A 57,078-nucleotide genomic window follows, 5' to 3' on the forward strand; every position below is an offset into this window, starting at 1 on the left:
CTGCGCGTTGCTTGCGCCAGGTCTCGGTGAAAAAGCGACGGACTTCGTCGCGACTCGGATTGAACATGGTGGGGATGCGTCGTGATTCGGGCGGCGTCATGCCGCGTCGCGCATTGTACGCCGGGTCGGCGCACGGCGCTGGCGGCGGGCGGCGGGCGGCGCGCGGGCGGGGCGCCCGCCGTGGCATAGCGCGGGCGACGTCAACTGGAGTCGGCCGGCGCGGGCCGTGGCGCGGCGCAACGGGTAAGCGCGGGCTAGGCTGCCGGCCACCGGGCCGTTAAACTCCGACGATTCCCGTCGTCGCGCTCACACCGTTCCGTCATGTCCGCCACCGTCCGCTCATCGTCCGCCGCGCTGCAGGGCGCGCTCTACGTCGCGCTGTCCGCTGCCGCATTCGGCGCGATGGCGATCTTCGGTCGTTATGCGTATGCGGCCGGCGTCGACGTGCTCGGGCTGCTCATCGTGCGCTTCGCGATCGGCGGCGCGGTCCTTGCCGCGATCGCCCGGCACCGCCGCGTCGCATGGCCGCGCGGCCGCGCGCTCACGCCGCTCGTGGCGATGGGTGCGCTCGGCTACGTCGGGCAGTCGTTTTGCTATTTCAGCGCGCTCCAGCATGCGCAGGCGAGCCTCGTCGCGCTGCTGCTGTACCTGTATCCGGCCTTCGTCACGCTGTTGGCCGCGTGGTGGCTCGGCGAGCGCCTCACGCGCGCGAAGGCGGTCGCGCTCGTGCTCTGTGTCGCGGGCTCCGCGCTGATGGTCGGCGGCGGCCACGGCGAGCCGCTCGGCATCGCGCTCGCACTGGCCGCCGCGGTGATCTATTCGCTGTACATCGTCGGCGGCACGAAGGCGACGCGCGGCGTCGATCCGCTCGCGACCACCGCGATCATCTGCCTGTCGGCGACCGCGACGCTCGTCGTGATCGCGATCGTGCGGACCACGGCGTTCGGCGCGCCGCCGCGCTGGCCGGAGACGGGCGCCGGCTGGGCGTCGATGCTCGCGATCGCGCTGGTGTCGACGGTCGCAGCGATGCTCGCGTTCTTCGCCGGGCTCGAGCGGCTGGGGGCCGCGCGCACGTCGATGCTGTCGACGCTCGAACCGGTCGTGACGGTCGCGCTTGCGGCGCTGCTGTTCGGCGAGGCGCTGTCGCCGTTGCAGTGGGCTGGCGGCGTCGCGATCCTCGCGGCCGTGCTGGCGCTCGTGCGTGCGGGCGGCGCGGCGGCCGACGACGCGACGGCGACGTCCAACGCATAAGCAGGGAAACGGGGAAAGTCGTGGGGGCCGCAACGGCGCTCGCGGGTCGTGCCGCGCCCCGCGCACGGCTCGGGCGGCCGCGTGCAGCGCGTCAGCCGCGGCCGGCGGTCACTCGTTCGGCGGTGGTGTCTTCGGCCGGAATTCGCACAGCGGCTCGATCGCGCAGTGCCAGCATTCGGGCTTGCGGGCCTTGCACACGTAGCGACCGTGCAGAATCAGCCAGTGATGCGCGTCCTGCAGGAATTCCTTCGGCGTGAACTTCTCGAGCGCGGCCTCGACGGCCCGCACGTCCTTGCCCGGCGCGAGCCCCGTGCGGTTCGCGACGCGGAAGATATGCGTGTCGACCGCGATCGTCGGCTGGCCGAACGCGGTGTTCAGCACGACGTTCGCGGTCTTGCGGCCGACGCCCGGCAGGCTCTCGAGCGCTTCGCGATCGGCCGGCACTTCGCCGTCGTAGCGCTCGAGCAGGATGTTGCACGCCGCGATCACGTTCTTCGCCTTGGTGCGGTAGAGGCCGATCGTCTTGATGTAGTCGGCGACGCCTTCTTCACCGAGCGCGACGATTTGTCGCGGGGTGTTCGCGACCGGGAACATCTTGCGCATCGCCTTGTTGACCGACACGTCGGTTGCCTGCGCGGACAGCATCACCGCGATCAGCAACTCGAACGGCGTCGTGTATTCGAGCTCGGTCGTCGGATGCGGATTGAGGCTCTGCAGCGTTTCGTAGATCGCGCGTCGTTTGGAGGCGTTCATGGACGGTTCTTGTCGGGCGGCGCGGTCGGGCCGTTCCGGTCGTCGTTGTTCGGATCGTCGTGGTCGTCACGGGTGTCCGCAGCCTCGGTGTCGCGCTGCGCCTGCTGTTCGGCGAGCCGCTTGCGGCGGGCTTCGGCCGCGTCGATCTGCGCCTGCACGGCCGCGCTCACGCCTTCGGTGTTCTTCGGTCCGGCACCTCGTTCGGACAGTTCTTCCTTCTTCTTGCGTGCGCGTTCGAGCGCGGCGGCGATGATCGCGCGTTTCCTGGCGTCGGCATCGTCGGCCGGGGCGGCGCCCGGTGCGCCAGGCGGTGCCGCGGCCGGCGCAGCCTTGGCCGCACCGGCACTGGCCGCGCGGCGGGCGGCGGCGCGCGCTTCGGCGGCCTCCCGTTCGCGGCGCTGACGGGCGAGCCGGCGGTCGTGGCGTTCGCGCGCGGCGTCCGCCTGTTCCTGCGACCACGCGTCCCAGCCGGTGCGCTCGTCGGTCACGGGGACCATCGCGATGCAGTCGACCGGGCAGGGCGGCACGCACAGGTCGCAGCCGGTGCACAGCGATTCGACGATCGTGTGCATCTGTTTCGGTGCGCCGACGATCGCGTCGACCGGGCATGCCTGCATGCACAGCGTGCAGCCGATGCACAGGCTTTCGTCGATGAACGCGACGGCGCGCGGATGCTCGGTGCCGTTGACGGGGTTCAGCGGGATCACGGGCTTGCCGAGCAGGCTCGCGAGGCGTGCGATGCCTTCGGCGCCGCCGGGCGGGCACTGGTTGTAGTTCGCGTTGCCGGCGGCGATCGCCTCCGCGTACGGACGGCAGCCGTCATAGCCGCACTTCGTGCATTGCGTCTGGGGAAGCAGATCTTCGATGCGATCTGCGAGGGTCTTGGAATCGGTCACGGTGACAACGGGCGCAGCAGCGCCGAATGGCTCTCGGCCGCGTCTGGCGCGGCCGGAAAGGTTTGCCAAACCTCGATTATCGCCGATTTCCCGCATTGCGCTGGACGCGGTCTGTGCGCATAATCGAACCGCTTTTTTGCAGGGGCTCAGCAGGAGGGCGGCCGCACGCGGTGCGCTCGTTCCAGGGCAGCCGGCGCCGAGGCGGTGGGGGTGCCGGTCCGGATCACGCGGCTCACATAGCAAAACGCCACCATGAATCAGCCAAAAATCAAAAGAGATCCTGAAGGTACCCGCCGCCGCATCCTGATGGCGGCAGCCGAAGAGTTCGCGAGTGGAGGGCTGTTCGGCGCGCGCGTCGACCAGATCGCGCGCCGGGCCGAAACCAACGAGCGCATGCTCTATTACTATTTCGGCAGCAAGGAGCAGTTGTTTACGGCCGTGCTCGAACACGCGTTCTCCGCGCTGACCGAGGCCGAGCGCGTGCTCGATCTCGACGGCGTCGCGCCCGTCGAGGCCGTGACAAGGCTCGCGCATTTCGTGTGGGATTACTACCGCGATCATCCGGAGCTGCTGCGGCTCATCAACAATGAGAACCTGCACGAAGCGCGCTACCTGCACAAGTCGACGCGAATCCGCGAGATGATGTCGCCGATCGTCGCGAAGCTCGGCAACGTGCTGATGCGCGGCCAGAAGGCCGGGCTGTTCCGCAGCGACGTCGATCCGCTGCGCTTCTACGTGACGCTGTCGGGGCTCGGCTACTACATCGTGTCGAACCGTTTCACGCTGGCCGCGACACTCGACCGCGACTTCAGCGAAGCCGACGAGCGCGCGGAGATGGTCAGGATGAACACCGAGGTGCTGCTCGCGTACCTGTTGCGACGCTGAGCCCGCGCGCCGATGAGCGGCTCACCGTTGGCCGCCGGATAAAAAAACGCCGCCGTGCGCAAGCAACGGCGGCGTTTTTGCGTCGGAACGCGGCGCGTCAGGCGGCCTTGCGCGCGCGAACGGTTTTGGCGCGTGTGCCGCCCGCGCGTTTCGCGGCCGGTGCGGCCTTCGCGGTTGCCGTCTTGGCGGGCGCAACCGTCACGGCCGGCGCCTTCGCGCGCGCGCGCTTCGGGGCGGTCGCGCGCACCGTCACCTCGGGTTGCGGCTTGCCGGCCGGCACGGCGGTGAGCGTCGTCGCTGCCGGTGCTTCGGCGGGCACCTTGGTCGCGCCGTTCTTCGGTTCCGGCGCATGCTCGCGGATGAAATCGCGCAGCTGCGGGTAAATGATCGTGCGCCAGCGGCGGCCCGAGAAGATCCCGTAGTGACCGCACTTCTCGGCGGTCAGGCTGCGGCGATCGTCCTGCGGGATGCCCGTGCACAGCTCGTGCGCGACGTGCGTCTGGCCGCTGCCCGAGATGTCGTCGAGTTCGCCCTCGATCGTCATCAGTGCGGTGTGCTTGATGTCCTGCGGACGCACGCGCTCGCCTTCGACATCCCACGTGCCTTCCGCGAGCCGGAATTCCTGGAACACGACGCGGATCGTCTCGAGGTAATACTCGGCCGCCATGTCGAGCACCGCGTTGTACTCGTCGTAGAAGCGGCGGTGTGCCTCGGCATCATCCTCGTCGCCGCGCAGCAGGCTCTGGTAGAAGTCCCAGTGCGACTGCGCGTGACGTTCCGGATTCATCGCGACGAAGCCCGTGTGCTGCAGGAAGCCCGGGTACACCTGGCGGCCTTCGCCCGGATAGTTCGCGGGCACCGTGTGGATCACGTTGTTCTCGAACCACGCGGTCGAGTGCTGCGTCGCGAGCGAATTGACCGACGTCGGGCTGCGGCGCGCGTCGATCGGGCCGCCCATCATCGTCATCGTGAGCGGCGTGTCCTCGCCGCGGCTCGCCATCAGCGAGATTGCCGCGAGCACCGGCACGGTCGGCTGGCACACGGAAATCACGTGCAGGTTGCGCGCGCCGATGTGGCGGATGAATTCCTGGATGTACGCGATGTAGTCGTGCAGGTGGAACGGGCCGACCTCGACCGGCACCATCCGCGCGTCGATCCAGTCGGTGATGTAGACCTTGTGATCCTGCAGCAGCGTGCGCACGGTGTCGCGCAGCAGCGTCGAGTGGTGGCCCGACAGCGGCGCGCAGACCAGCACGACCGGCTCGTCCTTCAACTGCGTGACGGCATCGGCGTCGTCCGAATAGCGTTTGAAGCGCAGCAGCCGGCAGAACGGCTTCTCGACGATCGTCTGCTCAACGATCGGGATGTTGTGGCCGTCCTTGACGATCTGATGAATGTTGAATTCGGGCTTCTCGTAATCCTTGCCGAGCCGGTACATGAGCTCGTACGCGGCGGCCATCCGCGTCGCGCCGGGCATCAGCGAGAACGGGCTGGACGGATTGGCGAACGATTTGGATGCGGCCTGGGCCCAGGCCGTGAGCGGGCTCAACATCGCCCGCTGGAATTCGTGCAGTTGGTAAAGCATGCAGACTACTCCCGCGTGGGGGACGGTGCGCAAGGGCGGCGTGGGGCGTCGCGGCGTGCCGTGTGGGTCGGCGACCGGCCATGTTGCAGTGCGGCCGGACAATCGAATCGATCATATCGGACAACGATGGGTGGTGCAATGCAACATTTCCCCGATTTTTCATCAAACTGTTGCGAATTGACGATCTCTGAAGAAGCCGTTCCGCCCCCGGTCAGCGCCCCGTCGCCACGGCCGGCGCGGGCTGGCCGGCCGCGCGCGCCATGGCGTCCTCGTGGTGCATCAGGTTCATCGCGGTGTGCACCAGCGCAACGTGCGAGAACGCCTGCGGGAAGTTGCCGACGAGCCGGCCCTCGACCGGGTCGTATTCCTCGGCGAGCAGCCCGAGGTCGTTGGACAGCGCGAGCAGCCGGCTGAAGAGCCGGTGCGCGTCGTCGATCCGGCCGAGCAGCGCGTAGTTGTCGACCAGCCAGAAACTGCAAGCGAGAAACGTGCCTTCGCCGGGCGGCAGGCCGTCGTCGTACTCCGTCGTTCGGTAGCGCATCACGAGGCCGTCGTGCAGCAATTCCCGCTCGATCGCGTCGACCGTGCCGACGATGCGCGGGTCCTCCGGCGGCAGGAAGCCGAGCAGCGGCATCAGCAGCACGCTCGCGTCGAGCTCGTCGCTGCCATAGCTCTGCGTAAACGCCCGTTTGCCTTCGTGCCATGCGTTGTCGCAGACGTCGGCGTGGATCCGGTCGCGCAGCGCGCGCCAGCGGTCGAGCGACGCGGGCAGCCGGAACATCTCCGCCGACTTGATCGCGCGGTCGAACGCGACCCACGCCATCACCTTCGAGAACGTGAAATGGCGGCGGCCGCCGCGCGTTTCCCAGATGCCCTCGTCGGGCTCCTGCCAGATCTTCTCGAGATGATCGAGCAGCGAACACTGGACGGACTACACCGTGTCGTCGGCCTGCAGGCCGCCCACGCGCGCGAGGTGCAGCGCGGCCATCACTTCGCCGAACACGTCGAGCTGGAGCTGGTTCGCCGCGCCGTTGCCGACGCGCACCGGTTTCGAGTCCTGGTAGCCGGGCAGCCAGTCGAGCTCGATTTCCGGCAGCCGGCGCTCACCCGCGATCCCGTACATGATCTGGATTTGCTCGGGCGAGCCGGCCATCACGCGGCCGAGCCACGTGCGCCAGGCGCGCGCCTCGTCGTAGTAGCCGCCGCGCATCAGCGCGAGCAGCGTGATCGTCGCGTCGCGCAGCCAGCAGTAGCGGTAGTCCCAGTTGCGGTTGCCGCCGATCTTCTCCGGCAGCGACGTGGTGGGCGCCGCGACGATCCCGCCGGTCGGCTCGTACGCGAGCGCCTTCAACGTGATCAGCGAGCGGCGTACGGCGGCCGCGTAGCGACCCTGCACCTGGCAGCGGCCCGACCATTCGAGCCAGTAGTTCTCGGTGCGGGCGAGCATCGACAGCGGATCGCGCGCGGGCGGTAACCGCAGGTGCGACGCCGCGTAGCTGAGCGAAAACGGCACGCGTTCGTCGGCGCTCACCGTGAATTCCGCGAGCGTATGGAGGTTCTTGCCCGTGAGCGGCACGGGCGTGCGCAGCACGACGGTATCGGGGCCGGCGATCGCCTTCACGCCGTCCTCGCGCGTCAGCTGCGTGACCCACGGGACGGAGAAACCGTAGTCGAAGCGCAACACCAGTTCCATGCGCATCTTCATCGTGCCGTGGCGGCCGACGACGATCCGCACCAGTTCGGACCAGCCGTTGCCGGGCGGCATGAAGTCGATCACGGTGACGGCGCCGTCGGCGCTTTCGTAGTCGGTTTCGAGGATCAGCGTATCGCCGCGATAGCGGCGCGTCGTGTGCGTGATCGCGGCGTCGGCGGCCGGCGCGAGCAGCCAGCGGCCGTGCTCGGGCGTGCCGACCAGCGCCGCGAAACAGGCGCCCGAATCGAAGCGGGGCCAGCACAGCCAGTCGACGGAGCCGTCTTTCGAGATCAGCGCGGCGGTGTGGCCGTCGCCGACGAGGGCGTAGTCTTCGATCAGGGCGGGCATGGGCAAGCGGTCCTTGGGTATTCGAGTTCACTATGCAGGCTGCGGCGCCCGGGCTTCACGTGCCGGCGTCGCGCCCCGTATACTCGGCCGGGCGGCGGAGCGCATGAACGGCCGGCGTTTCGTCCTATCTCAACACTTGAAGCGACTCGATGCAAGGAGGATTCAATGCCCAGCCGTTTACGCGAGCGTGACGCACGCGCTTCGACACGAGGGTTCCCGCTTAGGCTCGCTCACTGGATGAAAGGTTTCGCGATCGTGCTGTCGTTGTCCGCAACCCAGGCATTCGCTCAACAATCGCCGGCGCCGGCCGACGGCGTCTACAACCTGCTGGTGGGCACCTATACGGGGCACGGCAGCGACGGGATCTACGTATACCGCTTCGATACGAAAACGGGCAGCGTCGCGCGCGTGTCGTCGGCGAAGACCGTGAACCCGTCGTACCTGTTGCCTAGCCGCGACGGTCGCACCGTCTACGCGGTCAATGAACTGCCCGGCGACAACGGGCCGGCCACGCAGCGCGGCGGCATCAGCGCGTTCAGCTTCGATCCGAAGACAGGCGCCCTCACGTTCGTCGACCGCGTGTCGTCGGAAGGGAACGATCCCTGCTATCTCGCGCTGTCGCCGGACGGCAAGTACCTCGTCACGGCCAACTACTCGGTCGCGGCCGATCCGGGCGGCAGTTTCGCCGTGTTCCCGGTCCGCGACGGCGGTGCGGTCGGCCCGGCCGTGCTGACGGTGCATCATGAAGGCACGGGGCCCGTGAAGGGGCGCCAGGACGGCGCGCACGTGCACTCGACGGTGTTCTCGCCCGACGGCCGTTACCTGTTCGTGCAGGATCTCGGCGCGGACAAGATCTACGGCTACCGCTACACGGTGGACGGCAGCCGCGGGCTGATCAGCCCGACCGACACGCGCTACACGCCGGTGAAGGCCGGCTCCGGCCCGCGTCACATGGTGTTCAGTGACGACGGCCGGTTCGCGTACGTGACGAGCGAGCTCAACGCAGCGGTCGAGGTGTTCGGCTACCACGACGGCAAGCTGACGCCGGTCGAGACGCTGCCGATGACGGTGCCGGGCTTCAAGGGCAAGGTCGGCGGCGGTGCGATCCATCTGTCGCCGGACGGCCGCTTCCTGTACGCGAGCAACCGGGGCGACGTGAACGACATCGTGATCTACGCGGTGAACAAGGCCGACGGCCGGCTGAAGACCGTCGGCCGCCAGTCGAGCCTCGGCAAGACGCCACGCGAATTCCTGATCGATCCGACCGGCAAGTGGCTGATCGTCGGCAACCAGGACAGCGACACGTTCTACGTATTCAGTCGCGACGTCGAAACGGGGCAGCTCGGCCCGAATCCGCAGAAGGTGGCGGTCGGCAGCCCGGTCGACTTCAGGCTGGTGCCGGTGGCGCAATAAATGCAGAAAGGGCGCTGCCTCGGCAGCGCCCTTTTTCGTTCGGGCGGCCGCTTGCGCGGGGTGCCCGTATCGGTCGTCGTCGGCCGCGCGGCCGCCGTGCTCAGTCGGCCGCGGCTGGCACGAGCACCTCGCGGCTGCCGTTGATGCCCATCGGTGACACGAGTCCGGCCGCTTCCATCTGCTCGACGAGTCGCGCGGCGCGGTTGTAGCCGATGCGCAACTGGCGCTGCACCGACGAGATCGACGCGCGCCGCGTGCGCACGACGAACGCGACCGCTTCGTCGTACAGCGGATCGGCTTCCGCATCCGGCGCGTCGCCGAACAGGTCCTGCGTCGCGCCGTCGGCCGCCGGGCCGTCGAGAATCCCTTCCTCGTACTGCGGCTCGCCGAACTGCTTCAGGTATTCGACGACCCGGTGCACTTCCTCGTCTGCGACGAACGCGCCGTGCACGCGCTGCGGGTAGCCCGTGCCCGGCGGCAGGAACAGCATGTCGCCCTGGCCGAGCAGCGATTCGGCGCCCATCTGGTCGAGGATCGTGCGCGAGTCGATCTTCGACGACACCTGGAACGCGACGCGCGTCGGGATGTTCGCCTTGATGAGGCCGGTGATCACGTCGACGGACGGGCGCTGGGTCGCGAGGATCAGGTGGATGCCGGCCGCGCGCGCCTTCTGCGCGAGGCGGGCGATCAACTCCTCGATCTTCTTGCCGGCGACCATCATCAGGTCGGCCAGCTCGTCGATCACGACGACGATCAGCGGCAGCTTCGACAGCGGCTCGGGATCCTCGGGCGTCAGCGAGAACGGGTTGCCGATCTTCTTTTCCTTCGCCTCCGCGTCGCGGATCTTCTGGTTGAAGCCCGCGAGGTTGCGCACGCCGACGGCCGACATCAGGCGGTAGCGCTTCTCCATTTCACCGACGCACCAGTTCAGCGCGTTCGCCGCGAGCTTCATGTCGGTGACGACCGGCGCCAGCAGGTGCGGGATGCCTTCGTAGACCGACAGCTCGAGCATCTTCGGGTCGATCATGATGAGCCGCACGTCCTCGGGCGTCGCCTTGTACAGCAGCGACAGGATCATCGCGTTGATCGCGACCGACTTGCCCGAACCCGTCGTGCCGGCGACCAGCATGTGCGGCGCCTTCGCGAGATCGGTGACGACCGGGTGGCCGGTGATGTCCTTGCCCATCGCGATCGTCAACTGCGATGCCGAATGCTGGTACTGGCGCGATTCGAGGATTTCCGACAGGCGGATCATCTGGCGTTTCGCGTTCGGCAGCTCAAGGCCCATGCAGGTCTTGCCGGGAATCGTCTCGACGACGCGGATCGACGTGAGGCCGAGGCCGCGCGACAGATCCTTCATCAGGCCGACGATCTGGCTGCCGCGCACGCCGAGTGCGGGTTCGATCTCGAAGCGCGTGATCACCGGGCCCGCCGATGCGCCGACCACGGTCACCGGCACCTTGAACTCCTGCAGGCGTTGCTCGATGACCTGGGCGGTCTGCGCGAGGTGTTCCTCGGTGATCGTTTCGACGTCGTCGGAGGCAGGCTCAAGCAGGTCGAGCGTCGGCAGTTCGACGTTGAACGATGCGGGTGCGTGGAATTCGAACGCGTTCGGGCGCGGCTGGCGCGCGGGTGCGGCCGATGCGTCCGGGGCCGGGACGCTCGATTCCGCCGGAGCCGGCGGCATGGTGGTCCCGGAAAGCGTTGCGTCCGGAGGCGGTGCGGTCGTGACGGCCGGGATGGCGGTGCCGGTTGCCGCAGGCGTCGCGCCGGTGCCGGGCATGGACCAGCTCGCCGATGCAGCCGCGGGAGCCAGCGGGGTGGTGAACGACTGGGCCTGCGGCGCCGGTACGGACGCGATGGCGTGCGCCGGTGTCGCCGTGTCGATGGATTCGCCCGGTGCGGAGAAGGTTGGCATTGCCGACACAGGCGCCGTCGCGGAAGTCGGGGACGCGGCCGATGCCGTCGCGGCGGTGGTCGTGGCGAAGGAGGCCGGCGCGCTACCCGACGCCGCAGGCACGCCGCCAAACGCGGCGGGCGCAGCGGCACCGATCGTGCTCGTTTGGGCGAGCGCGCCGGAAGACGGCGCCGGGACGACCGACGCGGCAGGCGCGATGCCGGGTGCTGCGTGCGCTGCTCCGGCCGGCACGGCCTGCGTACCGGTCGACCAAGCGTCAGGCGTGCGGCTCGTCGGTGCTGCCGAAGGCGTTGCCGATGCGATCGACGTTGCGGTTGATGCGTTGCCGGACGGGGCGGTAGACGCGATCGCAGGCGACACCTGCGTGCTTTGCGCCGGCTGCAATCCGGTTGCGCTGAAGGACATGCCGGTCGATGCGGGTGCCGTCGCGGCTGCCACGATCGGCGCGGTCGCGGACGGCTGCGACGTGGCCGGACCGGAAGCATTCATCGCGGGCGTCAGGGCAGACGCCGCCGCCATGCCTGGAACGGCCGCGGAAGGTTGTGTCACGGTCACACCGTGGGCTCCGGTCGCAGTCGTCGGAGCAGACGTCGCCGCGGGTGCGAGCGGCTGCGCGGTGGGAAGGGCGGCGGCACCGGTCGAAGGCGTGTGGGCGGGTGTCGTCGGTGCGGGTGCCGGCGTGACCGTGGCCGATGCCGCGCCCGTGGTACCGAGCGCCGATGATGCCGCAGCCGGCACGTGACCGCTGGAACCGTATGCGATCCCCGTGGCGCCCGCCGGCGCGGACGGCTCAGCCGATGCAACGGGCGCTGCCGATGCGGGCGGTTGCGACGGCGACCAGGAGGCCGTGCTCGTCATGCCGGACAACGAAGGCGTAGCGGCGGCAGGTGTGCTGTTCGACGTGTTCGCGAGTGCCGGTGCAGCAGAGCCCGGCGCGGTGCCGGCGCGCGACGACGCGGCAGTTGACGAAATCGTCTGCGCAGGAGCGGGGGATTCAGCGGACAACGGCTTCGACCACGATGCGGACGCAGGTTCCGCGATCGCGGATGTCGACGCCGCCGGTGCGGGTGGCATGGCGTGTTGCGTGCCGGCAGGCGATGGTGCGGTTTCTCCAGCGTGCTTTGCTGCTGCATGCCAGGCCGTTCCCGTCACGCCGCCTGCGGATGCGGCGTTCGACGTGTCCGAGGCTGCCGGCGCCGCTGCCGCGACGGGCATTGCATCGGCAAGCGACCACGTGGGCGTTGCCGCGATCGACGAAGCGGGGAGGGGAGCGGTCGGCGCGACCTGCTGGGCAGATTTCACGACGTCCCGAGCTGCTTGCGTGTCCTGTTTCGTATCGACCGATACGGCGGTATCGGCCGGCGGCGTGGATTGCGACTGGATCTGACCGACCCTCCCTGCGGCCGTTGCCGCATCGTTCGCATCTGCGGTGCGGCCCATGTCGCTTGCCGTGGACGTAGCGGCGGCCGGATGCGTATTGACAGATTCACTCGTCGCCGCCGACTCGTCCGTGCCGGACAGCTGCGCGGCAATCAGGTTTTCATGCGATGCGCCGAGTCTGGAAACCTGCGCGCTGACGATGTCTTCCCACGGTGCAAAGTCGATCGGGGAATCGAGTGCCGGCGCGGCGGGCGCATCGGCGTCCGCCTGACGCGTCGGTGCATCGGTCTCGACGCCGGGATCCGGTGCGGCATGCCGCGCAGTTTCACCGAAGGCCGGAATGCTCGTACCAACATCGACAGCGGGCATGCGCACGCTCGGCTCGGCCGGCATGAACGCATCCAGCACGATCGGTGCGTCGTCGTATGCCGGCGCGGCTTCGCGCGAAAGGCCTGCGTCGCGGGGCGCGGCCTGATGCGCGCCCGCAACGATCCCGGCGGGTACGACCGTCGATGCCGACGCCGTGACGCTCCCTGCCGCCGCAACCGCGCCGGCCAAGGTCGTCGCGGCGGCCGTCGCCGGTGCCGCATCGGGTGTACGCACATCGTCCAGCGTCGCCCATTGCGCAGTGCTGGCCTCGATCGAGCGCAGCGTGTCGTGAACGCTCGGCGCCGGCGTGATCGGCTCCGCGGGCTGCTGCACCCATGCGTAGAGCGGTGCGCGCGCGGGGACCGGTGCCGCGGGGCGGCGCCGTGTCGCGTCGGGCGACGGGCCGGCGGCGCCTGCGCCCGCCACTGGGCGTGCGGGCGTGCGCGGTGGCGTCGCGGCGGCCGGGCGCGGCGTGACCACGGTGCGCGGCGCGGCCGGCTGCTTCGATGCGGCCGCGGCTGGTCGCGCGGTGGTCGGTTGCGGCCGAACGGGCTCGAACCCGGCCGGAAGCGGGGCCGGATTCGGGCGCGGCACCTGTGCGTTCGCGGCGGCCCGCGCGAGGCTGGCGGTGCTGCCGGTCGTCGGCGGCGGCATGGCGTTCGTCGTGCCCGGTGCGGGCGGCGGGGGCACGCGATGGGCCGATGTCGGCTTCAGCCAGCCCGACGGCGCGACCGGCTCGGTGAGCGGACGCGGCGCTGCGTTGCCGCGCGGCTTCGGCCGGGCTTGCGGATCGGGTTTCCACAACGTTGGGCGCGAATAGCGGCCATTCTGGCGCGGCGCCATCGAGTTGACGGTGTGTGCGGTGGTCGGCTGCACGATGTCGTCGTCGCGATGCAGCGCGCTGCGCGGCAGGTCGGCGACGCCGCGCACGTCGTCGTCGACGTCGCGCGCGAGCTTGACGCCGAACGACGTGTCGACCCACGCGGCGAACTGCCGCCAGCCGATGCCGGTCAGCCACGGCAGGCCCGCGAAGAACAGCACGACCATCGCGACCGGCGTGCCGATCGGGCCGAGCACATGCGCGAAGCCGTTCGAGAACGCGTGGCCGAGCGCGTTCGTGTCGGGGCCCGACAGCGGGCTCGTCAGCGCGCAGCTCGCGATGAACACGGCCGCGAAGCCGAGCCACAGGCGAATCGAGCCGCGGCCGGCGAGTCCGCCGCCGCCGGGCAGCATCGCCTGAACGAGACGCCAGATGAGAAGGAGGAACCAGACGGCGGAGATGCCGAACCAGCCGAAGACAACCGTGTGCATGCTTTGATGAAACAGGAAGAGGGTGGGGAGCGCGGTGCGCGACCCGCCGAGTTTAACCGGCCGGCGAACAGGACTCTAAGGCAGCATGAAGGCGTCGAAGCGCTTCCAGGCCGCGGGACGCGTGCGTCCGGGATTCGCGCGCGGCGAAGGCGGCCGGTCGGCCTTCGCCCGCGCGCGGCATCAGGGGCTCCGGCGCGTGAAGGTCAGCGTTGCGCCGGCTTCGGTCACGATCTGCAGCTGCTGCGGCTCGCGCATCTGCACGCCGGTCTTCTCGATGTGCGCGAGCGCATCGAGGTACGCGTGTTCGAGCTGGCCGCCGAGTGTGTTCGTGCATGCCATGCGCGTGCCGGCCAGCGGCCCGAAGCTGAGCAGACCGTTCTTCAGCGCATAGGTGCCCATGTAGCGGTTGCAGCCGGAAAATCCGCTGGCGCGCCGGACGCCCGATTCGGTGGACAGCGCGAGCTTGATCGGCTCGCCGTTGTCGCCGTGCGGAATCGTGCGCGGCGTGCCGTCGGCGTTCACCCAGCTCGTGAGCTCCCAGCTCGTGTCGTCGAGCAGCTGGACGGCGGCGGGGTTGTACGGGTCGGGTGCGGGGGCGGCGGAATCGGGGTGGGTCGGCATCGCGCAGGCGGCGAGAAGCGTGGCAAGCGTCAACGCGCAGAGCGGCGCGCGCAACGGGCGAAGCAGGCCGGTGCGTGCGCGTGCGGCGGCGGACAGGTGGGACATGAGCCTCGTTCCTCATCGGATTCTGATCAAGCCGTAAGAGTAACGCACCCGCCCCGCGCGAGGCGAGCCGACACTTCGCGCGCGAAAACGTTCGCATCCCGCCCGCGGGCCTCGCGCGGCGGGGCCGCGAAACGACGAAACCGGCCGGACCGGCGCGGGTGCGCGTGTTAACATCGAAGCCGTTTTCGTCCTCCAACAGAACCAGCGGGAAATCACATGCAGATCGGTCAGCGGCTCGGTACGCCGCTTTCACCCTCGGCCACGCGCGTCATGCTGCTCGGCGCGGGCGAACTCGGCAAGGAAGTCATCATCGCGTTGCAGCGTCTCGGCGTCGAAGTCGTCGCGGTCGACCGTTATCCGGACGCGCCTGGCCACCAGGTCGCGCATCGCGCGCACGTGATCGACATGACCGACGCCGCCGCGCTGCGCGCGGTCGTCGAGGCCGAGCGCCCGCACCTGATCGTGCCGGAGATCGAGGCGATCGCGACCGATGCGCTCGCGGCGATCGAGGCGGCCGGCCTGGCCGAGGTGATCCCGACCGCGCGCGCGACGCAGCTCACGATGAACCGCGAAGGCATCCGCCGCCTCGCGGCCGAGGAGCTTGGGCTGGCGACTTCGCCGTATGCGTTCGCCGAGTCGTTCGACGCGTTCAGCGCGGCCGTCGCGAAGATCGGCATGCCGTGCGTCGTGAAGCCGGTGATGTCGTCGTCGGGCAAGGGGCAGTCGGTCGTGCGGACCGAGGCCGACGTGAAACCGGCCTGGGATTACGCGATGGCGGGCGGCCGCGTGAACCACGGCCGCGTGATCGTCGAGGGCTTCATCGATTTCGAATACGAGATCACGCAGCTGACCGTGCGCGCGATCGATCCGGCGACGCTCGAGACGCGCACCTACTTTTGCGAGCCGGTCGGGCACGTGCAGGTGGCGGGCGATTACGTCGAATCGTGGCAGCCGCAGCCGATGAGCGCCGTCGCACTGGAAAAGTCGCGCGAGATCGCGCACAAGGTGACCGAGGCGCTCGGCGGGCGAGGGCTGTTCGGCGTCGAGCTGTTCGTGCGCGGCGACCAAGTCTGGTTCTCCGAGGTGAGCCCGCGGCCGCATGACACCGGCCTCGTGACGCTCGCGTCGCAGCGCCAGTCGGAATTCGAACTGCACGCGCGCGCGATTCTCGGGCTGCCGGTCGATCCGACGCTCGGCTCGCCGGCCGCGTCGGCGGTGATCTACGGCGGGCTCGACGAACGCGGCATCGCGTTCGAGGGCGTGCGCGACGCGCTGGCCGTGCCGGGCGCCGACCTGCGCCTGTTCGGCAAACCGGAGAGCTTCGCGAAGCGGCGCATGGGCGTCGCCCTCGCGACCGGCGCGACCGTCGACGAAGCCCGTGAACGCGCGAAGCGCGCCGCGGCGGCCGTGCGGCCCGTGTCGGCGCGCTGACCAGACGAGGAGCGCGCGATGGCGTCGACATGGCGGGGGATCGGACGTATCGGCAAGGTGGGCGTCGCGCTGGCGCTGGTCGCGAGCCTCGCGGGGTGCGGCCTCGCGGCCGCGCCGTGCCGGGTCGTATCGGCCGGGCTGAAGATCGTGCCAGTCGTCGGCCATGTCGCGGCCGCGCCGACCGACGCGTGCGCCGACGTCATCGATCCCTGAGCGACGAACGCTCAACCCATAACCAACGATAACCGCGCGCCCCGTGAGGGCGCGCTTACACCCGTCTCGTGAGAGGACCTGCATGATTCGCCAAGCCTTCGCCGCGCTCGCGCTCGCCGGCACCGCCGTTTCCGTCGCGCATGCCGCGCAACTGACCGTCGAGGAGATCGACGCCGATTCGCGCCAGCAGGCGTTCTATCAGTGCGCGAACCAGAAGCAGCCGGTGCGGGTGTCGTACTGGCGCGCGGGCAACGGCCAGAGCTTCGCGCTGGTGCCGGTCAACGGGCAGCAGCTGCTGTTCGTCGATACCGTTTCGGCGTCTGGCGTGCGCTACCAGGCCGGACGCTATACGTGGTGGACGAAGGGCAAGGAAGGGACGCTGCGCGACGAGATCGCAGACCAGAATGCGGCACCGCTGCTGGGCGACTGCGTGCAGGTCGAGAAGAAGAAAAAGAAGAAGGGCTGAGCGCCGCACGCGATCGAATACGCCGTGCGGGCGTGCCGATTGCCGCGATCGATGCGGGCAGCCGGGTTCGACCGCGAGCCGGACCGCGGGGCAGGCGGCGCTCGGGTTCGCCGACCGCTTGCCGACTTCCCGAACCACACGCCCGCAATTCGACCCCTATTTTTCCCATCGGCCGATCGGGATAGCCCGGTCGCTTGATGCATCCGCCCGCGCCCGGCCTGCCGGAACTCGCCGCGAACCGCCACCGTGGACGTTCGCGGCGTTGTCACGGACAGATTGCCGCGCAGTGCTACAATACGGCCCTTTCCGCCGGCATTCGCGCCGAACGGAGTCCGCACGGCCTGTGGCGCCCGATGTTCGAAATGAACCGGTCCCAAGCGCCAGAGCGGCGCCGCGCGGCGCGCCGCGGCTCCGTCTACTTCCGAAATGTGATGAGCGCAGGCCCGGCCGGCCTGACGCACGATGTCCCCGCCGCGCCTTTTGAGCGAAACGCCACCATGTCCGATTCTGTCGCTAAGCCAGCCGACGCAACCTTCGATCAATTCGGCCTTGCCGCCGATATCCTGAAAGCCATTGCGGAGCAGGGTTATACGACGCCGACGCCGATCCAGGCGCAGGCCATTCCGGTCGTGCTCGCCGGCCGCGACGTCATGGGCGCCGCGCAAACGGGTACCGGCAAGACCGCGAGTTTCTCGCTGCCGATCCTCCAGCGGCTGCTGCCGCAGGCCAACACGAGCGCATCGCCCGCGCGCCACCCGGTGCGCGCGCTGATTCTCACGCCGACCCGCGAGCTCGCCGACCAGGTCGCCGCGAACGTGCATGCGTACGGGAAGCACACGCCGCTGCGCAGCGCGGTCGTGTTCGGCGGCGTCGACATGAACCCGCAGATGGCCGAGCTGCGCCGCGGCGTCGAGATCCTGATCGCGACGCCCGGCCGCCTGCTCGACCACGTGCAGCAGAAGACGGCGAACCTCGGGCAGGTGCAGATGCTCGTGCTCGACGAGGCCGACCGGATGCTCGACATGGGCTTCCTGCCGGATCTGCAGCGCATCCTGAACCTGCTGCCGAAGGAGCGTCAGACGCTGCTGTTTTCGGCCACTTTCTCGCCGGAAATCAAGAAGCTCGCGTCGACCTACCTGCGCAACCCGCAGACGATCGAGGTCGCGCGCAGCAACTCGACCAACGCGAACGTCACGCAGATCGTCTACGACGTCGCCGAAGGCGACAAGCAGGCCGCCGTCGTGCAGCTGCTGCGCGATCGCGGGCTCAAGCAGGTGATCGTGTTCTGCAACAGCAAGATTGGCGCAAGCCGGTTGGCCCGCAACCTCGAGCGCGACGGCGTGGTTGCGTCGGCGATCCACGGCGACAAGACACAGATCGAGCGGATGCAGGCCCTCGACGCGTTCAAGCGCGGCGAAATCGAGGCGCTGGTCGCGACCGACGTGGCCGCGCGCGGTCTCGACATCGCCGAACTGCCGGCCGTGATCAACTTCGACCTGCCGTTCAACGCGGAAGACTACGTGCACCGGATCGGCCGCACCGGCCGCGCGGGCGCGACGGGCGATGCGCTGTCGCTGTGCAGCCCGAACGAGCGCAAGCAGCTCGCCGATATCGAGAAGCTGATCAAGCGTCCGCTCGACGTGCAGACGCTCGCGATCGACAAGCCGGCGCGCCATCGTCACGACGAGCGTGGCGGCGATCGCGGGGGGGAGCGCAGTGGCGAACGCGGCGGCGAACGCGGCGGCCGCCGCGAGCGCGACGAGCATCGCGGTGCGTCGGGGCGTCGTTCGGGCGGTTCCGAGCGTGGCGGCCATCATCGTCGTCACGAGGCGCCGATCGACGATTTCTTCCTGAAGCCGTACGAACCGTCGGCGCCGGCGACACAGCCGGAAGAGACGAAGTCCGGGCAGCAGCCCGAGAAGAAGGGGCCGAAGCGTCAGGTCGCCGCGCTGCTCGGCGGCTTCGGAATGCCGCGCAAGCCGTCTGCGTAAGCGGGCGGTTCAGGCGGTCGGTGCGGCGCGCGAGCGCTGCCGCGGAAACGGGTGCATGCGATGAGCATGTGCCCGTTTTTCATTGGGCGAGACGATTCGTGACGAGGCCGTCGAGAGGAGGGATGACTTGTCGCGCGGGCAGCGGGGCTTCGGTGCAGGGTCGTCGGCGCGCGTCTGGTCTCCGGTCGATTCAGCGCCGACGAACTCCGGGACCTGGTCGATACGAACCGGGATCCTGCGAGCGACTCAGCCGGCGCGTGGCCCGAAGCGACGCGCCCACGCATCGGTCGCGGCCGCGTAGAACGCATCCATCGTGCCGCCCGACGGATCGCCATCGGCGGCAAGGCCGAGATGCGCGGCGGCGGCCCGCAGCGCCGGCAGCGGATCGTCGCGCTCGAGCGCGATCGCGCCGGTCTGCTTGCTGAGCTTTTCGCCGTTCGCATCGACGACGACGGGGACGTGCAGGTAGGCGGGCGTCGGCACGCCGAGACAGCGCTGCAGGTAGATCTGGCGCGCGGTCGAATCGAGCAGGTCGGCGCCGCGCACGACGTGGGTGATGCCCGCGTCGGCATCGTCGACCACGACCGCGAGCTGATACGCCCATTGGCCGTCCGCGCGCTTCAGCACGAAATCGCCGACTTCGGTCGCGAGGTTCTGCGCTTGCGTGCGCTGCCAGCGGTCGTCGAACGTGACGATCGCATCGTCGCCGTCCGGCACGCGCAGCCGCCATGCACGCGCGGGCTTGCCGTGCAGGCCGGTGCGGCAGGTGCCTGGATACGCGAGGGTCGTGTGGCGCTCGTGCGCGGCACGCAGCGAATCGGCGATTTCCTTGCGTGTGCAGCCGCACGGATAGACGAGACCCGCGGCGACGAGCCGTTCGAGCGCGGCTGCATAATCGGCATCGCGCGTGCTTTGCCACACGGGCGGCTCGTCGGGGGTCATGCCGAAATGCGCGAGCGTTGCGAGGATGTCGTCCGCAGCGCCGGGCACCGTGCGCGGGCCGTCGATGTCCTCGATGCGCACGAGCCACGCGCCGCCGTGCGCGCGCGCGTCGAGCCAGCTCGCGAGCGCACCGACCAGCGAGCCGAAATGCAGCGGGCCGGTGGGCGACGGCGCGAAGCGGCCGCGGTAGCCGTTCATCGGGGCGCGGAGCGACGCGCGCTTACGCGGCGCTGGCTGCCTGCGCGCAGGCCGGGCACGACTGGCCAGCCACGTAGCTCGGCGATTGCTGGGCTTCCGGCGTAACGACCGCGCGGCACGCGAAGCACGTGACGTTTTCGGTCGGCTGCAGTTGCGGGTTCAGCGCAGTGCGGTAGTCGAACACGAAGCAGTCGCCGTGATAGTGCGCGCCGCCGACTTCCTCGAAATACTTCAGGATCCCGCCCTCGAGCTGGTACACGTTCTCGATGCCGATTTCCTTCATGTGGATCGCTGCCTTCTCGCAGCGGATGCCGCCCGTGCAGAACGACACGACCGTCTTGCCCTCGAGATCGGCGCGGTTCGCGTCGATCACTTGCGGGAACTCGCTGAACTTGTCGATCCGGTAGTCGAGCGCGTCGTCGAACGTGCCGACGTCGACTTCGAACGCGTTGCGCGTGTCGAGCATCACGACCGGGCGGCCGGCATCGTCGTGGCCGCGGTCGAGCCACGCCTTCAGCGTGCGCGCGTCGACCGACGGCGCGCGGCCGAGCTCCGGCTTGATCGCGGGCTTCTTCATCGTGATGATCTCGCGCTTCAGGCGTACGAGCATCCGGCGGAACGGCTGCGAGTCGGACAGGCTCTCCTTGAACTGCAGCGTCGCAAACTTGCCTTCGAACAGCGGATCGTGGCGGATGTAGTCGATGAACGCGTCGGTCGCTTCGCGCGGGCCGGCGATGAACAGGTTGATGCCTTCCGGCGCGAGCAGGATCGTACCGCGCAGGCCGAGTTCGTTGCAGCGGGCGGTGACGAGCGGGCGCCATTGCTCGGTCGCGTCGAGTGACACGAAGTGGTAGGCGGCAAGGTTGACGATGGTCATGATGGTCCGACGGGAAAACGGCCGCGGCCGTGCGGCGGGCGCACGGCGGCCCCGCAAAAAAGGGTGCGAAGCCGGGGCGATGATTCGAAAACCCGTATTATCCCGCAAACTGCGCATGCACCGGCACCTGACCATTCGGCCGACGTCGCGCGCATCGGCCGAACGGCCGGGCGTGGGGATTTTTTGGGCAGCCGGCGCGACGACGCGGCTACAATATCGCCCATGTCAGATCCCCGCTTCGTCCATCTTCGCGTTCACTCCGAATTCTCGATTGCCGACGGCATCGTGCGTCTCGACGACATCGTCAAGGCGGCAGCCGCGGACGGTCAGGGCGCGCTCGCCCTCACCGATCTCGGCAACGCATTCGGCCTCGTCCGTTTCTACCAGGAAGCCCGCGGCAAGGGCATCAAGCCGATCGCCGGCTGCGACGTCTGGATCACCAATCCGGACGATCGCGACAAACCGTCGCGCCTGTTGCTGCTGGTGAAGGACAAGGTCGGCTACCTGAACCTGTGCGAGCTGCTCTCGAAGGCGTGGCTCACGAACCAGTATCGCGGCCGCGCGGAGCTTGATGCGAGCTGGCTCGACGGCGAGCTCTCGCACGGGCTGCTCGCGCTGTCGGGTGCGCAGCAGGGCGATATCGGGCTCGCGTTCGCGGCCGGTAACGAGGAAGCCGCGCGCCGGCATGCCGAGCGCTGGGCGAAGGTGTTCCCGGGCGGCTTCTACATCGAACTGCAGCGTTACGGTCAGCCGGGCGCCGAGGCGTACATCCAGCAGGCTGCGACGCTCGCCGCGTCGCTGAAGCTGCCGGTCGTCGCGACGCATCCGACGCAGTTCATGACCGATGACGACTTCACCGCGCACGAAGCGCGCGTGTGCATCTCGGAAGGCGACATGCTCGCGAATCCGCGACGCCAGAAGCGCTTCACGACCGATCAGTATTTCCGCACGCAGGACGACATGGTCGCGTTGTTCGCTGACTTGCCGTCGGCGGTCGCGAACACGGTCGAGATCGCGAAGCGCTGCAACCTGAAGCTCGAGCTCGGCAAGCCGAAGCTGCCGCTGTTTCCGACGCCGGACGGCATGTCGCTCGACGACTACCTGGTCCAGCTGTCGAAGGAAGGGCTCGAGAAGCGCCTCGAACAGCTGTATCCGGACGCGGCGGAGCGCGAAGCGCAGCGCGAGACGTACTACAAGCGGCTCGAGTTCGAGTGCGGGACCATCACGAAGATGGGCTTCCCGGGCTACTTCCTGATCGTTGCGGACTTCATCAACTGGGCGAAGAACAACGGTGTGCCGGTCGGCCCGGGTCGCGGCTCGGGCGCCGGTTCGCTGGTCGCGTACGCGCTCGGCATCACCGATCTGGACCCGCTGCGTTACAACCTGCTGTTCGAGCGATTCCTGAATCCGGAGCGCGTGTCGATGCCCGACTTCGACATCGACTTCTGCCAGCACGGCCGCGATCGCGTGATCCAGTACGTGAAGGAAAAATACGGCGCGGACGCCGTGTCGCAGATCGCCACTTTCGGCACGATGGCGGCAAAGGCTGCCGTGCGCGACATCGGCCGCGTGCTCGACCTCGGCTACATGTTCACCGACGGCGTCGCGAAGCTGATCCCGTTCAAGCCCGGCAAGCACGTGACCATCGCCGACGCGATGAAGGAAGAGCCGCAACTGCAGGAGCGCTACGACCACGAGGACGAAGTGCACCAGCTGCTCGACCTCGCGCAGCGCGTCGAGGGCCTGACGCGTAACGTCGGGATGCACGCGGGCGGCGTGCTCATCGCGCCGGGCAAGCTGACCGACTTCTGCCCGCTGTACACGCAGGGCGACGACGGCGGCGTCGTCAGCCAGTACGACAAGGACGACGTCGAAGCCGTCGGCCTCGTGAAGTTCGACTTTCTGGGCCTCACGACGCTGACGATCCTCGACTGGGCCGAGCGCTATATCCGCCGTCTCGATGCGTCGAAGGCCGACTGGTCGCTCGCGCAGGTGCCGCTCGACGATCCGGCATCATTCCAGATCCTGAAGAAGGCCAACACGGTCGCCGTGTTCCAGCTGGAAAGCCGCGGGATGCAGGGCATGCTGAAGGACGCGCAGCCCGACCGTTTCGAGGACATTATCGCGCTCGTGTCGTTGTACCGTCCGGGCCCGATGGACCTGATCCCGAGCTTCTGCGCACGGAAGCACGGCCGCGAGAAGGTCGACTATCCGGATCCGCGCGTCGAACCCGTCCTGAAAGAGACCTACGGCATCATGGTCTATCAGGAGCAGGTGATGCAGATGGCGCAGATCATCGGCGGCTACTCGCTCGGTGGCGCCGACCTGCTGCGTCGCGCGATGGGCAAGAAGAAGCCCGAGGAGATGGCCAAGCACCGCGAGATCTTCGCCGAGGGTGCGGCGAAGAACGGCCTCACGCGCGAGAAGTCCGACGAGATCTTCGACCTGATGGAGAAGTTCGCGGGCTACGGCTTCAACAAGTCGCACGCGGCGGCCTACGCGCTGCTCGCGTATTACACCGCGTGGCTGAAGGCGCACCATCCGGCCGAATTCATGGCGGCCAACATGACGCTCGCGATGGACGACACCGACAAGGTGAAGATCCTGTTCGACGACTGCGTCGTGAACAACCTCACCGTGCTGCCGCCGGACATCAACCAGTCGCATTACCGGTTCGAGCCCGTCGCGGAAGCCGACGGCAAGCGCTCGCGCACGATCCGCTACGGTCTCGGCGCGGTGAAGGGCAGCGGCCAGAACGCGATCGAGGAGATCCTGCGCGCGCGCGAGGAAAAGCCGTTCACCGACCTGTTCGATTTCTGCGAGCGGATCGACCGGCGGGTCGTCAACCGCCGCACGGTCGAGGCGCTGATCCGTGCCGGCGCGTTCGATTCGCTGAACGCCAATCGCGCGCAGATGCTCGCGTCGGTGCCGCTCGCGATGGAAGCGGCCGACCAGGCCGCGGCGAACGCGATGCAGGCCGGCCTGTTCGACATGGGGGCCGAGTCGCCGCACGCGCATGCGCTCGTTGACGAACCCGCGTGGGACGACAAGCGCCGCCTGCAGGAAGAAAAGGGCGCGCTCGGCTTCTATCTGTCCGGGCACCTGTTCGATGCGTATCGCGACGAAGTGCGCCGGTTCGTGCGGCAGAAGGTCGGCGACCTGAAGGAAGGGCGCGACAAGCTCGTCGCGGGCATCATCGCATCGCTGCGCACGCAGATGACCCAGCGCGGCAAGATGCTGATCGCGTTGCTCGACGACGGTTCGGGCCAGTGCGAGATCACGATCTTCAACGAGCAATTCGAGGCGAACAAGGCGCTGTTCAAGGAGGACGAACTGCTGATCGTGCAGGGGCAGGCGCGCAACGACGCGTTCACCGGCGGCATCCGTTTCACGGCCGACACGGTGATGGATCTCGAGCGCGCGCGCAGCCGCTACGCGCAGGCGGTGCGTCTCACGATGAACGGCAATGCGGATGCGGCGGCGCTGCGCCGCGTGCTCGAGCCGCACGTGTCGAAGGACGATCCGGCGGCCGCGCAGGCGGTCGAGGCGCCCGCGCCGCGCGGTGGCGGGCGCGATGGCGGCCGTCGCCCGCAGGCGCCGCTGCCGAACGGGCTCGCGGTCCAGATTCACTACAGCAACGCGCGCGCGCAGGGTGAAATGCGTCTCGGCGACGCGTGGCGCGTCAAACCCAGCGACACGTTGCTCTCGGAGTTGCGTGCGACGTTCGACGGCAGCATCGTCGAAATCACGTACTGAGCGCCCCCCGCCGGACGGCCGTCGCCTGCATGGCCCGTCGCATCGCCATCGTGCGGTGCGGCGGGCCGTTTTCATTTCGGCGGGTGCTTGGGGCCGTCATCCGAACGCTATACAATCCCTCGCGCGCGACGCAGATGCGGCGCCGGCTGCGGCACGTCCGTCGGCCGGAGGCGATATCGCGCGCTTGAAGACGGGGGCGGTTCAGCGCAGCACGCGATGCGGCGCGATGCCGCGAGCGACCGCGCGACGAGGCCGGCACGGGAAAGTACGCCAGGATGCCGGTCGGTACGCGACGATAAAAAAACCGACAGCACGACCACAACAATGGCCAACGGGAAACCGACGGGGCGGATCCTCGTGATCCGGATTGATTTTCTGGGCGACATGCTGTGCACGACCGCTTTTCTCGGCGCGCTGAAACAGCGCTGGCCCGATGCGGAACTGCACGTGGTCGCGAACCGCTACAACGCGGCCGCGCTGGCCGGCAATCCGGACGTGCACACGGTCCATACCTACGTGTACAGCCGTCAGTGCGAGCGCAACGACCGCCCGGGACGGATGCGCGCGTTCTTCGACAGGCTGCGGCTCGTGCGCAGGCTGCGCCGCTTGCGGTTCGACCTCGTGGTCGTGCCGAACGGCGGCATGCATCGCAGCAGCATCCAGTTCGCGCGGCAGCTCGGCGTGAAGGATTGCCGCTGGCACGATGCCGATTCAGAATTCGACGATCGCAAGCCCGAACACGTCGCGTCGCGGCCGATGTGCCATGAGGCGCTGTCGGGATTCCGGCTCGTGCCCGAGCTCGGCCGCACCGAGCTCGAGGGTCTCGCGCTGTCCGTCCACCCGGACAGCGCGCTGCAGGAAACGTGGTCTCGGCTGCTCGGGCCGCGCACGAAGCCGCGCGTCGGGCTCTTCGTGTCGAACAAGGCGGCCGAGCGGCGCTGGCCGGCCGATCGATGGCGCGACCTCGGCCGGCGGCTCGCACCGCTCGCCGACGTGATCGTGTTCCGCGATCCCGCCGTGTCGGCCGCGGCCGACCACGACAGGTGGCGGGATGTGAGCGCCCGGCATGTCGCGCCGTCGTCGGTCGCCGAACTGGTGGCCGCCGCGAGCCTGCTCGACGCGGTCGTGTCGGCCGACAGCGCGCCCGTTCATCTCGCGTCGGCGCTCGGCGTGCCGGTCGCCGCGCTGTTCGAGGACCGTCCCGAGAAATACCGGCGCTGGCATCCGCTCGGCGTGCCGCATGTGATCCTGCGGGCCGGCGCGACGGTCGACGCGATCGGCGTCGACGCGCTCGAGCGCGCGGTGCTTCATCTGTTGATGCCGGCCGGACAGCCCGACGACGCGATGGAGGCAGCGGTGCCGCTCCCGGCCGCCACGTTCGCGGCACCCGGGGTCGACGCATTCGTTTCGTAGCCCCGGGAAGCCAGGCGGCGACCGCATTGCCGGCAATGCCGTCGAACGGGCAAATGGGCACCAGGCGTTGCGATGGCCGCAGGCCCCGCCGTGCACGACGCGTCGTTGCCCGCCGCGATGCGGGGCGGGTGCCCCAGCAGCTACCGACCGCGGCGCGTTATCGGCGCCTGCGCCCGCCGCCACGCCACCGGCGGCAAAATCCTGTACATTGCGAGCCTTGTCCAGCCAGCTAGACGGAACGATCGCCGTGGCCCTGTTTTCTTCCGCCCGCCCGCCCAGAACCATCCTCGTCGCAGCCCCACGCCGCATCGGCGACGTGCTGCTGACGACGCCGCTCGTGCGTTCACTGAAGGCGCGCTGGCCCGACGCGCAGATCGACATGCTGGTGTTTCGTGGCACCGAGGGTGTGCTGGAGCACAACCCCGACGTGCGGCGCGTGATCGTCGTCGCGCAGCGTGCGGGGTTCCGGGAGCGTCTGCGCGACGCGCTGTCGATGTGGCGCCGCTACGATCTCGCGTGCGCGGCGCTGAGCTCCGACCGGCCGCGTTTCTACAGCTGGTTCGCCGGACGCAAGCGCGTCGGCCTCGTCGATCCGAACCGCGTCACCTGGCTGACTCGAATGATGCTGAACGGTATCGCGATCAATCATCACGAATCCGCGCATACGGTCGTCAGCACACTCGCGCTCGCACCGGTGATCGGCATCGAGCCGGTATCCGAAGTCGTCGCGCCGGGCATCGGCGACGATCCCGAGCGGCGCGCGCGATTCGACGCGTGGCTCGCGGAATCGCCGGCGATCCGCGAGGGCAAGCCGCTCGTGGTGCTGCATCCGTATCCGATGTTCCGCTACAAGCAATGGCGGCTCGAAGGCTGGGTCGAGATGATCGACTGGCTGCGCGCGCAGGGATTCGCGATCGCGCTGTCGGGCGGTCCGGCCGATCGCGAGCGCGAGTACGCGGAGCAGGTCGCGGCCGAGGCGGGCGGTGACGTGCTGAATCTGGTCGGTCGCCTGACGTTCGGCGAAAGCGCGGAACTGGTGCGGCGTGCGCGGCTCTTCATCGGGCCCGATACGGGCGCGACGCACGTTGCGGCCGCGACGGGCACCGACACGATCGCGCTGTTCGGTCCGTCCGATCCGGTGCGCTGGGGGCCGTGGCCGCAATACTGGCCCGCGACCGAGAACCCGTGGGCGCTGCGCGGTTCCGCACGGCACGGCAACGTTTGGCTGTTGCAGGGCGAGGGCGATTGCGTGCCGTGCCGGCACGAAGGCTGCGAGCGCCATGTCGACAGCCGTAGCGACTGCCTCGTCAATCTAGGCACGCAGCGCGTGAAGGCGGCGGCAGCCGAGATGCTCGGGCTGAATCCGCCGGGCGCCGCGGACGCGGTCATCGACACGTCGCGATTGCATCGCGCGCGTTCCGACTGACGCGTGAAGGCCTTGCGTTTCCTGATTTGAAAAGCGGGGGAGTGGCGACGCGTCGACGGCGCGCGGCCGTGCTTCAGGCAGCGGCGCGCGTGCGCCGCCATTGAAGCCCGAGAGGCCGAACCCGTGGCAGGTGGCAACGCGGATCGCGCGCCGCCCGCCGCATGATGCGTTACGCGCTGCGCCGGATCGCCGACGTCTCGCGGGGCAGTGCTTCGGTGCGCGCGCCGCAGCCGAGCAGGATCCCGGCGAGCAGCACCAACAGGTGGCCTTCGGCGAAATCGAGCAGCAGCGAATTCGCGAGGCTGCCGATCGCGAAGATCGCGAGCCACGCGAGCAGCAGCTGCCGCGAACCCGGATCGAGCGCGCGGCTGCCGCGCGCGATCTGCACGATCAGGTTCACGAACAGCAATACGCCGAGCGCGCCGAGCTGCACGGCCATCAGCAGGTATTCGTTATGCGGATTCGACGTGAGCTGCCCTTCGGCGGCCGTCTTGCCGGCCGTGAGCTTCTCGAACTCGAACTCGAGGCCACCCGCACCGTAGCCGATCACGGGACGCATGCGATACAGCTCGAGCCCCTTCTTGTACCACTCGAGACGCAGCCCGGTCGATGTGACCGCATCGGTCTGCCGATACTGCTGCACTTCCGACACCACCTTCACAAGCCGGCCGTTGTGCACCGTGCATGCAGCGACGACGAGTGCGACGCCCGCCAGGACCAGTGCACCGGCGGCGAGGCCCGCGCGCAGCGCCGACTGGCGGCGCATCAACAGCACGAAACGCACCGCGACGACGAGGATCAGCAGCAGCGCGATGACCTGCCCGGTGCGCCCCTGCAGCATCACGAACACGTTGATCAGCGACCATGCGGCGACGGCGGCATACGCGGCTCGCGACAGCGCGGTGCGGGCCGAAAGCGCGAGGTCGGCCGCCTGGTAGAACAGCAGCGCGCCGAACATGCCGGCCGCAATGTGGTTCTTGAACACCCAGGCACGCGAGAGCGGCAGTTCGGTCGCATGCGCGGGCCCGATCGCGGTCAGCCCGAGATAGTTGGTGGTCGACAGCAGCAGGATCACGCACAGCGTCCCGAACCATGCTCGCCGCACGATCGGCGCCCAGTTCGAGTGGCGGAAGGCGAGCACGGCAAACGGCAGCAGCAGCAGCTTGTCGTACTTGGCGACCCAGTTCCACGCCTTCGGGTGCGGCGCGACCGTATAGGTGACGCTCGCGGTCAGCGCCGCGAGGATCAGGAGCGCCGCGAGCGACGCCGGTTCGGTGATGAACGTGCGCAGGTCGCGCCAGAATTCGGGGGAGATGACGAGCGCGGCCGCGAACAGCCCGCAGAACACGTTGGTCAGCGCGGTCGAGACGGGCACCATGCACAGCGCGATGACGGCGAAGGCGCGGGCGGCGGTCAGGCGCCGCGTGGCGGGAGCGGAAAACGAAAGCATCGGAACCTGTCGAATGGGCGAATGCGGCATGCGGGCACCGTGCTGCGCGCCGCGCGTCCCGGCGGCACCGCGCGGGACGAAGCGCGCAGTATACGCGAAGCGGCGGGCGTTTCTTTACCGTTTCCGGGGTCCGATCAGCTGAATGCGCGCTTGATCCGCGAGCGCAGCAGTGCGCGCTTCAGGCGTCCCTCGACGGCCGGCGTATCGAGCGCGAGTCGCGAGCCGGCCGGCTCGCCGCGATGCAGGTAGTAGCGGTCGAACGTGGCCTGGGTCATGCCCCATTTGTTGAGGAACTGGCGGCGGCCATCGTTCTTGACGATCTTGCCCGTGCTCTTCTGCTGGAAGTGATAGACGAGGCTGTCGCCGACGCCGAGGAAGATCCGGCAGCCGGCGTCCCAGAATTTCATCGAGAAGTCGTTGTCGCTGCTCATCCCCGGCGACAGCTCGCTGCTGTAGCCGCCGATGCGGTTCCACCAGTCGCGGTGCACGAGCGTCGGCGGCCAGGTCGAGCCGAGCCAGTCCGCGCGCGCGAGCCGCGGCGTGGCCGCGACGAGGCCGGCCGCGTCGAATTGTTCGGCGTCGCGGCCGAAATTGCTGACGACAACACACGGGTTGCGCGTGTCGACCGGCTCGACCATCGTGCCGGACAGCATGAACAGGTCGGTCGGCATCTGCTCGATGCGCCGCACGAGCGCCGCGTCCCAGCCGGGGCAGCAGTACATGTCGTCGTTCATGTAGACGACGTAGTCGCGCGTCGCGCGCGCGGCGGCCAGGTTCACCGCGTGGCAGATGCCGATGTTGGCCGGCGACGCGGTGTGCTCGATGCCTTCGCCGCGCACCCAGTCGAGCGTGCCGTCCGAGCCGTCGTTCACGTGCACGATGATCTGGTGGTCATGCGCCGAATGGCGGCGCAGGCTGTCGACGACGAGCTTGAGGTACGGCAGGTTGTTCCAGGTCGGGATGATGATGGAGAACATGGCGGTCGGATTCGGTGGTCGTCGTGTCGGCGGCGCGTGGCGCGGCGCCGCACTCGGGCGCGCTTGGCGCGCGGGCAGCCCGGCATTGTAACGCCGGGCCGACCGCATGCCGGCGCCGTCAGGATCGGGGCAGGGCGGCGCGCGCTCAGCGGGTCGGCTCGTGGCCGAGCTTCAGGAACCGGTAGTACACCGTTTCCGCGTTGAACACGGCGATCATGAAGCCCGCCCGGCCGTCGAGAAACCCGCGCCGCAGTACGTAGGTCCGCACGAACGCCCATGCGCCGCGCGCAAGCGCCTTGCCGAAGCCGCCGCGCTGGCCGGCCGCGCGGCGCTGGCGCGCGCCGGCCGTCGAATACGCATCGAGCTTGCGCACGACGGTTTCGAAATCCTCGTACGAATAGTGCATCAGCTTGCCCGGCAGCCGCTGCGCGGGCGTGTCGAACACGAGCCGTTCGTGCACCAGGTCGTCGGAGAAGCGGGCGGTGCCGCGCCGGAACAGGCGCGGCACCCAGTCCGGATACCAGCCGCTGTGGCGGATCCATTGGCCGCAGAAGCTCGACAGCCGGTCGAGCGCATAGACCTGCGCGGCCGGTGCGCGAATGGCCGCGCGGATCGACTGCGCGAGTTCCGGGCTGACCACCTCGTCGGTGTCGAGCGACAGGATCCAGTCGGTCTCGAGGGCGTCGAGCGCGCGGTTCTTCTGCGGGCCGAAACCCGGCCAGTCGCGCTCGACGATCACGCGGGCGCCGTGCGCGCGGGCGATCGACACGGTATCGTCGGTGCTGCCGCCGTCGATCACGACGACGTCGTCGGCGAAGGTCAGCGCGTCGAGGCACTGCGCGAGCCGCGCGGCCGCGTTGAGGGCGATGAGGGCGACGCCGAGGGTGGGTTCTGCCATGAAATCGTCGAAAAGGCGGAGAAAAACGGTGAGCGGCAGTATACCCGCGCGCCGGCCGGCGGCCGCTTCGGCGGCGGCCATGCCGGCGAGGGCGGTGCAGCTATAATGTTGGGCCTTTTTCGGCACCCGCCGGACGGGGTGAATTCCGGGCAGTCACGCCCCGGGCGCCGCGTCGCGGCTCAAGAAGGATTGCCTTGGAAACCCAGAACACTCTTCGCAAACCGATGGACGGCACCGGTACGTCGCCGGTCACGGTCCTCAAGCGCCTGTGGCCGTACATCCGGCCGCTCATCGGCATCGTGGTGCTCGCCGTGATGACGATGGGTGTCGTCGCGGCCACGGAAGCCGGGATCCCGGCACTGCTCAAGCCGCTGCTCGATCACGGCTTCGGCTCGCACGGCAGCGACCGCGCGAAATGGTACGTGCCGATCGCGGTGATCGGCCTCGCGCTCGTGCGCGGCGTGTCGCAGTATGCGTCCAACTACCTGCTCAACTACGTGTCGAACCGCATCCTGCTGCAACTGCGGCTCGAGATGTTCCAGCGGATGATCCACACGGGCGCATCGTTCTTCCAGCGCGAGACCGCGAGCACCGTGATCAACGCGATCGTGTTCGAGGTCAACCAAATCCTGTCGGTGCTGACTGGCGTGATGGTCACGCTCGTGCGCGACTCGCTGACCGTGGTGTTCCTGCTCGGCTACCTGTTCTACCTGAACTGGCGGCTCACGCTGATCGTCGCGGTGATCCTGCCGGGCATCGGCTGGCTCGTCAGCAAGATCAACCGTCGCCTGCGCCGCCTGAACCGCGAGCACCAGACGCTGACCAACGAGCTGTCCTACATCGTCGAGGAGACGGTCGGCGGCTACAAGGTCGTGAAGGTGCACAACGGCGAAGCGTACGAGATGGATCGCTTCACGACGATGAGCAAGCGCCTGCGCGGCTACGCGATGCGCATGACGATCTCGGGCGGGCTCGCGCAGCCGCTGACGCAGTTCCTCGCGTCGATCGCGCTCGCGGTCGTGATCACGATCGCGGTCGTGCAGTCGACCAACGACCAGACGACGGTCGGCGGCTTCGTCGCGTTCGTCACGTCGATGCTGCTGGTGATTTCGCCGCTCAAGCACCTGATCGACGTCAACCAGCCGCTGCAGCGCGGGATGACGGCCGCCGAGCTGATCTTCGGGCTGATCGACGAGCCGGCCGAGCCGCAGGGCGGCGACCGTGCGCTGCCGAACGCTCGTGGCGAGATCGAATTCCGCGACGTGTCGTTCGACTACGGCGCCTCCGAGCGGCCGACGCTCGACCGCATTTCGTTCAAGGTCGCGCCGGGCGAGATGATCGCGCTCGCGGGGCCGTCGGGCAGCGGCAAGACGACCCTCGTCAACCTGTTGCCTCGCTTCTTCGATCCGACGGGCGGCGCGATCCTGGTTGACGGCGTACCGGTGGCCGACTACGACATCCACGCGCTGCGCAGCCAGATGGCGATGGTCAGCCAGGACGTCGTGCTGTTCAACGATACGATCGCCGCGAACGTCGCGTACGGGCAGACGCCCGACCGCGCACGCGTGCAGGCGGCGCTCGAGGCCGCGAACCTCGCCGACGCGGTCGCCGCGATGCCGGACGGGCTCGACACGCTGGTCGGCGGTAACGGGATGCGTCTGTCGGGCGGCCAACGGCAGCGGCTCGCGATCGCGCGCGCGATCTACAAGGACGCGCCGATCCTGATCCTCGACGAGGCGACCTCGGCGCTCGATTCGGAATCCGAGCGCCACGTGCAGGCCGCGCTCGAGCGGCTGATGGAAGGGCGCACGACGCTCGTGATCGCGCACCGGCTGTCCACGATCGAGCGTGCGGACCGGATCCTCGTGCTCGAAGCCGGCAAGATCGTCGAAACGGGCAGCCACGACGAGCTGCTGCGCCATGGCGGGCTGTACGCGCACCTTCACCGGATCCAGTACCAGCAGCAGGCGGCGTGACGTCGGATCGCACCCGTGTGCTAGTCTTGATCCGGCAGGTCTGGTTTCGTTGTTTCCGGTTCGACGTGACAACACGGAGGGAAGGGCGATGAAGAAGACGCACGGGATGATGCTGGCCGCACTGGTCGCGGCGGGTTTCGCAGCGCCGGTCGCGATGGCGCAGGATCACGGCAACTACGACAACCGCGGAGACCACGGCGGCCCGGGTATGCGGCACGGCCACGGCCCGAGGCACATGCCGCCGGGGCAGGCGATGCATCGCGAAGACGACGTGCCGCCGCGCTGGGCCGACCAGCCGCGCCGTGAGTGGCACAGGGGCGATCGTCTCCCGGACGAATTCCGCGATCGCCAGTACGTGGTCGACGACTGGCGCGGCTACCGCCTGAGCCCGCCGCCGCGCGGCTATCACTGGGTGGGCGTCGGCGGCGACTACCTGCTCGTGCAGATCGGCTCGGGCATCGTGCTGCGGGTCGGTCCGTAACACCTGTCGTCGATCATCGATTCATCAGGCTGCCGGAGCGTGCGCTCCGGCAGCCGCGTCACTTGTCCTTATCCTTATCCTTGTCCGCCGCCCGGCGGAACCCGCGCCGCTCGATGTGCGACATCGCCCAGCACATGGCCAGCGCGCAGACGGTGCCGAGCGCCACTTCCCCGAGCCGCATCAGCGGAATGTCCCATAGCGGGCCGTTGCCCGGAAACAGCAGCACGATCGTCGTGGTCACGCCGCCGAGCCGAGCCGCGCTGCCGACATTCAGGCACCAGCAGCTGATGATCGTGACCGCGACCGCGATCGCATAGGCGACGAGGCGGTCGCCACCGAGCGCGGCACCCGCGAAGCCGACCAGGCCACCGATCATCGCGCCGATGAACTGGTCGCGCGACAGCGACATCGTGTCCGAATAGTTGTGCTGCGTGACGGCGATCGCGGTGACCGCCGCCCACACGGCCTGCTCGGTGTGCAGCGCGCGACCGATCGTGTACGCGAGGCACGCGCCGCAGACCGCTTGCAACGCCATCAGCGCGCCTTGCGTGAGCCGCTCGCCGAAAGTCAGCCCCTTGAACAGATCGAAGATCGACTGCTGGATCTGTTGGCGGGCTTCGTTGAGTGTCCTGATCGTATCCATCGTGTCGGGCCGGGAAGCGGGTGCGGGCGCGTCAGTGCGCCTGTTCCGACGGCGCGGCGGCCGGCTCTCCGGCGGCCGCATCGCCGTTGTCGACGCGCGTTTCCGGCATCGCGAGCCAGACCAGCAGCACGGCGAGCGCGCCGGCGGCGGCGAGCCCGAAGAAGCTGACCGCATTGCCGAAGTGATCGGCGACAAAGCCGGCCACGGCCGTGCTGAGCGTCGCGCCGATTCCGGCCGCAAGCCCGAACAGCCCGATGCACAGGTTGTAGCGGCCCTTGCCGCCTGCGACATCGGCCGCGATCAGCGGCAGCATCACACCGAACACGGCCGCGCTGATGCCATCGAGCATCTGCACCGGCACCAGCAGGTAGGGGCTGCTCACGCCGGCGAACAGCAGCGCGCGCACCGGCAGCGCCGAGAAGCCGAGCAGCAGGATCGGCCGGCGTCCCCAGCGTTGCGCGGAGCGACCGACCCACGGAGACAGCATCGCGACGATCGCCTGCGGCACGATGATGCACGCGGCGATCACGAGCTGCACGTTCTCGCCCATGCCGGCCGTCACTTCGCCGGCCGCGAGGTTGAGCATCGCCGCGTTCGACAGGTGGAACAGCACGACGCATGCCGCGAAGGTCAGCATCCGGCGATCGCGCAGCAGCTCGGAAAGCGTCTCGCGTGCCTCGCCTTCGTCGTGGTCGTCGGGTTTCGGCGCATGCGGAATCACTTCGTGTGTCGGCTGGATCATCGCGAGCGCGAACAGCGCGGGCAGTGCCAGCACGGCGGTCAGCCAGAACACCGCGCGCGCGGAGAAATACTCGCCGGTGAGCCCCATCAGGCCCGCGGCGACCGCGCTGCCGATCGATGCCCAGCGCGCGTTGCGGCCGAGCCGGTCGCCGAGGTCGGCGCGGCCGACCAACGAGAACGAGATCGCGGCCATCGCGGGCACGAGCATGCAGCTCGCGAAGCCGTGGAACACTTCGGCCGCGATCACCGGCACGATCGTCGGGCTCGACGCGAGCAGCACCGCGGACAGGATGATGGCCGCGATCGCCCATGCGGCCGCGCCTTTCTTGTTCTTCAGCGCGTCGACGGCGGCGCCGCCCGGCACCTGGCTGACCATCGCGCTGATCGTGCCGATCGACAGCACCATGCCGATCTCGCCCTGCGTCCACTTGTGCGACGCGAGGTAGGACGCGATGAACGGACCGAACCCGGTTTGAACGTTTGCAACGAAAAAGTTGAGCCAGTCGAGGGCCCGGAGACTGCGAACGCTGACGGAATGCTTGATCGTCATCGGGCGGCACTCGCAGGCGAAGCCGGCGCGGCGGCGGTAACCGGCGGCGAGACCACGACGATCGGCTTGTCGGCCGCGTAGGGCGGCGACGCCTTGATCTGCGCGTCGTTCAGGTCGAGTTGCGGACGCAGCGCCTTGTCGCGCATGACGAAGCGCAACGCGCCCCAGCTCGCGGCGATCGAGCGGCGGTCGGTATTGACGAGCCCGCCGAGGTCGAGCACGACGGCCTGCGGTTGCGCGCCGCGGTCGATCAGCACGTCGACGACCCGGCCGATCTTCGTGCCGTTCGGGCGTTCGACGTCGCTGTCGAGCAGCGGCAGACGCGTCGCGGGCGACGCCGCGGCCGAGCCCGACAGTGGCACGGCCTTGGGTCGGGCGGCCGGCGGCAGGTCGCCCGATGGCACGTCGAGCACGATCGGTTCCTGTTTGCCGCCCGGCGTGAAGCGGAACACGTTCCACGGGAAGACGACCTTGCGGTCGCCGACACCCATGAACCCCTGCAGGTTGACGATCATCTCGCGCGGTTTGCCGCTTGCGTCGGTCACCATGTCGACCGCGCGGCCGATCACCTTGCCGTTGCGGCGTGCGACCTCGCTGTCGAGCAGCGCATGGATCTGGGTGCGGTCGAGCGGGCGTGTCGCGACGAGCGGCGGCGGGGGCGGCGGGGGCGGCGTCGGCGATTCGGGGCGCTGCACCGGCTTCGGCTTCGTCACTTCACGGTGCGGCTTCTTCGGCGCTTCCGGTTCCTCCGGCTGGACGAGCGGCGGCACGGGCGGCATCGTCAGCGGTTCGCCGGCGGTTTCCCCGACGGGCTCGACGAGCGCCTCGCTGATCGGCGCGGGCGGATTCTGGGTCGGCAGCAGCCCGCAGCCGGACAGCAGCGCGGCGGCCGCGAGAACGAGGAAGACCGTCGAGGACGGTAACGACATGCGGGATGCGGGAAACGGGAGTCCGCCGCTCATTGACACTCACTCCATGGGTCGGGGGCGGGCCCGGAGGCTCGCGGCTGGCGATGGATGGCGGGTGCGGGCGGCGCACCACGCGAGGTGAGAGTTTAACGTGTCTTGCTTTCAGGACCGATTTCGATGGCCGATTGGAGGCGGACCGTCGGGAAAAGGAAGGGATCGGTGGCGGGCCGAGGGATGCCGAATGATGGTCGAGGATGCAGCCGCGGCGCCTGATCAGGGGTAGTCACGGTCGACACGGCGTGAATCGTGCGAGCCGTTGCCGGTTGCGCGGGTGTCGGGAGACGGGTAACGGAGGCGGAAGAGAAGGCGGGACATCCAGGCGCCGGCCTGGCCCGCCGTCATGGCGGGCCGGCGCGGGCGCTGCCCGATGCAGGCAGAAACCGGAAAGTCAGGCGTCCGGATACCACGCATCGGTGAATTCGCTGACCTTGACGTCGGTCAGCTCGGGCCGTGCGGCCAGCCATGCACGGACGTTTTCGCGATCGGCATCGGTCGTCGTGCCGCGCGGTGCGCCGGAGATCACGTATGCGCCGATCCCTTCGTCGGCGGACGCGACGGTCAGCAGCCCGTTCGCTTCGACGAAATCGATGAACGAATCGATCAGCTGGCCGCGTTCGAGGTCGGACAACTCTTTGCTGTATTGCGCGGTCGCGTTGAACGCGAGCTCCTGGAATTCGGCGATGTGGAGTTTCTTGCGCTGGCGGCGGTTGTGGCGTTGGCTCATGGTGTGTGATGAACGGGAAGAGGAAAAAGGCAGCGGCGGCGGGCGCGGATATGACATGCGCGAGCGGCCGGCGCCGCGTTGGATCGCCGCGCGGCGTAGCCGGCGGCGGGCAGACGGAACGTCACATCAGCACGATATCGTACTGCTCCTGGCTCAGGTTCGACTCGACCTGCAGCGATACCGGCTTGCCGATGAAGTCGATCAGCATCGCGAGATGCTGCGACTCCTCGTCGAGGAACAAATCGATCACCTGCTGCGCGGCGATCACGCGGAATTCGCGCGGGTTGAACTGGCGTGACTCGCGCAGGATCTCGCGCAGGATGTCGTAGCACACGGTGCGCGACGTCTTCACCTGGCCCTTGCCCTGGCAGGTCGGGCACGGCTCGCACAGCACGTGCGCGAGCGATTCGCGCGTGCGCTTGCGCGTCATCTCGACGAGCCCGAGCTGCGAGAAGCTGTTGACCGTCACGCGCGTGCGATCGCGCGACAGCGCCTTCTTCAGCTCGGACAGCACCGCGTCGCGATGCTCGGCGTTCTCCATGTCGATGAAGTCGATGATGATGATCCCGCCGAGGTTGCGCAGACGCAGCTGCCGCGCGATCGTATGCGCGGCCTCGAGGTTGGTCTTGAAGATCGTGTCGTCGAAGTTGCGCGCACCGACGTAGCCGCCGGTGTTCACGTCGATCGTCGTCATCGCCTCGGTCTGGTCGATCATCAGGTAGCCGCCCGACTTGAGGTCGACGCGGCGCGACAGTGCGCGCTGGATCTCCGTCTCGATGTTGTACAGGTCGAACAGCGGCCGCTCGCCGGTGTAGTGATGCAGCTTCGGGCTCACCGCCGGCGTGAACTCGCCCGCGAATTCCGCGAGGCGCTGGTAGGTCTCGCGCGAATCGACCTGGATGCGCGTCGTGTCGTCGTTCGCGAAATCGCGCAACACGCGCTGCGCGAGATCGAGATCCTGGTACAGCAGGCTCGTCGCCGGCAGCCGCTGCGCTTGCGCGACGATCGTCGCCCAGGTCTTGCGCAGATACGTGACGTCGCCCGCCAGTTCGTCGGAAGTCGCATCCTCGGCGATCGTGCGCACGATGTAGCCGCCTTTCTCGTCCGGCGGGATCACGGCGGTCAGCCGTGCGCGCACGGCCTCGCGCTCGGCCTCGCTCTCGATCTTCTGCGAGATGCCGATGTGCGGCTCCTGCGGCAGGTACACAAGCGTGCGACCCGCGATGCTGACCTGCGTCGACAGTCGCGCGCCCTTCGTGCCGATCGGATCCTTGATCACCTGGACCATCAGCGTCTGGCCCTCGAAGACGGTCTTCTCGATCGGCTGGTGCGGCGCGCCCGACTGCGGCTCGCCCGCGAGGCGCGGATGCCAGATGTCGGCGACGTGCAGGAACGCCGCGCGCTCGAGGCCGATGTCGATGAACGCCGACTGCATGCCGGGCAGCACGCGCACGACCTTGCCGAGGTAGATGTTGCCGACCCGCCCGCGCGACAGCGTGCGCTCGACGTGAAGCTCCTGCACCGCGCCTTGCTGCACGAGTGCGACCCGCGTTTCCTGCGGCGTGAGGTTGATCAGGATTTCTTCGTTCATGGTGGGATTCAGAAGTCGACGCGCGCGGCGCGCAGCAGTGCCGCAGTCTCAAAGAGGGGCAGACCCATGATACCCGAATGGGAGCCCTCGATTCGCTCGATGAATTCGGCCGCACGCCCCTGGATCGCGTAGGCGCCGGCCTTGCCGAACGGTTCACGGCTGTCGACGTAACGTTCGAACGCGTCGCGCGGCGTGGCCGCGAAGCGCACCGACGAGCGCGACAGCGCGGGCGGCAGCAGTTCGCCGTCGGCGCCGATCACCGCGACCGCGGTGAGCACCTCGTGTTCGCGGCCCGCCAGGCGGGTCAGCATCGCGAGCGCGTCGGCGGCATCGGCCGGCTTGCCGAGGATCGCGCCGTCGATCGTCACGGTGGTGTCCGCAACCAGCACCGGCGCGGCCGGCTTGCCGCTCGCGACGAGGCGCGCACGTGCGGCCTCGGCCTTCGCGACGGTCACGCGCCGGACGTACGCATCGGCGGCTTCGCCGGGCAATTCGGCTTCGAGCGCCTCGGCGTCCTCGTCGGGGCGCGGCAGCAGCAATTCGAAGCGCACGCCGATCTGCAGCAGCAGCTCCTGGCGGCGCGGGCTTTGCGAAGCGAGGTAGAGAATCGGGAAAAGGGCGGGGGGCGTGCTGGACGGCATGATGTCGTTATCTCGTTGTGCGCGCGCGTCGCGCGTCCAGAAGACGACGCGTCATGCGCGGTGATAGGGGTGATTCTGCGTGATGCTCCACGCCCGGTAAAGCTGTTCGGCAAGCAGCACGCGCACCATACCGTGCGGCAGCGTCATGCTCGAAATGCGCAGTAGCAGGTCGGCGCGCGCCTTGAGTTCCGGATCGAGCCCGTCGGCGCCGCCGATCACGAATGCGACGTCACGGCCGTCCTGCTGCCAGCCGGGCAGCGCCTGCGCGAGCTGCATGGTGGTCCAGTCGCGGCCGCGCTCGTCGAGCGCGACGATGCGCGCGCCCTTCGGCAGCGCGGCCTCGATCTTCTGCCGCTCGGCCGCCATCACGCTTTCCGCGCTGCGGCCGCCCGAACGCAGTTCGGGCTTGATCTCGCGCAGCTCGATGCGCAGCTCGGGCGGCATGCGCTTCGTGTATTCGTCGAAGCCGGACGCGATCCAACCGGGCATCTTGTGGCCGACCGCGAGGATGAATAGCTTCATCGGGACGACTCGCTGCGGCTCAGCGGCGGCGGGCCGCCGTCTTGCGCGCCGGGCGTGCGGGCGCCTCTTCCTCGTCGTCCTCGCCTTCGCTGGCCGTCGCGAAACCGTCCTTGCCGCCGCCGAGCTTCATCCGCACGGGCTTGTCGCCCCAGATTTCCTCGAGGTTGTAGTACTGGCGCAGCGCCGGTTGCAGGATGTGCACGACGGCGTCGCCGCAGTCGACCAGCACCCATTCGCCCGTGTCCTCGCCCTCGGAGCTGACGATGTCGCCGCCGGCTTCCTTGACCTTGTCGCGCACGCTCGACGCGAGCGCCTTGGTCTGGCGGTTCGACGTGCCCGACGCGACGATCACGCGGTCGAACAGTTCGGTCAGGTGGCTGGTGTTGAACACCTTGATGTCTTGCGCCTTGATGTCTTCGAGAGCGTCGACGATCACGCGCTGCAGTTTGCGGATATCCATGGAATCAGGAATGGTAGAGACGATGTTGAAGAATATAGGCCCAGACGGCGGCCGGTACATGTTCGGCCGACGCGTCGGGCATCTGCGCATGACGCGCGATGCATTCGCGCAGGTGCGCACGGATGTCGGTTGCGGCGATATCGAACGCCAGTGTCGTGTCGATCAGCAGGTGGCCGGCCGGTGTCGCTTTCAGCACATCGGCGCCGGCCTGCCGCCGCGCGATCTCCCGTGCGACGGCCGGTGGCGCCGTGCCGAGGTCGAAGCCCGGGCGCGTCGACGCGCACACGTGCGCGTAGTCGAACAGCTTGCGCCAGTCGCGCCACGTGTCGAGCCGCACCAGCTGGTCGGCGCCGATCAGTAGCGACAGCGAAGCGTCGGGGCCGATCCGTTCGCGCCAGCGCGCGAGCGTCTCGACCGTATAGGTCGGCCCTGCGTGCTCGATCTCGTCGGTCGCGACGGTGATCGTCACGCCGGGCAGGGACAGCGAGCCGGCAGCGGCGCGCGTCATCGCGAGCCGATGCTCGGCGGCCGACACGTCGCGCTTCTGGTAAGGCTGCCCGGCGGGCAGCAGCACGAGGTCGGTCAGGCCGAGCACGTCGGCGAACCGGCGCGCGAGCGCGAGGTGGCCGTCGTGGATCGGATCGAACGTGCCGCCCAGCAGGCCGATGCGACGTAACGGCGGGCGCGGCTGCGGGGCGGGGCGGGCGGTGGTGTCCAGAAAAACGTGTCCTGTTCTTGGGGCGGCGGGGCGCGGCGGGCTCAGACCCAGTCGCGCGGCACGAGGAACTCGCTCAGGCGCGCTTCGGGCGAGCCCGGCTCGGGCTGCCAGTTGTAGCGCCAGTTCGCGACCGGCGGCATCGACATCAGGATCGATTCGGTCCGGCCACCGCTTTGCAGGCCGAACAGCGTGCCGCGGTCGAACACGAGGTTGAATTCCACGTAGCGGCCGCGCCGGTAAGCCTGGAAGTCGCGTTCACGCTCGCCGTACGGCAGCGCGACCCGGCGTTCGACGATCGGCAGGTACGCGTTCAGGAACGCGTCGCCGACGCGCTGCATCATCTCGAACGAGCGTTCGAATCCGGGTTCGGAGAAGTCGTCGAAGAAGATCCCGCCGATGCCGCGCGTCTCGTTGCGGTGCTTCAGGAAGAAATACTCGTCGCACCACGTCTTGAAACGCGGATAGAGCTCGGCACCGAACGGGTCGAGCGCGTCCTTGCAGGTCTGGTGGAAATGCCGCGCGTCGTCCTCGAACGGATAAACCGGCGTCAGATCCATCCCGCCGCCGAACCAGAAGATCGGCGCCTCGCCGGGCTTCGTCGCGATCAGCATCCGCACGTTCATGTGCACCGTCGGGCAGTACGGGTTGCGCGGGTGCAGCACGAGCGACACGCCGAGCGCCTCGAAGCCGCGGCCGGCCAGCTGCGGGCGCGCGGCGCTCGCCGACGGCGGCAGCGCGTCGCCCGCGACGTCGGAAAAACCGATCCCCGCGCGCTCGAACACGCGGCCGCCTTCGAGAATCCGCGTGCAGCCGCCGCCGCGCAGGCGCTCTTCCGGCCCGCGCTGCCACGCATCGGTCGCGAGCGGCGTGCCGTCGAGCGCGCCGAGCGCGTCGGCGATGCGTGTCTGCAGGCCCTGGAGGTACGTGCGCACGCGCGCCACGTCGTAGGTCGAATCGGTCATGTCTGAACTGGGTGCCTCCGCGCGAAGCGGGGGCCGTAAAAAAGGCATCTGCCGGGCATTCTATCGAACCCCGGCAGAGGAGGCCGCCGCTTGTGACGGCAGGCGGCGGTCAGGGCGTCACGCGCTCTTGCGGTTCAGCGCGCGGAAGCCGATGTCGCGGCGGTACTGCATGCCTTCGAAATTGATCTGATTGATCGTGTCGTACGCATGCTGCTGGGCTTCGCGCACCGAATCGGCGAGACCGACCACGCACAGCACGCGGCCGCCCGACGTGACGAGCTTGTCGCCTTCGGCGAGCGTCGTGCCCGCATGGAACGTCACGGCCTGTTCGGTCTCGGCCGGGATCCCGTTGATGCGGTCGCCCTTGCGCGGCGCGTCCGGATAACCGTGCGCGGCCAGCACGACGCCGAGCGCGGTGCGGCGGTCCCAGTCGAGCTCGACCGTGTCGAGCGTGCCCGCGATCGCCTGTTCGACGACCTTCGAGAAATCGCTCTTCAGGCGCGCCATGATCGGCTGCGTCTCGGGGTCGCCCATCCGGCAGTTGAACTCGAGCGTGCGCGGATTACCTTCCTTGTCGATCATCAGGCCCGCATACAGGAAGCCCGTGAAGCGGATGCCGTCCTTCTCCATCCCGCGCACCGTCGGCATGATGATTTCGCGCATCACGCGTGCGTGCATCTGAGGCGTGACGATCGGCGCGGGCGAGTAGGCGCCCATGCCGCCCGTGTTCGGGCCGCGGTCCTCGTCGAGCAGGCGCTTGTGGTCCTGGCTCGAGGCCAGCGCCAGCGCGTGTTTGCCGTCGACCATCACGATGAAGCTCGCTTCCTCGCCGTCGAGGAATTCCTCGATCACGACGCGCGCGCCGGCGTCGCCGAGCTTGTTGCCCGACAGCATCATGTCGACAGCTTCGTGTGCTTCTTCCAGCGTCATCGCGACGACGACGCCCTTGCCGGCCGCGAGGCCGTCGGCCTTCACGACGATCGGCGCACCCTTCGCGTCGATGTACGCGTGTGCGGCAGCCACGTCGGAGAACGTTTCGTACTCGGCGGTGGGGATGCCGTGGCGCTTCATGAACGCCTTCGCGAAATCCTTCGAGCTTTCGAGCTGTGCGGCTTCGCGGGTCGGGCCGAAGACCTTCAGGCCGCGTGCGCGGAACAGGTTGACGATGCCCGCCGCGAGCGGCGCTTCCGGCCCGACGAGCGTGAACGCGACGCCTTCGCGTTCCGCGAAATCGGCGAGTTCGTCGAGCGCCGTGATGTCGACGTTCTTCAGACGCTCGTCCTGCGCCGTGCCGCCATTGCCGGGCGCGACGTAGACCATCTGGACACGCGGCGACTGCGCGAGCTTCCACGCCAGCGCATGTTCGCGGCCGCCGGAACCGACGACGAGTAGTTTCATGGGATTCCCCGCAGACTAGAAAACAGGGCGGCCGGCACGCTCAGGCGCGCCGGCCGCGAAATCGGTCGGGCCGCCGCCGCGACGATGCGCACGGCGGCCGGCATCTCATTCCTCGACGATGACGGCGTTCGTATACACCTCCTGCACGTCGTCGAGGTTTTCGAGCGCGTCCAGGAGCTTCTGCATCTTCGCCGCATCGTCGCCGGTGAATTCGACTTCGTTCTGCGGCTTCATCGTCACTTCGGCGAGTTCGGCCTTGAAGCCCGCGGCTTCGAGCGCGTCCTTCACCGCCGAGAAGGCCTGCCAGTCGCACAGCACTTCGATCGAGCCGTCGTCGTTCGTGCTGACGTCGTCCGCGCCGGCTTCGAGCGCCGCTTCCATCAGCGCGTCTTCCGACGTGCCGGGCGCGAACAGGAACTGGCCGACGTGATCGAACATGAACGCGACCGAACCGTCGGTGCCCATGTTGCCGCCGAACTTCGAGAATGCGTGACGGACTTCCGCGACCGTGCGGGTGCGGTTGTCGGTCAGCGTGTCGACGATGATCGCCGCGCCGCTGATGCCGTAGCCTTCGTAACGGATTTCTTCGTAGTTCGCGCCGTCCGCGCCGCCGACGCCGCGGTCGATCGCGCGCTTGACGTTGTCTTTCGGCATGTTCGCGTCGGCTGCCTTGTCGACCGCGAGACGCAGACGCGGGTTCGAGCTGGCGTCGCCGCCGCCGAGGCGGGCCGCGACCTGGATTTCCTTGATCAGGCGGGTCCAGATCTTGCCGCGCTTCGCGTCGGCCGCTGCCTTCTTATGCTTGATGTTGGCCCATTTCGAATGACCAGCCATACCTTTCTCCGTGCCCGGGCGCGCTGCGCGGGCGATTGTGCCAATGTGTCGTTGAATCGGCGGCCGTCTGGGCGGGCATGATGCCGCGGGGCCGCGCGTGTCGAGTGGAACGTGATTTTATCACGCGGCGACCGTCGCTTCGGGGCCGCCGTGCATGGCCGAACGGCCGGGAGGGCCGCTCGGAGCGCCGTGCCGCGCGCCCCGGCGCCGCCGTGCGTCAGTTCTTGGTGCCGAACAGGCGGTCGCCCGCGTCGCCCAGGCCCGGCACGATGTACGCGTGCTCGTTCAGGTGCGAGTCGAGCGATGCGACGAACAGCTTCACGTCCGGGTGCGCGTCCTGGAACACCTGCACGCCCTCGGGCGCGGCGACCAGTGCGACGAACATGATGTTCGCGGCCGGCACGTTGCGGCGCTTGAGCACGTCGACCGCGTGCACGGCCGAATAGCCGGTCGCGACCATCGGGTCGCACAGGATGAAGATGCGATCCTCGAGATCGGGCAGGCGCACCAGGTATTCGACCGGGCGGTGATCCTCGGCGCGGTACACGCCGATGTGGCCGACGCGCGCGGACGGCACCAGGTCGAGCAGGCCGTCCGACATCCCGATGCCGGCGCGCAGCACGGGCACGATCGCGAGCTTCTTGCCCGCGATCACCGGCGCGTCGACCGCCACGAGCGGGGTTTCGACCCGCTTGGTCGTGATCGGGAGGTTACGGGTGATCTCGTAGCCCATCAGCAGCGTGATCTCGCGCAGCAGTTCGCGGAACGTGCGCGTCGACGTGTCCTTGTCGCGCATGTGGGTCAGCTTGTGCTGGATCAGCGGGTGATCAGTGATGAAGAGATTCGGGAAACGGCTGTCCTGTTTCATGACGGGGTGCCTTGGCGGCAAAAGGGGATCGGGGGCGGCGATGGCGCGAGGCCGGCCGCCGCTTATGGCCGCAATTTTACCAAGGCGCGCCACGTGATCCGGATATTATCGACGTCTCACGACAATCCGCGCGCCGTGTTCGCCCGTTTCCGACCGCTCGCCTGTCCGGCGATGCGGGCGGCTGCGCCGGCGCGCGTCGCCATAAGGGAATCGACGATGGATCTCGGCATCGCAGGAAAGACCGCGCTCGTGTGCGCGGCGAGCAAGGGGCTCGGGCGCGGCTGCGCGGAAGCGTTGGCCGCCGAGGGCGTGAATCTCGTGATCGTCGCGCGCACGCGCGACACGCTGGAGGAAACCGCGGAGGAGATCCGCGCCGGGTCGAACGTGTCGGTCACCGCCGTCGCCTGCGACATTACGACGCCCGACGGCCGCGCGGCCGCGCTCGCCGCCTGCCCGCAGCCGGACATTCTCGTGACGAATGCCGGTGGGCCGCCGCCCGGCGACTTCCGTGATTTCTCGCACGACGACTGGATCCGCGCGCTGGAGTCGAACATGCTGACGCCGATCGAACTGATCCGCGCGACCGTGGACGGGATGATCGGGCGCGGTTTCGGCCGGATCGTCAACATCACGAGTTCGGCCGTGAAGGCGCCGATCGACGTGCTCGCGCTGTCGAACGGCGCGCGCTCGGGACTGACCGGCTTCGTCGCGGGGCTGTCGCGCAAGGTCGCGGGGCAGGGCGTGACGATAAACAATCTGCTGCCCGGGCTGTTCGACACCGACCGGATCGCGACGACGCTCGCCGCGTCGGCGAAGGCGCAGGGCGTGACGGTCGACGAGATGCGCGCGCGGCGCGCGAAGGAAATCCCGGCCGGGCGCCTCGGCACGCGTGCCGAATTCGGCGCGGCGTGCGCGTTCCTCTGCAGCGTCCACGCCGGCTACATCACCGGGCAGAACTGGCTGCTCGACGGCGGCGCGTATCCGGGTACGTTCTGACGCGCGCACCGCCATTCACGCATACGACAACAATCGACCCACGAAGGAAACGGAGATGAGCAAACCCCGCATCGCATTGATCGCACACGACGCGAAGAAGGACGAGATCGTCGCGCTCGCGGGCCAGTACCGCGAGACGCTCGCGCAATGCAGGCTGGTCGGAACGGGCACGACGGGCGGCCGCATCGCCGCCGCGCACGGGCTCGAGGTCGAGCGCAAGCTGTCGGGGCCGCTCGGCGGCGACCTGCAGATCGGTGCGGAACTGGCCGAAGGCCGCGTCGACATCGTCGTGTTCCTGCGTGACCCGATGACCGCGCAGCCGCACGATCCGGACATCACCGCGCTGGTGCGCGCGTGCGACGTGCACGACGTGCCGGTCGCGACGAACGTGGCGACCGCGCGGATGCTGCTCGACGACCTGGCGCGGAACATGCAGGACGTCTGCTAGGCGCCCGCCAGCCTGATTGCCCTTGCTGGCGGCAGGGCCATGCACGCCCGGCGGTGACGCGCGAGAATCGGGCGTCGCGACGCGCACCGCCGCCGGTCCTGTACCGATCGGCACCGGCTGGCGTCGGCGACCCGAATTTCCCCTGACCGATTCAGAAACGAGGAGCGAAACGATGCCGAAAGCAATCCGATACGACCAGCCGGGCGGCCCGGACGTGATGAAGTGGGTCGATGTCGAGGTCGGCGAACCGAAGGCGGGCGAAGTCCGCATCCGGCAGCATGCGGTCGGGCTCAACTACATCGACGTGTATTTCCGCACTGGCCTCTATCCGCAGCCGCTGCCCGGTGGCCTCGGGATGGAGGCGGCGGGCGAGGTGACGGCCGTCGGCGACGGCGTGACCGCGCTCAAGGCGGGCGACCGCGTCGCCTACGTCGGGCAGCCGCCGGGCGCGTACGCGCAGGAGCGCGTGATGCCGGCCGAGCGGCTCGTGAAGCTGCCCGACGGGATCAGCTACGACGACGCGGCATCGGTGATGCTGCAGGGACTGACCGCGCACTACCTGCTGCGCCGCACGTACCCGGTGAAGGCCGGTGACACGATCCTGATCCACGCCGCGGCCGGCGGTGTCGGCCTGCTCGTGTGCCAGTGGGCGAAGGCGCTCGGCGCGACCGTGATCGGGACGGTCGGCTCCGACGAGAAGGCCGCGCTCGCAAAGGCGCACGGCTGCGATCATCCGATCGTCTATACGCGCGAGAACTTCACGCAGCGCGTGAAGGAGATCACGAACGGCGCGGGCGTGCCGGTCGTCTACGACTCGATCGGCAAGGACACCTACATCGGCTCGCTCGACTGCCTCGCGCCGCTCGGGCTTTTCGTCAGCTTCGGCAATGCGTCGGGCCCGCTGCCGCCGATCGACTCGAAGGAGTTCTCGTCGCGCGGCTCGCTGTTCTTCACGCGGCCGACGCTGTTCTCGTACATCGCGAAGCGTGCGGATCTCGAATCCGCGGCCGCCGAGCTGTTCGACGTGATCCTGTCGGGCAAGGTGAAGACGAGCATCAACCAGCGCTATCCGCTCGCGGAAGTCGGCCGCGCGCATGAAGATCTCGAAGCGCGCAAGACGACCGGCTCGACGATCCTCGTTCCCTGACAGCTCCCCTCGTGCCGCACCATGCCGGCACGCATCCTGACGGGCGGCGCTGGCCGCCGCCCGTCCCGTCCTCATCCCGGCCGCCGTTTGCCACCGCACGCGTTTACGCGTTTTTTATACCGGCCCGATGACCTTTGACCCGACCTTTACGCGCGTTCCCATAAGGTTCTAGTCGTCCGATTTCGACGACGGAGAACAAAAAATGGATGGGGTTTTCATCGGCGCACTGGTGTTGTTCACCGCGCTGATCCTCGGTTTGCTTGCCGGTTGCGAGAAGCTCGTGCAATACGGTCGCGGGGGGCGCGCATGACCTGGATGCTTTGGCTCGCGGGTGCCTCGACGGCCCTGCTGTTCGCGTATCTCGTCTTTGCGCTGCTGCGCGCGGAGGACATCGAATGAACGCGAACAACCTGTTGCAGATACTGCTGTTCATCGTCGTGCTGCTCGCGGCGGCCGTGCCGGTCGCGCGCTACCTGACGGGCGTGATGGACGGCAGTTCGCGCGTCGTGCGCGTGTTCGGGCCGTTCGAGCGCGCGCTGTACCGCATCGCCGGCGTCGACGCCGGCACCGAAATGAACTGGAGGCAGTATGCGATCGCCACGATCGCGTTCAACGCGCTCGGCGCGCTGTTCCTGTACGGTCTGCTGCGCCTGCAGGGCTTGCTGCCCGGCAATCCGCAGCAATTCGGCGCGATGACGGCCGACGGTGCCTTCAACACGGCCGTCAGCTTCGTCACCAACACCAACTGGCAGGACTACACGCCCGAGCAGACCGTCAGCTACCTGACGCAGATGCTCGGCCTGACCGTGCAGAACTTCCTGTCGGCGGCAACGGGCATCGTCGTCGTGATCGCACTGATCCGCGGCTTCGCGCGTCATACCGCGCAGACGATCGGCAACTTCTGGGTTGACCTCACGCGCGTGACGATGTACGTGCTCGTGCCGATGTCGATGATCATCGCCGCGCTGCTGATGAGCCAGGGCGTGATCCAGAACATGAAGGCTTACCAGGACGTGCCGGTGCTGCAGGCGAGCACCTACGCGGCGCCGAAGCTCGACGCGCAGGGCAACCCGGTGAAGGACGACAAGGGCAACCCGGTGACGGTGCCCACGCCGCTCACGAAGCAGACGCTCGCGATGGGCCCGGTCGCGTCGCAGGAAGCGATCAAGATGCTCGGCACCAACGGTGGCGGCTTCTTCAACGCGAACTCGGCGCACCCGTACGAGAACCCGACGCCGTTCGCGAACTTCCTGCAGATCTTCTCGATCCTGATCATCCCGGCCGCGCTGGCCCTCGTGTTCGGCCGGATGATCGGCGACCGCCGGCAGGGCATCGCGGTGCTCGCGGCGATGACGGTCGCGTTCGCGATCGCGATCGGCGTCGAGGTGAGCGCCGAGCAGGCCGGCAACCCGACGCTCGCCGCGCTGCACGTCGACCAGTCGACGAGCGCGCTCCAGCCGGGCGGCAACATGGAAGGCAAGGAAACGCGCTTCGGCATCGCGCAGACCGGCATCTTCACGGTCGCGACGACGGCCGCGTCGTGCGGCGCGGTCGATACGATGCACGATTCGCTGACGCCGCTCGGCGGTCTCGTGCCGATGCTGCTGATGCAGCTCGGCGAGGTGATCTACGGCGGTGTCGGTTCCGGCCTCTACGGGATGCTCGTGTTCGCGCTGCTCGCGGTGTTCGTCGCCGGCCTGATGATCGGCCGCACGCCGGAATACGTCGGCAAGAAGATCGAGTCGTACGAGATGAAGATGGTGTCGATCGTCGTGCTGCTTACGCCGCTGCTCGTGCTGGTCGGCACGTCGATCGCCGTGCTCGCCGATGCGGGCCGTGCAGGCATCGCGAACCCGGGCCCGCACGGCTTCTCGGAAATCCTGTACGCGTTCAGCTCGGCCGCGAACAACAACGGCAGCGCGTTCGCGGGCCTGACGGTCGGCACGCCCTTCTACAACTGGATGACCGCGATCGCGATGTGGTTCGGCCGCTTCGGCACGATCGTGCCGGTGCTGGCGATCGCCGGCTCGCTCGCCGCGAAGAAGCGCATCGCGGTGACGAGCGGCACGCTGCCGACGCACGGCCCGCTGTTCGTCGTGCTGCTGCTCGGCACCGTGATGCTGGTGGGCGCGCTGACCTACGTGCCGGCGCTCGCGCTCGGCCCGGGCGTCGAGCATCTGATGATGTGGCTGGGCGCGTGATGCGCGCCCGCATGGCGACACCTTGCAAAGACTGAAGAGATTGAAGAGATCGCAATGACTCAACATTCCGCAACACGGTCCATGTTCGATCCGGCGCTGCTGCGTCCGGCGATCGTGGATTCGTTCAAGAAACTCACGCCGCGCACGCAGTTCCGCAACCCGGTGATGTTCTGCGTGTACGTCGGCAGCATCCTGACCACGATCCTGTGGATCGCGGCGCTCGCCGGCCAGGCCGAGGCGCCGGCGGGCTTCATCCTCGCGATCGCGCTGTGGCTGTGGTTCACGGTGCTGTTCGCGAACTTCGCCGAAGCGCTCGCCGAAGGGCGCTCGAAGGCGCAGGCCGCATCGCTGCGCAGCGCGAAGAAGGACGTGATGGCGAAGAAGCTCAACGAGCCGCATCCGAAGTCGCCGATCCGCATCATGACCGCGTCCGACCTGCGTCGCGGCGACGTCGTGCTGGTCGAGGCCGGCGACGTGATCCCGGCCGACGGCGAAGTCGTCGAGGGCGTCGCATCGGTCGACGAATCGGCGATCACCGGCGAATCCGCGCCGGTGATCCGCGAATCGGGCGGCGACTTCTCGTCGGTGACGGGCGGCACGCGCGTGCTGTCCGACTGGATCGTCGTGAAGGTCACCGCGAACCCCGGCGAGGCTTTCCTCGACCGGATGATCGCGATGGTCGAAGGCGCGAAGCGCAAGAAGACGCCGAACGAGGTCGCGCTGACGATCCTGCTCGTCGCGCTGACGATCGTGATGCTGCTCGCGACCGCGACGCTGCTGCCGTTCTCGATGTTCTCGGTCGAGGCGATGAAGGCCGGCCACGTGGTGACGATCACCGTGCTCGTCGCGCTGCTCGTGTGTCTGATCCCGACGACGATCGGCGGGCTGCTGTCGGCGATCGGCGTGGCCGGGATGAGCCGGATGATGCAGGCGAACGTGATCGCGACGTCGGGCCGCGCGGTCGAAGCGGCCGGCGACGTCGACGTGCTGCTGCTCGACAAGACCGGCACGATCACGCTCGGCAACCGCCAGGCGTCGATGTTCGTGCCCGCGCCGGGCGTGACCGAGGAAGCGCTGGCCGACGCCGCGCAGCTGTCGTCGCTCGCCGACGAAACGCCGGAGGGCCGCAGCATCGTCGTGCTCGCGAAGGAACGCTTCAACATCCGCCAGCGCGACATGGCGCAACTGCATGCGACGTTCCTCGGCTTCTCCGCGCAGACGCGGATGAGCGGTGTCGATCTGCCCGGTCGTGAAATCCGCAAGGGCGCGGCCGATGCGATCCGCCGCTACGTCGAGACGCACGGCAGCCGCTTTCCGGAAGAAGTGCGCCGCGCGGTCGACGACGTCGCGCGCCGCGGCAGCACGCCGCTCGTCGTGGCCGACCTGCATGACGGCGTGGCGCGTGTGCTCGGCGTGATCGAGCTGAAGGACATCGTGAAGGGCGGCATCAAGGAGCGCTTCGCGGAACTGCGCAAGATGGGCATCAAGACCGTGATGGTGACGGGCGACAACCGGCTCACCGCCGCGGCGATCGCGGCGGAAGCGGGCGTCGACGACTTCCTCGCGGAAGCGACGCCGGAAACCAAGCTCGCGACGATCCGCGAGCACCAGGCGGCGGGGCGCCTCGTCGCGATGACGGGCGACGGCACCAACGACGCGCCGGCGCTCGCGCAGGCCGACGTGGCGGTCGCGATGAACACCGGCACGCAGGCGGCGAAGGAAGCCGGCAACATGGTCGACCTCGACTCGAACCCGACGAAGCTGATCGAGATCGTCGAGATCGGCAAGCAGATGCTGATGACGCGCGGCTCGCTGACCACGTTCTCGATCGCGAACGACATCGCGAAGTACTTCGCGATCATCCCGGCCGCGTTCGTGACGACGTACCCGCAACTGCGCGTGCTCGACATCATGCATCTGACGTCCCCGGCGTCGGCGATCCTGTCGGCGGTGATCTTCAACGCGCTGATCATCGTCGCGCTGATCCCGCTGGCGCTGAAGGGCGTGACGTACCGTCCGCTCGGCGCCGCGTCGCTGCTGCGCCGCAACCTGCTGGTGTACGGCCTCGGCGGCGTGCTGCTGCCGTTCCCGTTCATCAAGCTGATCGACATGACGCTCGCCGCGCTCGGCTGGGCCTGATGCGCCGTACCTGAAGGAAGAACCATCATGAAATCGTTGATTCGCCCGCTCGTCGTGATCTTCGTCGTACTGACCGTCGTGACGGGTCTCGCCTACCCGGCCGTGATGACCGTGTTCGGCCAGGCCGTGTTCCCGTCGCAGGCGAACGGCAGCCTGATCGAGAAGGACGGCAAGGCGGTCGGCTCCGCGCTGATCGGCCAGCCGTTCGATGCGCCGAAGTACTTCTGGGGCCGGCTGTCGGCCACGTCGCCGATGCCGTACAACGCGACCGGCTCCGGCGGCTCGAACCTCGGCCCGCTGAACCCGTCGCTCGCCGACCAGGTGAAGGCGCGCATCGCCGCGTTGCGCGACGCGGGCACCGACATGTCGAAGCCCGTGCCCGTCGACCTCGTGACGGCGTCGGCGAGCGGCCTCGATCCGGAGATCACGCCGGCCGCCGCCGCGTACCAGGTCGAGCGCGTCGCGAAGGCGCGCAACCTGACGGCCGATGCGGTTGCGCAACTCGTCGCCGCGAACACGACGGGCCGCCAGTTCGGCGTGCTCGGCGAGCCGCGCGTGAACGTGCTGAAGCTGAATCTCGCGCTCGACGCGGCCCAGGCCGCGCACTGAGCGTATGCGACAACCTGCGTCCGGCGCGGCCCGATCCGCGTCGGACGACTTTTCCGACGGCGCATGCGCCGTCTTTGCCTTTTGCGGCGATTTGGAACAACAATGACGGTACTCGTTCGCCATCCCGCGCTTCGCCTTCCTGACGCATGAACCGCCCCGATCCCGACCAACTCCTCGACAAGCTGCAGCGAGACGAAGAAAAGCAGCGGCGCGGCCAGCTCAAGATCTTCTTCGGTGCGTCCGCCGGCGTCGGCAAGACCTACGCGATGCTGCAGGCCGCGCGCCAGCGGCTGCAGGATGGTGTCGACGTCGTCGTCGGCATCGTCGAGACCCACGGCCGCGGCGAAACCGCCGCGCTGCTCGACGGCCTCGACGTGCTGCCGCTCGCGCGCATCGACTATCGCGGCCGCACGCTCGCCGAATTCGATCTCGACGGTGCGCTCGCGCGTGCGCCGCAACTGATCCTCGTCGATGAACTCGCGCATTCCAACGTGCAGGGCGCGCGTCACCTGAAGCGCTGGCAGGACGTCTACGAACTGCTCGACGCGGGCATCGACGTGTACACCACCGTCAACGTCCAGCATCTCGAAAGCCTGAACGACGTGGTCGGCGCGATCACCGGCATCCGCGTGTGGGAAACCGTGCCAGACCGCGTGTTCGACGCGGCCGACGAGGTCACGCTGGTCGACCTGCCGGCCGAGGAACTGCTCGCGCGGATGCGCGACGGCAAGGTGTATCTCGCGCAGCAGGCCGAGCGCGCGGTGCGCAATTTCTTCCGCAAGGGCAACCTGATCGCGCTGCGCGAACTGGCGCTGCGGCGCACGGCTGACCGCGTCGACGCGCAGATGCGCGAATACCGCGCCGACCGTTCGATTCAGCGCATCTGGCAGGCGCGCGAGCGGCTGCTCGTGTGCGTCGGGCCCGGCCCCGAGGCGCCGACGCTCGTGCGCGCGGCCGCGCGGCTCGCCGCGAGCCTGAAGGCCGACTGGATCGCCGTCTATGTGGAGACGCCGCGCCTGCAGCGGCTGCCCGACGCGCGGCGGCAGCGCACGCTCGACGCGCTGAAGCTCGCGGTCGAGCTCGGCGCGGAGACGGCCACGCTCGCCGGCGACGACGCGGTCGCCGCGCTGATCGGCTATGCGAAGGTGCGCAACGTGTCGAAGCTCGTCGCGGGCGGCTCGCCGAAGGTCGGGCTCGCGCGCCGCTTCGCGCGGCCATTCGGCGAAAAGCTCGCCGAGCGTGCGGGCGACGTCGACCTGATGCTGATCCGCGCGTCGGCGAGCGACGAAGTGCGCGCGGCGCCGCTCGACGCGCGTGCACGCGACTGGCGCGACGCGTTCGCGCAATTCGGCATGCGGCGATCGCCGCCGCGTCACTACCTGTACGCGGCCGCGATCTGCGCGGCGATCACCGGCGTCGCGAGCATCGTGTCCGAGCGGCTCGACCTGACGAACCTCGTGATGCTGTATCTGCTCGGCGTCGTGTTCTCGGCCGTGCGGCTCGGGCGTGGCCCGGGCGTGCTGCAGTCGTTCCTGTCGGTCGCCGCGTTCGATTTCTTCTTCGTGCCGCCGCGCATGTCGTTCTCGGTCAGCGACACGCAATACCTGCTGACCTTCTTCGGGATGCTGCTGACGTCGCTCGTGATCAGCCACCTGACGTCGACGCTGACGCGCCAGGCGAGCATCGCGCAGCGCCGCGAGCGCCGCACCGGCGCGATCTACGCGATGGCGCGCGAGCTCGGCGCGGCGTTGACGACCGAGCAGATCGTCGAGATCGGCAGCCGCCACGTGGGCGAGGTGTTCCGCGCGCGCGTGGCGTTCCTGCTCCCAGACAGCGCGGACAAGGTGCGGCAGAAGATCGAGGAGCCCGATGCGGCCGTCACGCTGACGGGCGCCGATCTCGACAGCGACGTCGGCCAGTGGGTGTACGACCAGCAGAAGCCGGCCGGCCGCGGCACCGACACGCTGCCCGCGACCGCCGCGCTGTACCTGCCGCTGAAGGCGCCGATGCGCACGCGCGGCGTGCTCGCGGTCGCGTCGCGCGACCCGGGGGAGCTCGAGGTGCCCGAGCAGCTGCGGATGCTCGATGCGTTCGCCGCGCAGATCGCGCTCGCGCTCGAGCGCGTGCATTACGTCGAGATCGCGCGCGACGCGCTCGTCAACATGGAATCCGAGCGGTTGCGCAACTCGCTGCTGTCGGCGATCTCGCACGATCTGCGCACGCCGCTCACGACGATCGTCGGCTTCTCGTCGATGCTCGCGAACGGGCGCGCGGCCGCGCAGGGCGGCGACGCGGCGGCAGCCGAACGTTTCGCGCAGCGCGAGGGCGAACTCGTCGACGCGATCCACGACGAGGCGCTGCGGATGACGGGCATCGTCACGAACCTGCTCGACATGGCGCGGCTGCAGGCCGGCAGCCTGCAGCTCAAGCGCCAGTGGTCGCTGCTCGAGGAAACCGTCGGCGCCGCGCTCGCCGCGTGCAAGCGCGTGCTCGCGCGGCATCCCGCGCGCGTGTCGCTGCCGGCCGACCTGCCGCTCCTGCAGATGGACGCGGTGCTGATGGAGCGGCTGTTCACCAACCTGTTCGAGAACGCGGCGAAGTACACGCCGCCCGATACGTCGATCGACATCGGCGCCGAGCGCGTGACCGACGACGGCCAGCCGTTCGTGCGCGTGCACGTCGACGATCACGGCCCGGGCCTGCCGGCCGGCATGGAAACGCGGATCTTCGACAAGTTCACGCGCGGCGAGAAGGAATCGGCGACGCCGGGCATCGGGCTCGGCCTCGCGATCTGCCGCGCGATCGTCGAGGCGCATGGCGGTAAAATCGGCGCGCTCAACCGTACCGCACCCGACGGCCGCGTGACGGGCGCGCGCTTCTGGTTCACGCTGCCGGTCGACACGCCGCCGGCCGTGCCTGCCGTACCCGACGACGAAATCGACGTGCCCGGCGCATCGTCCCCCTCCGAGCCATTGCCAGACCATGAGTGAACCGAGCCTGACCGTCGTCCTGATCGAGGACGAGAAACAGATCCGCCGCTTCGTGCGCGCCGCGCTCGAAGAGGAGGACATCGCCGTGTTCGAGGCGGAGACGGGCAAGCAGGGGCTGATCGACGCGGCGACCCGCAAGCCCGATCTCGTGATCGTCGATCTCGGCCTGCCCGACACCGACGGCCTCGACGTGATCCGCGAGCTGCGCGGCTGGTCCGAGGTGCCGGTGATCGTGCTGTCCGCGCGCACGCAGGAAGAGGAGAAGGTCGCCGCGCTCGACGCGGGCGCAGACGACTATCTGACCAAGCCGTTCGGCGTGTCCGAGCTGCGCGCGCGGATCCGTGCGCAACTGCGCCGGCGCAACCAGGGCGGTGCGAACGAATCGCCGAAGGTGGGCTTCGGCGGCGTGACCGTCGATCTCGCGCTGCGCCAGGTGTGGCGCGACGGCGAGATCGTGCACCTGACGCCGCTCGAATACCGGCTGCTCGCGACGCTCGTGCGGCATGCGGGGCGCGTGCTCACGCACCGTCAACTGTTGCGCGACGTATGGGGGCCGTCGCACGTCGAGAGCCATCACTATCTGCGGATCTACATGGCGCATCTGCGCCAGAAGCTCGAGCGCGATCCCGCGCAGCCCGAGCACATCATTACCGAAACGGGCGTCGGCTACCGGCTCGTCGGCGCTGCGTGACGTCCGCGGCATGCCGCGTGATGCGGCCCGAATGCAAGGCCGCACGCCGGTGAAGTTGCATCGGCGCGACATTGCGGCCGCATGCGCCGGCCGCGCACACCGGCCACGGATTCCCCGCTATGCTGATCGTTCCGCGAACGAAACCGAGGAGCGTGCCATGTCCGTCCGTCTCGTCGTCATCAGTGCGCTGGCGCTTGCCGCGCCCGGCGCGTTCGCGCAGCCGCTGCCGCCCGGGCAGCAGCCTTCGGCCCCGCAGCAGGCGCTGGCCAATCCGGCGTCAGTCAATTGCGAAAAGCTCGGCGGCCGCCACGTGATCCGCAACCTGCCGAGCGGGCAGGTCGGCATGTGCGTGTTCAAGGACGGCCGCGTGTGCGACGAATGGGCGTTGTACCGCGACGACCGCTGCATCGGCGGTGGCGGCGCCAAGCGCGTGTCGAACTGAGACCGGGCGCGGCAGGGCGGGCGTGGCCGCGCCATGCGCCGGCCTGCCCCCATTCATCCCCGTTCGCCCCCGAGGCCGGTGCATCCGGCATGCCTGTAAGCGTCTTGTTATACTCGGCGCCGCCCGGGGACGACCCCGGGTCATTCGCTTCAACGGGGACGGCCCCATCCGATCCGGAGTATGTCGAGATGGCGTGGGTATTGTTGTTGATTGCCGGTTTGCTGGAAGTGGCCTGGGCGGCCGGCATGAAATCGTCCGAGGGTTTCACGAAGCTGGGACCGTCGGTGTTTACGATCGTGACGGCGCTCGCCAGCTTCGGGCTGCTCGCGGTCGCGATGCGCCAGTTGCCGCTCGGCACCGCGTATGCGGTGTGGACGGGCATCGGCGCGGTTGGCGCGTTCGTGTTCGGGATCGTGATGATGGGCGAGGCGCTCACCGCCGCCCGCGTCGCGAGCGCGTCGCTGATCGTGCTCGGGCTGGTCGGCCTGAAGCTGTCGTCGGCTGCCTGACGCCGACGCGCCGGGCGCCGGCCGGCGTCCGCGCCCTGCCGTGACGCACTGCGGAATTGCGGCGGCCCTCCTGCCAGCCTGTCTATAATGGAACGGATTCGGGCCTGAATGTCGCCGTGCCGTTCTCGGCACGCGGCGCCGGTCGCCACGCGCCGCGCGGCCGGTCGTACCGACTCGATCCGATCAATCGGCAAAGCGCACGGAAAAGTGCAAGGAGAGGGCCATGATCGAAGCCATTTCGCTCGGCGCGGGGCTCGCGTGGG

At 68.7% G+C, this 57,078-nt stretch carries 48 protein-coding genes and 1 pseudogene (2 of these 49 cut by a window edge); 24 read left to right on the forward strand and 25 right to left on the reverse strand.

The window, feature by feature from the left end:
• On the reverse strand, positions 1 to 187 hold the beginning of the coding sequence (locus LGM71_RS22280) for a DUF1841 family protein (RefSeq protein ID WP_413226898.1). 368 nt of this gene lie to the left of the window's left edge; 187 of the gene's 555 nt are visible here — the first part of the coding sequence; its start codon is at positions 185 to 187; the stop codon falls past the left edge of the window.
• 134 nt (positions 188 to 321) lie between these two features.
• On the opposite strand from LGM71_RS22280, the gene LGM71_RS22285 reads away from it, so the two are divergent.
• Positions 322 to 1,251, forward strand: coding sequence for a DMT family transporter (locus LGM71_RS22285; protein WP_226116427.1), 930 nt, complete (start codon positions 322 to 324; stop codon positions 1,249 to 1,251).
• Positions 1,252 to 1,359: 108 nt separating this feature from the next.
• Here the strand turns inward: LGM71_RS22285 and nth are convergent, their stop codons facing one another.
• Both nth and rsxB read right to left on the reverse strand, forming a co-directional pair.
• Positions 1,360 to 2,004, reverse strand: a complete 645-nt coding sequence (gene nth / locus LGM71_RS22290) for an endonuclease III (protein ID WP_124626789.1) — start codon at positions 2,002 to 2,004, stop codon at positions 1,360 to 1,362.
• Entirely contained in the window at positions 2,001 to 2,996 is a 996-nt protein-coding gene (gene rsxB, locus LGM71_RS22295) for an electron transport complex subunit RsxB (protein ID WP_226116429.1), read from the reverse strand. The genes nth and rsxB overlap by 4 nt, the downstream gene beginning before the upstream one ends.
• Before the next feature lie 156 nt (positions 2,997 to 3,152).
• Here rsxB and LGM71_RS22300 point away from each other — a divergent pair, with 156 nt between their 5' ends.
• Positions 3,153 to 3,785: a TetR family transcriptional regulator gene (locus LGM71_RS22300; RefSeq protein WP_226116430.1), complete on the forward strand. Its 633-nt coding sequence runs from the start codon at positions 3,153 to 3,155 to the stop codon at positions 3,783 to 3,785.
• Between the two features lie 97 nt (positions 3,786 to 3,882).
• Here LGM71_RS22300 and LGM71_RS22305 read toward each other — a convergent pair whose 3' ends face one another.
• Together LGM71_RS22305 and LGM71_RS22310 are read right to left on the reverse strand one after the other, a co-directional pair.
• Complete coding sequence (locus tag LGM71_RS22305; protein ID WP_059600371.1) at positions 3,883 to 5,370, reverse strand: polyhydroxyalkanoate depolymerase; 1,488 nt, start codon at positions 5,368 to 5,370, stop codon at positions 3,883 to 3,885.
• 211 nt (positions 5,371 to 5,581) lie between these two features.
• Positions 5,582 to 7,411, reverse strand: a pseudogene (locus LGM71_RS22310) (glycoside hydrolase family 15 protein).
• Between the two features lie 165 nt (positions 7,412 to 7,576).
• On the opposite strand from LGM71_RS22310, the gene LGM71_RS22315 reads away from it, so the two are divergent.
• Positions 7,577 to 8,824, forward strand: coding sequence for a lactonase family protein (locus tag LGM71_RS22315; protein ID WP_226116432.1), 1,248 nt, complete (start codon positions 7,577 to 7,579; stop codon positions 8,822 to 8,824).
• Positions 8,825 to 8,924: 100 nt separating this feature from the next.
• On the opposite strand, the gene LGM71_RS22320 is transcribed toward LGM71_RS22315, so the two are convergent.
• Positions 8,925 to 13,802 (reverse strand): DNA translocase FtsK, encoded by a 4,878-nt coding sequence (locus LGM71_RS22320; RefSeq protein WP_226116434.1) that lies wholly within the window; start codon positions 13,800 to 13,802, stop codon positions 8,925 to 8,927.
• A gap of 180 nt (positions 13,803 to 13,982) precedes the next feature.
• A complete protein-coding gene (locus LGM71_RS22325; RefSeq protein WP_059600375.1) occupies positions 13,983 to 14,528 on the reverse strand; it encodes an META domain-containing protein in 546 nt (181 codons plus the stop codon).
• A gap of 216 nt (positions 14,529 to 14,744) precedes the next feature.
• Here LGM71_RS22325 and purT point away from each other — a divergent pair, with 216 nt between their 5' ends.
• The 4 genes from purT to LGM71_RS22345 all read left to right on the forward strand — a co-directional run bounded on the left by purT (position 14,745) and on the right by LGM71_RS22345 (position 18,629).
• On the forward strand, positions 14,745 to 15,959 hold the full coding sequence (gene purT, locus LGM71_RS22330; RefSeq protein WP_059600376.1) for a formate-dependent phosphoribosylglycinamide formyltransferase: 1,215 nt from the start codon (positions 14,745 to 14,747) through the stop codon (positions 15,957 to 15,959).
• Positions 15,960 to 15,977: 18 nt separating this feature from the next.
• Positions 15,978 to 16,172 (forward strand): DUF6726 family protein, encoded by a 195-nt coding sequence (locus tag LGM71_RS22335; protein WP_059600377.1) that lies wholly within the window; start codon positions 15,978 to 15,980, stop codon positions 16,170 to 16,172.
• 82 nt (positions 16,173 to 16,254) lie between these two features.
• Complete coding sequence (locus tag LGM71_RS22340) at positions 16,255 to 16,638, forward strand: MliC family protein (RefSeq protein WP_124903341.1); 384 nt, start codon at positions 16,255 to 16,257, stop codon at positions 16,636 to 16,638.
• 431 nt (positions 16,639 to 17,069) lie between these two features.
• The gene (locus LGM71_RS22345; RefSeq protein WP_059600454.1) at positions 17,070 to 18,629 is read left to right on the forward strand and encodes a DEAD/DEAH box helicase; all 1,560 of its coding nucleotides are present in this window, start codon (positions 17,070 to 17,072) and stop codon (positions 18,627 to 18,629) included.
• 246 nt (positions 18,630 to 18,875) lie between these two features.
• Here LGM71_RS22345 and gluQRS read toward each other — a convergent pair whose 3' ends face one another.
• Complete coding sequence (gluQRS, locus tag LGM71_RS22350) at positions 18,876 to 19,769, reverse strand: tRNA glutamyl-Q(34) synthetase GluQRS (protein WP_124626803.1); 894 nt, start codon at positions 19,767 to 19,769, stop codon at positions 18,876 to 18,878.
• A 22-nt stretch (positions 19,770 to 19,791) separates the two neighbouring features.
• A complete protein-coding gene (locus LGM71_RS22355) occupies positions 19,792 to 20,646 on the reverse strand; it encodes a sulfurtransferase (protein ID WP_226116436.1) in 855 nt (284 codons plus the stop codon).
• Between the two features lie 222 nt (positions 20,647 to 20,868).
• Between LGM71_RS22355 and dnaE the strand changes: the two genes are divergently transcribed.
• The 3 genes from dnaE (at position 20,869) to LGM71_RS22370 (ending at position 27,241) form a co-directional block, all read left to right on the forward strand.
• Positions 20,869 to 24,402 (forward strand): DNA polymerase III subunit alpha, encoded by a 3,534-nt coding sequence (gene dnaE, locus LGM71_RS22360; RefSeq protein WP_174906350.1) that lies wholly within the window; start codon positions 20,869 to 20,871, stop codon positions 24,400 to 24,402.
• A 324-nt stretch (positions 24,403 to 24,726) separates the two neighbouring features.
• A complete protein-coding gene (locus tag LGM71_RS22365; protein WP_226116437.1) occupies positions 24,727 to 25,815 on the forward strand; it encodes a glycosyltransferase family 9 protein in 1,089 nt (362 codons plus the stop codon).
• Positions 25,816 to 26,062: 247 nt separating this feature from the next.
• The gene (locus LGM71_RS22370) at positions 26,063 to 27,241 is read left to right on the forward strand and encodes a glycosyltransferase family 9 protein (protein ID WP_124626811.1); all 1,179 of its coding nucleotides are present in this window, start codon (positions 26,063 to 26,065) and stop codon (positions 27,239 to 27,241) included.
• A gap of 169 nt (positions 27,242 to 27,410) precedes the next feature.
• Here LGM71_RS22370 and LGM71_RS22375 read toward each other — a convergent pair whose 3' ends face one another.
• From LGM71_RS22375 to LGM71_RS22385, 3 genes are all read right to left on the reverse strand, one after another.
• On the reverse strand, positions 27,411 to 28,691 hold the full coding sequence (locus tag LGM71_RS22375) for an O-antigen ligase family protein (protein WP_059600384.1): 1,281 nt from the start codon (positions 28,689 to 28,691) through the stop codon (positions 27,411 to 27,413).
• A gap of 134 nt (positions 28,692 to 28,825) precedes the next feature.
• Entirely contained in the window at positions 28,826 to 29,668 is an 843-nt protein-coding gene (locus LGM71_RS22380) for a glycosyltransferase family 2 protein (RefSeq protein ID WP_151052298.1), read from the reverse strand.
• A gap of 145 nt (positions 29,669 to 29,813) precedes the next feature.
• Positions 29,814 to 30,566 (reverse strand): glycosyltransferase family 2 protein, encoded by a 753-nt coding sequence (locus LGM71_RS22385; protein ID WP_059600455.1) that lies wholly within the window; start codon positions 30,564 to 30,566, stop codon positions 29,814 to 29,816.
• A gap of 224 nt (positions 30,567 to 30,790) precedes the next feature.
• On the opposite strand from LGM71_RS22385, the gene msbA reads away from it, so the two are divergent.
• Positions 30,791 to 32,542: a lipid A export permease/ATP-binding protein MsbA gene (gene msbA / locus LGM71_RS22390; RefSeq protein WP_226116472.1), complete on the forward strand. Its 1,752-nt coding sequence runs from the start codon at positions 30,791 to 30,793 to the stop codon at positions 32,540 to 32,542.
• An 88-nt stretch (positions 32,543 to 32,630) separates the two neighbouring features.
• Entirely contained in the window at positions 32,631 to 33,023 is a 393-nt protein-coding gene (locus tag LGM71_RS22395) for an RcnB family protein (RefSeq protein ID WP_124626819.1), read from the forward strand.
• A gap of 58 nt (positions 33,024 to 33,081) precedes the next feature.
• On the opposite strand, the gene LGM71_RS22400 is transcribed toward LGM71_RS22395, so the two are convergent.
• The 13 genes from LGM71_RS22400 to upp form a co-directional block, all read right to left on the reverse strand.
• Positions 33,082 to 33,666, reverse strand: coding sequence for an FUSC family protein (locus LGM71_RS22400; RefSeq protein ID WP_124903357.1), 585 nt, complete (start codon positions 33,664 to 33,666; stop codon positions 33,082 to 33,084).
• A 31-nt stretch (positions 33,667 to 33,697) separates the two neighbouring features.
• A complete protein-coding gene (locus tag LGM71_RS22405; RefSeq protein ID WP_226116439.1) occupies positions 33,698 to 34,957 on the reverse strand; it encodes an MFS transporter in 1,260 nt (419 codons plus the stop codon).
• Complete coding sequence (locus tag LGM71_RS22410) at positions 34,954 to 35,919, reverse strand: PRC-barrel domain-containing protein (RefSeq protein ID WP_124903361.1); 966 nt, start codon at positions 35,917 to 35,919, stop codon at positions 34,954 to 34,956. The genes LGM71_RS22405 and LGM71_RS22410 overlap by 4 nt, the downstream gene beginning before the upstream one ends.
• Positions 35,920 to 36,313: 394 nt before the next feature.
• A complete protein-coding gene (locus LGM71_RS22415) occupies positions 36,314 to 36,649 on the reverse strand; it encodes a YggL family protein (RefSeq protein ID WP_059600391.1) in 336 nt (111 codons plus the stop codon).
• Between the two features lie 121 nt (positions 36,650 to 36,770).
• Complete coding sequence (rng, locus tag LGM71_RS22420) at positions 36,771 to 38,240, reverse strand: ribonuclease G (RefSeq protein ID WP_059600392.1); 1,470 nt, start codon at positions 38,238 to 38,240, stop codon at positions 36,771 to 36,773.
• Between the two features lie 8 nt (positions 38,241 to 38,248).
• On the reverse strand, positions 38,249 to 38,881 hold the full coding sequence (locus LGM71_RS22425) for a Maf family protein (protein ID WP_124626829.1): 633 nt from the start codon (positions 38,879 to 38,881) through the stop codon (positions 38,249 to 38,251).
• A gap of 51 nt (positions 38,882 to 38,932) precedes the next feature.
• On the reverse strand, positions 38,933 to 39,403 hold the full coding sequence (gene rlmH / locus LGM71_RS22430) for a 23S rRNA (pseudouridine(1915)-N(3))-methyltransferase RlmH (RefSeq protein WP_044844705.1): 471 nt from the start codon (positions 39,401 to 39,403) through the stop codon (positions 38,933 to 38,935).
• A gap of 19 nt (positions 39,404 to 39,422) precedes the next feature.
• Positions 39,423 to 39,863, reverse strand: a complete 441-nt coding sequence (gene rsfS / locus LGM71_RS22435) for a ribosome silencing factor (RefSeq protein ID WP_006752218.1) — start codon at positions 39,861 to 39,863, stop codon at positions 39,423 to 39,425.
• Between the two features lie 4 nt (positions 39,864 to 39,867).
• Positions 39,868 to 40,626: a nicotinate-nucleotide adenylyltransferase gene (locus LGM71_RS22440; protein WP_413226901.1), complete on the reverse strand. Its 759-nt coding sequence runs from the start codon at positions 40,624 to 40,626 to the stop codon at positions 39,868 to 39,870.
• Positions 40,623 to 41,543: an oxygen-dependent coproporphyrinogen oxidase gene (gene hemF, locus LGM71_RS22445; RefSeq protein ID WP_174911926.1), complete on the reverse strand. Its 921-nt coding sequence runs from the start codon at positions 41,541 to 41,543 to the stop codon at positions 40,623 to 40,625. Before hemF ends, LGM71_RS22440 begins: the two co-directional genes overlap by 4 nt.
• 117 nt (positions 41,544 to 41,660) lie before the next feature.
• Positions 41,661 to 42,941: a phosphoribosylamine--glycine ligase gene (purD, locus tag LGM71_RS22450; protein WP_059600396.1), complete on the reverse strand. Its 1,281-nt coding sequence runs from the start codon at positions 42,939 to 42,941 to the stop codon at positions 41,661 to 41,663.
• A 105-nt stretch (positions 42,942 to 43,046) separates the two neighbouring features.
• Entirely contained in the window at positions 43,047 to 43,775 is a 729-nt protein-coding gene (locus tag LGM71_RS22455) for a YebC/PmpR family DNA-binding transcriptional regulator (RefSeq protein ID WP_044844700.1), read from the reverse strand.
• Positions 43,776 to 43,992: 217 nt separating this feature from the next.
• The gene (gene upp / locus LGM71_RS22460; protein ID WP_006478229.1) at positions 43,993 to 44,643 is read right to left on the reverse strand and encodes a uracil phosphoribosyltransferase; all 651 of its coding nucleotides are present in this window, start codon (positions 44,641 to 44,643) and stop codon (positions 43,993 to 43,995) included.
• Positions 44,644 to 44,859: 216 nt separating this feature from the next.
• Here upp and LGM71_RS22465 point away from each other — a divergent pair, with 216 nt between their 5' ends.
• The 12 genes from LGM71_RS22465 to LGM71_RS22520 all read left to right on the forward strand — a co-directional run.
• A complete protein-coding gene (locus tag LGM71_RS22465; protein WP_059600397.1) occupies positions 44,860 to 45,639 on the forward strand; it encodes an SDR family oxidoreductase in 780 nt (259 codons plus the stop codon).
• A gap of 55 nt (positions 45,640 to 45,694) precedes the next feature.
• Positions 45,695 to 46,087, forward strand: a complete 393-nt coding sequence (locus LGM71_RS22470; RefSeq protein WP_059533273.1) for a methylglyoxal synthase — start codon at positions 45,695 to 45,697, stop codon at positions 46,085 to 46,087.
• A gap of 172 nt (positions 46,088 to 46,259) precedes the next feature.
• Positions 46,260 to 47,234, forward strand: a complete 975-nt coding sequence (locus tag LGM71_RS22475) for a quinone oxidoreductase family protein (protein WP_124626835.1) — start codon at positions 46,260 to 46,262, stop codon at positions 47,232 to 47,234.
• Positions 47,235 to 47,540: 306 nt separating this feature from the next.
• Entirely contained in the window at positions 47,541 to 47,633 is a 93-nt protein-coding gene (gene kdpF / locus LGM71_RS22480; RefSeq protein WP_006752209.1) for a K(+)-transporting ATPase subunit F, read from the forward strand.
• Entirely contained in the window at positions 47,630 to 49,435 is a 1,806-nt protein-coding gene (gene kdpA, locus LGM71_RS22485) for a potassium-transporting ATPase subunit KdpA (protein ID WP_226116441.1), read from the forward strand. Before kdpF ends, kdpA begins: the two co-directional genes overlap by 4 nt.
• A 54-nt stretch (positions 49,436 to 49,489) precedes the next feature.
• Positions 49,490 to 51,574, forward strand: a complete 2,085-nt coding sequence (kdpB, locus tag LGM71_RS22490) for a potassium-transporting ATPase subunit KdpB (RefSeq protein ID WP_226116443.1) — start codon at positions 49,490 to 49,492, stop codon at positions 51,572 to 51,574.
• 27 nt (positions 51,575 to 51,601) lie between these two features.
• The gene (gene kdpC / locus LGM71_RS22495) at positions 51,602 to 52,183 is read left to right on the forward strand and encodes a potassium-transporting ATPase subunit KdpC (RefSeq protein ID WP_059600401.1); all 582 of its coding nucleotides are present in this window, start codon (positions 51,602 to 51,604) and stop codon (positions 52,181 to 52,183) included.
• A gap of 146 nt (positions 52,184 to 52,329) precedes the next feature.
• Positions 52,330 to 55,173, forward strand: a complete 2,844-nt coding sequence (locus LGM71_RS22500) for a sensor histidine kinase (protein ID WP_226116444.1) — start codon at positions 52,330 to 52,332, stop codon at positions 55,171 to 55,173.
• Positions 55,166 to 55,864 carry a two-component system response regulator KdpE gene (gene kdpE / locus LGM71_RS22505; RefSeq protein WP_124626846.1) on the forward strand — a complete coding sequence of 233 codons (699 nt, stop codon included), beginning with the start codon at positions 55,166 to 55,168 and terminating at the stop codon, positions 55,862 to 55,864. Before LGM71_RS22500 ends, kdpE begins: the two co-directional genes overlap by 8 nt.
• A gap of 157 nt (positions 55,865 to 56,021) precedes the next feature.
• Entirely contained in the window at positions 56,022 to 56,306 is a 285-nt protein-coding gene (locus LGM71_RS22510) for a DUF333 domain-containing protein (RefSeq protein WP_059689393.1), read from the forward strand.
• A 188-nt stretch (positions 56,307 to 56,494) separates the two neighbouring features.
• Positions 56,495 to 56,815: a quaternary ammonium compound efflux SMR transporter SugE gene (gene sugE / locus LGM71_RS22515; protein ID WP_059533257.1), complete on the forward strand. Its 321-nt coding sequence runs from the start codon at positions 56,495 to 56,497 to the stop codon at positions 56,813 to 56,815.
• 223 nt (positions 56,816 to 57,038) lie between these two features.
• A protein-coding gene (locus LGM71_RS22520) for a DUF4126 domain-containing protein (RefSeq protein ID WP_059600405.1) crosses the window boundary here: on the forward strand, positions 57,039 to 57,078 show its beginning. 578 nt of this gene lie beyond the right edge of the window; 40 of the gene's 618 nt are visible here — the first part of the coding sequence; its start codon is at positions 57,039 to 57,041; its stop codon lies beyond the right edge, outside the window.

It is taken from the genome of Burkholderia sp. AU33545 (genome assembly GCF_020419685.1).
GTDB lineage: Bacteria > Pseudomonadota > Gammaproteobacteria > Burkholderiales > Burkholderiaceae > Burkholderia > Burkholderia diffusa.

Excerpts from the sequence above, each read along its gene's own strand:
- LGM71_RS22375 (WP_059600384.1), bottom strand. The coding sequence starts at position 28,691 with ATGCTTTCGTTTTCCGCTCCCGCCACGCGGCGCCTGACCGCCGCCCGC.
- LGM71_RS22315 (WP_226116432.1), top strand. The coding sequence starts at position 7,577 with ATGCCCAGCCGTTTACGCGAGCGTGACGCACGCGCTTCGACACGAGGG.
- rlmH (WP_044844705.1), bottom strand. The coding sequence starts at position 39,403 with ATGAAGCTATTCATCCTCGCGGTCGGCCACAAGATGCCCGGTTGGATC.
- LGM71_RS22300 (WP_226116430.1), top strand. The coding sequence starts at position 3,153 with ATGAATCAGCCAAAAATCAAAAGAGATCCTGAAGGTACCCGCCGCCGC.
- LGM71_RS22285 (WP_226116427.1), top strand. The coding sequence starts at position 322 with ATGTCCGCCACCGTCCGCTCATCGTCCGCCGCGCTGCAGGGCGCGCTC.
- kdpC (WP_059600401.1), top strand. The coding sequence starts at position 51,602 with ATGAAATCGTTGATTCGCCCGCTCGTCGTGATCTTCGTCGTACTGACC.
- LGM71_RS22405 (WP_226116439.1), bottom strand. The coding sequence starts at position 34,957 with ATGACGATCAAGCATTCCGTCAGCGTTCGCAGTCTCCGGGCCCTCGAC.
- LGM71_RS22345 (WP_059600454.1), top strand. The coding sequence starts at position 17,070 with ATGAGCGCAGGCCCGGCCGGCCTGACGCACGATGTCCCCGCCGCGCCT.
- hemF (WP_174911926.1), bottom strand. The coding sequence starts at position 41,543 with ATGACCGATTCGACCTACGACGTGGCGCGCGTGCGCACGTACCTCCAG.
- rsfS (WP_006752218.1), bottom strand. The coding sequence starts at position 39,863 with ATGGATATCCGCAAACTGCAGCGCGTGATCGTCGACGCTCTCGAAGAC.
- purD (WP_059600396.1), bottom strand. The coding sequence starts at position 42,941 with ATGAAACTACTCGTCGTCGGTTCCGGCGGCCGCGAACATGCGCTGGCG.
- sugE (WP_059533257.1), top strand. The coding sequence starts at position 56,495 with ATGGCGTGGGTATTGTTGTTGATTGCCGGTTTGCTGGAAGTGGCCTGG.
- rsxB (WP_226116429.1), bottom strand. The coding sequence starts at position 2,996 with ATGCGGGAAATCGGCGATAATCGAGGTTTGGCAAACCTTTCCGGCCGC.
- LGM71_RS22500 (WP_226116444.1), top strand. The coding sequence starts at position 52,330 with ATGAACCGCCCCGATCCCGACCAACTCCTCGACAAGCTGCAGCGAGAC.
- purT (WP_059600376.1), top strand. The coding sequence starts at position 14,745 with ATGCAGATCGGTCAGCGGCTCGGTACGCCGCTTTCACCCTCGGCCACG.
- LGM71_RS22380 (WP_151052298.1), bottom strand. The coding sequence starts at position 29,668 with ATGTTCTCCATCATCATCCCGACCTGGAACAACCTGCCGTACCTCAAG.
- LGM71_RS22465 (WP_059600397.1), top strand. The coding sequence starts at position 44,860 with ATGGATCTCGGCATCGCAGGAAAGACCGCGCTCGTGTGCGCGGCGAGC.
- LGM71_RS22475 (WP_124626835.1), top strand. The coding sequence starts at position 46,260 with ATGCCGAAAGCAATCCGATACGACCAGCCGGGCGGCCCGGACGTGATG.
- LGM71_RS22325 (WP_059600375.1), bottom strand. The coding sequence starts at position 14,528 with ATGTCCCACCTGTCCGCCGCCGCACGCGCACGCACCGGCCTGCTTCGC.
- upp (WP_006478229.1), bottom strand. The coding sequence starts at position 44,643 with ATGAAACAGGACAGCCGTTTCCCGAATCTCTTCATCACTGATCACCCG.
- LGM71_RS22470 (WP_059533273.1), top strand. The coding sequence starts at position 45,695 with ATGAGCAAACCCCGCATCGCATTGATCGCACACGACGCGAAGAAGGAC.
- msbA (WP_226116472.1), top strand. The coding sequence starts at position 30,791 with ATGGACGGCACCGGTACGTCGCCGGTCACGGTCCTCAAGCGCCTGTGG.
- LGM71_RS22455 (WP_044844700.1), bottom strand. The coding sequence starts at position 43,775 with ATGGCTGGTCATTCGAAATGGGCCAACATCAAGCATAAGAAGGCAGCG.
- LGM71_RS22335 (WP_059600377.1), top strand. The coding sequence starts at position 15,978 with ATGGCGTCGACATGGCGGGGGATCGGACGTATCGGCAAGGTGGGCGTC.
- LGM71_RS22410 (WP_124903361.1), bottom strand. The coding sequence starts at position 35,919 with ATGAGCGGCGGACTCCCGTTTCCCGCATCCCGCATGTCGTTACCGTCC.
- rng (WP_059600392.1), bottom strand. The coding sequence starts at position 38,240 with ATGAACGAAGAAATCCTGATCAACCTCACGCCGCAGGAAACGCGGGTC.
- LGM71_RS22365 (WP_226116437.1), top strand. The coding sequence starts at position 24,727 with ATGGCCAACGGGAAACCGACGGGGCGGATCCTCGTGATCCGGATTGAT.
- LGM71_RS22415 (WP_059600391.1), bottom strand. The coding sequence starts at position 36,649 with ATGAGCCAACGCCACAACCGCCGCCAGCGCAAGAAACTCCACATCGCC.
- LGM71_RS22510 (WP_059689393.1), top strand. The coding sequence starts at position 56,022 with ATGTCCGTCCGTCTCGTCGTCATCAGTGCGCTGGCGCTTGCCGCGCCC.
- kdpB (WP_226116443.1), top strand. The coding sequence starts at position 49,490 with ATGACTCAACATTCCGCAACACGGTCCATGTTCGATCCGGCGCTGCTG.
- LGM71_RS22340 (WP_124903341.1), top strand. The coding sequence starts at position 16,255 with ATGATTCGCCAAGCCTTCGCCGCGCTCGCGCTCGCCGGCACCGCCGTT.
- kdpA (WP_226116441.1), top strand. The coding sequence starts at position 47,630 with ATGAACGCGAACAACCTGTTGCAGATACTGCTGTTCATCGTCGTGCTG.
- dnaE (WP_174906350.1), top strand. The coding sequence starts at position 20,869 with ATGTCAGATCCCCGCTTCGTCCATCTTCGCGTTCACTCCGAATTCTCG.
- kdpF (WP_006752209.1), top strand. The coding sequence starts at position 47,541 with ATGACCTGGATGCTTTGGCTCGCGGGTGCCTCGACGGCCCTGCTGTTC.
- LGM71_RS22320 (WP_226116434.1), bottom strand. The coding sequence starts at position 13,802 with ATGCACACGGTTGTCTTCGGCTGGTTCGGCATCTCCGCCGTCTGGTTC.
- LGM71_RS22425 (WP_124626829.1), bottom strand. The coding sequence starts at position 38,881 with ATGCCGTCCAGCACGCCCCCCGCCCTTTTCCCGATTCTCTACCTCGCT.
- LGM71_RS22385 (WP_059600455.1), bottom strand. The coding sequence starts at position 30,566 with ATGGCAGAACCCACCCTCGGCGTCGCCCTCATCGCCCTCAACGCGGCC.
- LGM71_RS22305 (WP_059600371.1), bottom strand. The coding sequence starts at position 5,370 with ATGCTTTACCAACTGCACGAATTCCAGCGGGCGATGTTGAGCCCGCTC.
- kdpE (WP_124626846.1), top strand. The coding sequence starts at position 55,166 with ATGAGTGAACCGAGCCTGACCGTCGTCCTGATCGAGGACGAGAAACAG.
- nth (WP_124626789.1), bottom strand. The coding sequence starts at position 2,004 with ATGAACGCCTCCAAACGACGCGCGATCTACGAAACGCTGCAGAGCCTC.
- LGM71_RS22355 (WP_226116436.1), bottom strand. The coding sequence starts at position 20,646 with ATGACCATCGTCAACCTTGCCGCCTACCACTTCGTGTCACTCGACGCG.
- LGM71_RS22400 (WP_124903357.1), bottom strand. The coding sequence starts at position 33,666 with ATGGATACGATCAGGACACTCAACGAAGCCCGCCAACAGATCCAGCAG.
- gluQRS (WP_124626803.1), bottom strand. The coding sequence starts at position 19,769 with ATGAACGGCTACCGCGGCCGCTTCGCGCCGTCGCCCACCGGCCCGCTG.
- LGM71_RS22395 (WP_124626819.1), top strand. The coding sequence starts at position 32,631 with ATGAAGAAGACGCACGGGATGATGCTGGCCGCACTGGTCGCGGCGGGT.